Genomic DNA, 57,671 nt, shown 5'->3' on the forward strand with positions numbered 1-57,671 from the left:
GCCGCTGCCGCCCGCTAAAACGGGCTGGTCCTTTTTAAAAATCATCAAGCCGCAATCTTTGAATTTCTCCTGATTGATTTTACATCCTTTTTGCTTTAACAAATCCATGGCGGTTTCCCTGCCTATTTGCCCTAAATCACCCGTAATGATCAAATCATAATCCTCCGGGCCGAGTCCCGTATCATTGAAATGGGCAAGGATCGTATCGACGGCAGCCGGGGCCATCGCTCCTCCCATATTGAACGGATCCTTCAGCCCCATGTCAATGACCTTGCCGATCGTGGCAGAAACGACATGGGGGTACTCACCTTGCCTGCTTCCATGCGGGGCGACCAACGCCACACCTGCCCCCGTTATCGTCCACTGTGCGGTAGGAGGCTTTTGACCCCCGTACTCAGTTGGATAGCGGAATTGCTTTTCAACAGCTGCATTGTGGCTCGAGGCACCTGTCAGTACGTAATTCGCCCCGCCATAATTGGTGATGAAGGCAGCCAGTGCAAGCCCCTCCATTGATGTCGAGCACGCCCCGAACAACCCGATATAAGGAATGCCATTTGTTCTTGCCGCAAAACTTGTCGGGGTAATCTGATTGATCAAATCACCAGCCAGGAAAAATTGCACCTGCTCCTTTTCGATTTCGCCTTTCTCCAATGCCAGCTCCACAGCCTTCTCCATCAAAAGGCGGTGGGCCTTCTCATACGAATCCTTCTCCATCCACAAATCTTTGTACAAAATATCGAAGTCGCCCGCAATTTGTCCATTGGCTTCAAACGGTCCGCCTGTTACCCCTGTTCCCAATATGACTGGCTTATTGGCAAATATCCAAGTTTGGTTACCTGTTAACATCGCTTAGCCCCCAGCCATTAAATAAATCGTTTTGATCAACGCCACCACAAAGGCTGAAAAAACACCAAATAAAATGACTGAACCAGCCAATTTGAACATATTCGAACCGACCCCTAGCACAAACCCCTCGGTCCGATGTTCGATGGCCGCTGATATGACTGCATTACCAAATCCGGTAACCGGCACGGCGCTCCCCGCCCCGGCGAACTGGCCAATACGATCGTAGAAACCGAAGCCCGTCATCAATAGTGCCAGGAATACCATGGTCGCAGTTGTTGGACTTCCGGCTGTCTGTTCCGTAAAGTTGAAAAAGTAAATGTAAAAGTAAGAAATCGCCTGTCCCACTATGCAGAAAATCCCGCCAACGATAAAAGCCTTCAAGCAATTCTTCACGATCGGCCTTTTAATTTCATGCTTTCCTTGAAGCTGTTTATACGCATCCTGCTGGGGGGTCGTTTTCTCCTTGCCGCTCATAATTCTGTACCTCCATCTCTAAATCAATTCTTTTTGAAGCTCTTCAATTTCCTTGAATTTCTTCCGTGCCTTTTTTTCCGGAACGTCCTTTTTCTTGAGGAATTCACTCAACCTTAAAGATTCCAAAAAGATTTTATAATCACTTGAAACAATGAAATTATACTTAGGGTACCTTTCTTCCAGGTGCTGCGTCACGTTCTTTTCAATCTTCTTCATATGGAAACGTTGTAAATGCTTGACCTTATAAGCGACGATAATCTTTTTTCCATTCTTCACCACGATTACGTCATAAATCGTATCTTCACCAGCAACTGTTTCCTTGACCTTTGAAATCAAGCCTTTTTCATCTTCCTCATCCATCCCATTGATAATATCCATCGGCTTGGGATTGGTACGTTTAATCAGAGCCATATTCTCCGTTTTCCCGTCTCCTTGGCTGCTGCAGGCCGCAAGCACACACAAAGCAATCACAAGAAGGATCCATTTGCGATACACATAATTTCTTTTCCTGAACAAAAGAATCACATCCTAATTAATCGTTCTATTAGTATTTTCTTATTTAATGGTTTTTTTATGAATGGTAGGATTAGGAAATTAAAAAACCTTCCCTGGACGGAAAGGTTTTTTCTACTCAATAATAGCCTTTATTTTTATTATTATTATTACAGCCACAGTCTTTCTTGATTTTAATCGGCTGATCCTTTTTCATCGGTTTGGCATAAGTCCATGGGCTCTGTTTCTTATTCAATTCATGACGCCTCCTTTACTGTTCTATAACTTACTATATGAAATAAGAGACAAGTTGTTTCCAATCAAATGTCCATAATTTTACTGATTATCACCTCAATGATCGCACCAAGCGCTGCTACTGCAAGGATCAACACCACCGCGTCCCCTATGAACCACTGTTGCAGATGCAGGAAAACCAAAAAAAGGCTCACCCAGACTCCTACGCACCAATAACAGCTAAGTAATTGCCCTCCCCAGCCTAGCAATCCCCTTTCTTTGGGCAACAAATATATTTCCACCTCTCCTTTTTCATTCTTTTCCTCAATCTCTTTAAAAAAAGGACGCCGCAGCGGCTCCGTGATTTTATCGAACACAATCAATCGAGTCAGCCTGAACGAGGCCAAACCTAATAGTACAAACAAGGTGAACTCATTTTGCGGGAGAAACATTCCCTATTCCCCCTTCACTTGGGTTGTTCGATTATTTTGGCATTGAAGATTTCGGGGAGAGCGACAAAATGAATTCGGTTGCCCCTTTTAATCTTCACCGATTCCCCCTTCATTCCCAATATGTGGAACCGAAGCGTTTCTCCATTAATTACTGCCTCACACAATGGCTTTGGAAAACCTTGATGCTGGGATAACCGTGTTACGATATCGCGGGAAGATTCTTTTTTCTCGATTTTTTTGCGCTTTTTCTTTGCGGGCGGCTTTATCATTTCCTTTTCTGCTTGTTCAGGTGGTTCCGTTTGCTCGGCTGGGGTTTGCTCAGGAACATATTGATCGGTTATTTGCCTGATGGCGGTCATTTCCGTTTCAATCTCCTTCATGACATCGTATACACCAAATTCACGTTTGACTTCTTCTATTTTTTCTTCCTTTTGCTCTTCCTGCTTATGTTTTTCTTCCTTCTGCTCAGGCTCGGCTGCTGCTTCAGGAGCTGTACTTTTTTTCGACTGGAAATCCGTTTGCATATTCCCCCTTTGATCGGATACCTTCGATGAATCGACATATAAAAGTGGTTTCGGTTCTTTATCGTCATTCCTCTCTGCCATGATGATTCCTCCTTAATATTTCAGAATATCGACTGACTGCAGCTGCTCCATATCGTATTGGACAACCTTTTTCCCGAATCTATGCCTTATATACAAATTGGATTTCTTTTTATATTCCAATTTCCCAAATAATGTTCGGCCGTTGATGATGAATTTACAAACGGGCTTGGGTGCAAAGGCTGGAAGTCGGGACAATAGCTCCACCAATTCCACTGCACTATATGACGTGCTGGTTTTTGTATGACCCTTCAAGTCATATACGGTTCGTTTCCCAACAGGAAGATCGACTTTCTTCACGTCCATATGATGCCCCTCCTCCTATTTCATTGCCCGAAATGGGCCGAAAACAGGCTTAAGCTGATATTGTCTATTTAATGGAATATTTGCTCTATGTATCATTTATATGAATATAAGCGTTTTTTATGCAGGAGATGTGGTTCGTAAAAAAAGCGATTTTAAATTTTCAATATTGACTTAATTGGACAATAAGACTAAAATTTAATTGTTATTGATTATCATTATCATTTACCTACACTTCAAAGAAAGGAAATTTAACCATTTAAACTGCTCAAAACACTTTAATTTTAAGGAGAACATCATTTTGAAAAAAATACTTTTACCAATCGTCTTCATCTTTACGCTTTTAGTCAGCGCCTGCGGCAATGCAGCCACTGAAAAAACAACGAGCGAAAAAAATAAAAAAGATACGATTACCTATCAGTCGGAAAATGGTGCGGTTGAGGTCCCCGCAAATCCAAAAAGGGTCATCGTTTTGGCATCTTATGCAGGAGATGTCTTGTCACTTGGAGTAAATTTAGTCGGTGTGGAGCCTTGGTCTAAAAAGAATCCCAGATTCGAAAAGAAATTAAAAGATGTACAATCGGTTTCAGAAGATGAATTGGAAAAAATAATCGAATTGGATCCGGACTTGATCATCGGGGCAAGCACTACCAAGAATTTGGATAAGTTGAAGGAAATTGCACCTACTGTAACATATACATATGGTAAAGTAGATTATTTAACTCAGCATTTGGAAATCGGGAAGCTGCTGAACAAGGAAAAAAAAGCACAAGCTTGGATTGATGACTATAAATCACGTGCAGCGGAAGCCGGAATGCAAATTAAGGAAAAGATCGGTGAAGATGCTACTGTTACAGTGGTGGAAAGCTATGATAAGCAGCTAGCTGTGTTTGGAGATAATTGGGGCAGGGGCACCGAGGTCCTCTATCAAGAAATGGGATTGAAAATGCCTGATAAAGTCAAGGAAATGGTTCATAAGGAAGGCTATTATTCACTTTCCTTGGAAGTACTGCCTCAATATGTTGGGGACTATTTAGTCATTAGCAAATATAGAGATCAAGATAACTCTTTCCAAAACACCGATGTTTACAAACAAATGCCTGCGGTGAAAGAAGATCATGTTTTCGAAGCTAATGGTAACGAGTTCATATTCAATGACCCGCTAACATTGGATTATCAATTGGAATTTTTCAAATCACATTTCTTGAATTAAATCGAACGCATTAGCGGGGAACTCCTCTTCCCTGCTTTTTTATGTCCTCCCTTTCTATTAGCATCTCATGTAAAATGCAAAAAGGTTCGGAATGCAACCATTCCGAACCCCTCAGGCAGTATGTCGTTGTTATCCTATAATATGATATCCAGAATCGACATGGATATTTTCACCAGTGATCCCGCGGGACATATCGCTCAATAAGAAGAGTGCCGTATCGCCGACTTCTTCTGGAGTCGTTGTACGGCGCAAAGGTGCCTCTTCCTCGATCTTCTTCAGGATGGAATTGAAATCACGCACCCCTTTGGCCGATAACGTACGTATCGGACCGGCTGAAATTGCATTCACACGAATGTTATCTTTGCCAAGATCGCTTGACAGATAACGGACACTTGCTTCAAGTGAAGCCTTTGCCACTCCCATCACGTTATAATTAGGCATGACGCGTTCACCGCCAAGGTACGTCATCGTGACGATGCTGCCGCCTTCAGGCATGAGTTCCTTCGCCGCTTTGGCTACAGCCGTTAAAGAGAATGAACTGATATTATGGGCCAGCAAGAACCCTTCACGGCTTGTGTTGACGAATTCCCCGTCAAGTTCTTCTTTATTTGCAAAAGCTACGGAGTGTGCGACACCGTGGATGATTCCCACCTTTTCCTTAATGGTCGCAAAGCACGCCTCGATAGACTCGTCCTTCGTCACATCGCATTGTAATATGATCGAAGGCTCGCCTTCCAATGTGGAAGATAGTTCGTTCACGCTTTTTTCCGTACGCTCTTTTCCATATGTGAATATCAGCTTTGCACCAGCTTTATGTAAGGAACGGGCAACGCCCCAAGCTATGCTTCTTTTATTCGCTACACCCATTATGACAAACGTTTTTCCTTCTAATGAAAAAGTCATCTTGTGACCTCCTAATTTTTAATACAAGTTATTAGTACCTGCTACTAATTACAGTATATCAAATTTTCTTTGATAAAAACACCGTTTTCTCACCGAGGCTTGCATCACTCAGGTTACAGTAAATATCCCATGAACAATGTCGCCAGTCCAAAATAGATCAGGATGCTTATAAGGTCGTTGATCGTCGTGATGAACGGACCGGAAGCTACCGCTGGGTCGATCTTCATTTTATGCATGAGAAGCGGGACGATCGAACCTGCTAGCGTTGCTACAATCAGCGTAATGAAAATTGAAATGCCCACCAATAGCCCGAGCATTAAGTCATGCTGCCAAAAATAGACGATGAAAATGATGGAAATACCGCATGTAAGGCCAATGATGAGTCCGGTTCCAGCCTCTCGGAGCACCAGCTTCCATTTGCTTTCCTGTTCCAAATCCCCTGTTGCAATCCCTCTGACCGCAACTGCCAGCGCTTGCGTTCCAGTATTGCCGGCCATACCGCCAATCAAAGGAATGAATACGGCCAAAATCGCTTTTTGGCTGAGCGTCTCTTCGAATCTGCCGATCAAGCTTGCAGTCAACAAACCTAAAAACAATAAAATCACGAGCCACGGCAGCCGTTTTTTCGCAGCGGAGAATGGACTTTTATCAACATGATCGAGATCTGATATACCTGCCAATTTAGAATAATCATCTGATGCTTCTTCATCCATAACATCAATGATGTCATCTACCGTAATGATTCCCAACAGGTGATTTTGAAAATCGACGACAGGGACGGCGAGGAAATCATAATCCCGAATTTTACGTGCCACCTCTTCCTGGTCCTCCGACACCGGTACGGATACGACCCGGTCATCCATCAAATCGCTGATCAAGGCTTCCTCATCAGCAATGATCAATGTACGGAGCGATAGCACCCCCAGCAGTCTCTTTTCTTCATCTATTACGAATACATAATAAATCGTTTCCGCTTGCGGGGCTTCCCTTTTTAAAATCTGCAATGCCGAACGGGCCGTTTCGTTCGCCTCTATGGCGATGAACTCCGTCGTCATTATGCTTCCTGCCGTGGATTCCTCATAATTGAGAAGCTCCTGGATTTCACTGGCCGCTTCATCATCCATGATCGTCAAATAGCTGACGGCCTGTTCATCATTGATCTCATTCAAAACATCTGCAGCGTCATCTGCATACATATGCGAAAGCATATCGGCTACATAGGAAGGATTCATTTCTGCAAGCAGGCTTTCGTAATCCTCTTCTTCTATTTCAATATTTTCAAAAAGGTCCGCCATTTCTTCCGGTGACAAATACCTGTAAACGACAGATCTTGATTCGTCCGATAAGCTTGTATAAAATTGAGCCTGATCATATGGATGCATGTCAAGGAACTCCGTACGGAACTGATCCAAATTCTCCGTTTCAAGAGCTTCATGCAAAAGATCATAATTCGTTTGTTTACTTTCTTTTTCCAGTTCCTTCATCTCCTCCATATCCATACACCTCCTAAAACGCAGTTTTTTATTTCTTCGTTCTTCGTTTATATTTTATTTTTTTAAATAATACTATACTAATACCATAAACATATACAAAACAAACAAAGGGTGTGACTAATGAACATCGATATCATCGGGGACATTCACGGATGTTTCCCCGAATTCAAGCAGCTTACAAAAAATATGGGCTATACTTGGGAAACCGGGATCCCGATCCATCCATCTGGCAGGATCCTTGGCTTTGTTGGGGATTTGACCGACCGCGGCCCAAATTCCCTTGAGGTGATCGAGGTAGTCCATGAATTGGTCATCAATCAAAAACTGGCAAAATATGCTCCAGGGAATCATTGCAATAAGCTGTACCGATATTTTTCAGGCAATAAAGTCCAAGTATCGCATGGATTGGAAACCACTGTAGCTGAATATGACTCACGAAGCATACGGGACCAGAAGAAAATCCGTAAAAAGTTCATGGAATTATACGAACGCTCCCCTCTGTATCAACACCTGGATGATGGCCGCTTAATCATTGCACATGCAGGCATCCGCAGGGAATATATTGGCCAAGATAGCCATAAGGTAAAAACCTTTGTCTTATACGGGGATATCAATGGCTCGAAACATCCGGACGGTTCTCCAATCAGAAAGGATTGGGCCCGATCTTATGAAGGTGATGCCTGGATCGTATATGGACATACACCAGTCCCGGATGCCAGGCAGGTAAACCGTACATACAACATTGATACCGGCTGTGTCTTCGGCGGCAAATTGACAGCCATCCGCTATCCTGAAATGGAACTTCAAGATGTCCCTTCGTCCATGCCCTACCTAGCAGAAAAATTCAGGACTTCTTTCGATTAATCAAAAAAACTCGCCGACTTGGTGAGTTTTTTGCTTCCATGGATGGTTTCATTTGTTTGTTTTCAATTCTTTCCAAAATCCCACATTGGTCTGTATGTAAAGGATCCATATTCTTACTGCCCGTTGAGCAAATCCTTCATATCTTGAGGCAGCTCTTCCTGAAACAGCATCATCTTCTTCGTGAAAGGATGCAGGAATCTCAATTCAAAGCAATGAAGGGCTTGGCGATCGATTTCCGCCCTGCTGCCTCCATATAGATCATCACCTGCAAGGGGATGTCCGATATGAGCCATATGGACCCTGATTTGGTGCGTCCTGCCCGTTTGTAGCTCCAGCTTGAGGAATGTATGGGAGCGAGTGTGTGCCAATACCTCATATAAAGTGCGGGCGTGCCTGCCATCGTCGCGGACCTCCCGCTCAATAATGCTGGTGGATTTCCTGCCGATAGGTGCGTCGATCACACTTTCAGGACCGGCAACAATTCCCTCGGCAATGGCCTGGTATCGCCGTTTCACCTGTCTCATTTTTTGCTGTTCACTCAAAAGATGATGGATATGCCGGTGCTTAGCGATCAGGACCAGTCCCGACGTATCCCTATCCAGCCTTGTAACGATATGGATCGTTGCCTGTATCCCCTTTTTTTTATAATAACCTGCCAAGCCATTGGCAAGGCTGCCGTTTGGGTGCTCCCGGGAGGGGATGGTATTCATCGATGGCGGCTTGACCACGACCAATACGAATTCATCTTCATACTTGACATCCAGAAAGATCGGCTCTGGCAAAAGCCCCCCGCTTGCCTGCTCTGGCGGAAAAATGACCGTTACGACATCCCCAGCTTCAATCCGTTCCCTGACCGTGACGCTGCTGCCATTCACCAAGATGGATCCACCTTTAAACTTAATATCCGTTAATGCCCGTTTTGAAATATCGCATTTGTTGAGAAATTCCCGTAGCAAAGAACCGGAATCCTCTTCAAAAACCGACCAAGTCAAAGAAAAGTTTTGATTTGACATGAGGTAAGTTTATCTCCTTAATTAGCAATGAATGAATCATGCACTCTCTTCCAAAAAGGAAAAGGGCGGAATCTGGCAAAGCGGATCTTTTCATCAGCGACTCGGCACTGAATCGACTTTACGTCCTCTTGAAGAAGGGTTAAATGATCGATCGTAATTTGAAAATTGACCGCATTTACAGGCCGGAACATGCATGTATGGTGCGCCGGCAGCAATAGCGGCGAACCGACCGTCCTGAACACCCTATTATTGATCGAAGCCAGTTCCGTTATCTGAATTGCATCGATGGATGGGTGAACGATGGCCCCTCCAAGAGCCTTATTATAGGCTGTGCTGCCCGAAGGCGTCGCAATGCATAGCCCATCACCGCGAAATGTTTCGAAATGCTGGCCGCGTATCTCGACATCCATGACGAGCGTTCCTTCAACGCTTTTGACTGTCGATTCATTCAAAGCCAAAAACCTGGCCTCCCGCCCCCCATGCTGATAGCGGACGATCGTTTCCAGCAAAGGATATTCCACGATTTGAAAGGGGGTTTTTGCCAACGCTATCACCAATTTCTCGATTTCATCAGGGGTCCAATCCGCATAAAAACCAAGGTGTCCGGTATGCACACCAACAAAAGCGGTTTTGTCCAGACGATTTTTATAACGGTGGAAAGCATATAATAATGTGCCGTCACCGCCGACCGAAATGACGATATCCGGCTGGTCCTCGTCATATTCCAACTGAAAGTCCTGGAGATACGTTCGCATCCTTTGCATCAAGGTATTCGATTTTGCATCTCCTTTTGACGTAATCGCAAATTTCATGTAATCCCACCTTACCAATAAATTATTCTTATTTACCCAACATGCGTTCAAGAATCTTTCTTCCGTGAAAAAAGGCGCTGTGCCTCCTGGATTTCCGTCCGAATCTGCGACATCTCCGCATCAAGCAGAAAAGCCGCTTCAGCCGCTCGTTTCAGCCGCAGCTGGATATCCTCCGGGAAAATGCCTTTATATTTATAATTTAACGAATGTTCAATCGTCGCCCAAAAGTTCATGGCCAGCGTCCTGATCTGGATTTCGGCAAGGATATTTTTTTCGCCATGGATCGTTTGGACCGGGTACCGGATGACTACATGATAAGAACGGTATCCGCTTGCCTTTTTATGAGAAATATAATTCCTTTCCTCAACGATCTCAAAATCATTGCGCCCGCGTAAAAGTCCGACCACTTGCTCAATATCATCCACGAACTGGCACATCATCCGGAGGCCGGCAATATCCTGGATCTCCGTCCCTAATTTATCAATCGGTATGCCCTTTTGACTTGCCTTGGCCAAAATGCTGACGATCGGCTTTACCCTGCCCGTAACAAACTCGATGGGGGAGTGAATATTCTCTCTCTCAAACTGTTTCCTTAATCCCTTTAGCTTTACCTTCAATTCTTCGACAGCCTGCGTATACGGCGCCAAGAAATCATCCCAACTGTCCATTGCCACACCACCTATATCTATCTAAAAAGCGCCTGTTCAACTCTGGTATGGGCAGAGCGCTCTCTCTATCCAGCGATCCTATGACACACTGCTTTAACCCCTGAATCCGATAAAGCCATTTACTTATAAAAAATATGTATGATTTCTCTTTTTATGGAATGCAATCATATGTTCAACGTTTATATTTTATCATAACCTGCAAATGATTCCTAAATATTCAAGTACTATAGCAAAAATTTATTGGCTTCGATTTGACAGCAGAACTGGTTTCTATAATGATTGATTTAAATTAAGGCTCTCAGCGCATATTTTGTTGCTGGCAAGCAAATAAAACGGTGTGGTTAATTTCCCCTGTCATGCGCGCTTTTTTGCTCCAACAATCATATATAGTTCCTGCCCTTATGAAATGAGCCTGAATTAAAGACCAGAAAGGGAGAAATACATGGACCAGCATATTGAAATCGAGTTTAAAAATCTTTTGGACAAAAGAGAATTCGTGCAGCTGATCGATCATTTCAAGATCGATGCCTCGGGTTTTACATCACAGCTTAATCATTACTTCGACACTTCCGGATTCGAATTGAAAACACGCAGTTCCGCTCTCCGGATTCGCGCGAAAAATGAACGCTTTGAATTGACCTTGAAACAGCCCGCTTCAGAGGGGTTATTGGAAACGAACCAAGCCATCACCGACGAAGAGGCGACTGCATTTTTGAAGCATGGCACTTTTCCGAAAGGAGTGATTTTACGGCTTCTCACCGAAGAGGGATTCGATACGGATGCCTTTACTTGCTTCGGGACGCTGGAGACGAACAGATTTGAATTTTCTTACAAGGAGGGATTGCTTGTCTTGGATCATAGTTCTTATCTCGATCAAGAGGATTATGAGCTTGAATATGAAGTCACGGACGCAAAGGCAGGGAAAAATATTTTTCTTAGCCTGCTTGAATCCCTTCACATTCCTGAAAGAAAAACCGAAAATAAAGTTAAGCGGTTTTATCGTGCCAAATTCAAGGATTAATCCTGCATGAACCAATTTCGGAGGTGGAAAGTTTGAAAATCCAGGATTTCAAAACATTTATGCAATTGCAGGCCATCCAGCAATTTACAAATAGAAACAATGCAAACACGGCTTCATCGCAAGCAATTTTTCAGGACATGCTCTCAGAGTTGGTTTCGGGAGATTCGCTGGACGGCTCGTCGCAAAAATTGGGCTCCTTATTATCGACTGTGGAAACGGAGGCGAACGCCATCCTCCAATCAAGGAACGCGTCAACGATGGCTTCGAGCCCACCTATCTCCCCTGCCCCGGCTGAACGTAAGGAGAGTGGAACGGGAACGAATTACGATGAAATCATCAGTCAGGCAGCCACACTATATAAGCTGCCGGAAAAGCTGATTAAGTCTGTCATTAAGCAGGAGTCGAACTTTGATCCTAAAGCGGTCAGCTATGCGGGCGCGGCAGGTCTTATGCAATTAATGCCAGCAACGGCCAGGAGCCTTGGAGTGAATGATCCCACAGATCCGGAGCAGAACATCATGGGCGGCAGTAAATATTTAAGCCAGATGATGGACAGATATGGCGGAAATATCGAACTCGCCCTCGCGGCTTATAATGCAGGACCGGGCAACGTGGACAAATATAATGGCATTCCGCCATTCAAAGAAACAAAGAATTATGTTCAAAGCGTTTACGGAACATTTTTAAGTTAATGATAACTGACCCTTATATAATCGGGTCAGTTTTTTCATGTTCAATTTCTCCTGCAACGACGTTTCCCAGATCCGGCTTTCCCCCTTCTTCGGCTGTGTCATACTACAGATGTAAAATTTTCTTCAAGCTATATATTTGTTATATCATGACGTCATTGATAAAATATGAATACATATCAACCATTTTTCTTTTAAAAGGAGTAATCAACATGATGCAAGGGAACCCTACACCATATGAATTAATTGGAGAAGGGCAATTACACAGGTTAATTGATGTGTTTTACTCCAACGTTAGCCAGCATCCTGATCTGAAGCCGATTTTCCCTGACGATTTATCGGAAACGGTCCGTAAACAAAAACAATTCATGACTCAATATTTGGGCGGTCCGTCTTTATATACAGAAGAACATGGCCATCCCATGTTGCGGGCACGGCATATACCTTTTGAAATTACACCAGAACGTGCAAAGGCATGGTTATCATGCATGTACCATGCCATGGACGAAGTGGGACTTGATGGTGAACTTAGGGAATTTTTCTATCACCGCCTCTATTTGACGGCACAGCATATGATCAATACATCCGGTATGGACGGGAAAGGAGAAGGCAGTTGAGCGCACATAAACCAGTTTTCAATATTTCCGATTGGATTAAAACACAGCATTGCTATGATATAGGAAAAAAGCCAATTGAAATTTATGTTTTTGTTGATCCGCTATGTCCCGAATGTTGGGGCTTAGAACCAATTATTAGAAAATTACAGATAGAATATGGTCAGTTATTCAGTTTACGCCATGTTTTAAGCGGTAAAATTGATTCTCTTAATATGGGGAAAAATAAAAATTATGAAAACCTTGCTCAAGTTTGGGAAAAGACAGCCAGCCGATCGGGAATGTCCTGTGACGGAAGCCTCTGGTCCGAAAACCCAATCTCTTCTCCATATACGGCTTCCATTGCAATAAAAGCAGCTGAATTGCAGGGCCGAAAATTGGCCATCCGCTTTTTAAGGCAGCTCCAGGAATATGTATTCATCGGGAAAAAGGATATTTCCCATATCGATGTGCTGACGGAGTGCGCCGAGACCGTTGGTTTGGATGTCGAGGAATTTTTATACGACATCAATTCTTCAAGTGCAGCAAAGGGCTTTCAATGCGATATGAAAATTACGAATGAAATGGAAGTGACGGAAATACCCTCACTTGTCTTCTTCAATCAAAATATCGAGGAAGAAGGAATTAAGGTTGCGGGTGTCTATTCTTACGAGGTATATGTTCAAATTCTGGAAGATATGCTGAATGGCCTTCCCGCACCTGCCAAACCACCCTCTCTTGAAGATTTCTTAAGCTGCTTCAAACTGGTAGCGACCAAGGAAATCGAAACGGTTTATAATATGAACAAAACTAACGTTGAACTGGAAATGAAGAAGCTTGTATTAAAACAGCTGGCCGAGAAAATCCCAGCTAAATATGGGACCTTTTGGAGATATACAAAAAAGCAGTCATGAGTATGACTGCTTTTTTTTTCATAAAAAGGGGAAAGCCATGCAATTAAACGATTGCATGGCTTCCATATAAGAAATAAGGGGATGGGAGAAATTTTTCACGATCAAACAAAGGGGTATAAGTTTGTATGTGATTCACTTCACAATAATAACTATAACAGATAATCCATTCATGTTTCAACTCTTTGTGTAACATTTCACAATTTGTTCACAAAATAATCTTGTCCCTTACAACACCATAATCGACCGTTCTTTTAGTTCCATTCTCCTTCTCGTACGTAAAAGACAAGATTTGTGAAAACAATCACATATTTATGTACATGGATAATTTCATTTACAAGCGTGAAGGATTATTTAAGCAAGGAAAAGAAAAACCCTGACAAATCGCAAACTATTTGTCAGGGTTTTTCCTATTTATACGAACAAAGGGGATGGGAGAAATTTCACGACTTTCAAACAAAGGGGTATAAGTTTGGGATGTGAAAACTTCTATATCTGTACTATAGCAGATTGTGCACGATAATTGCAAGAACTTTGTGCGATGTTTCACATTTTTGTCATATTCTTAGAATACTGCCTATACCACGACATAAAATCTATTAAGAAGCAGAAGGACTTGTTTCTGCATTAGGACGGAGGTGCCAAATTGAAAGGCGTGATTTTATTGATCCTCTTGATAGGTTCCCTTTTTATCCAGTTACTCGGAATCATGGACCTTATTCCCCTTTATTTCTCTTCCCCCATTTTATTTTTCGTTTTTTTTATCATCCTGCACAGCAGGAACCAGAGGAATCGGTTTAAAGGGTTATAACCGCCATCCCCTTAAAAAAAAGGACCCGGAGCTTTCCGGGTCCCTTCTCTATCCTATTTACTCAATAGCTCTTCCAATTCATTTAACTTCTCCTCGAATACATTCATGGCTTCTTGGACTGGCTCGGCCTTTGTCATATCGACTCCAGCCTTTTTGAGTACTTCGATTGGGTAATCGGAACTTCCCGATTTCAAGAATTCCAAGTATCTTTTGACGGCAGGTTCGCCTTCTTCAAGGATTTGCTTGCTTAGGGCTGTTGCCGCGCTGATTCCGGTCGCATATTGATAAACATAATAATTATAGTAGAAGTGAGGGATCCGTGCCCATTCCAGGCCGATTTCCTCATCGATTGTCACGTTCTCGCCAAAGTATTTCTTGTTTAGCTCATAATATTCCTTAGTGAGCATATCGGCTGTCAGCGCTTCCCCATCCTGCGCTTTTAAGTGGATGGAATGTTCAAACTCGGCAAACATCGTTTGACGGAACAATGTTCCGCGAAAGCCTTCCAGATAATGATTTAATAAATAAATACGTTTCTTTTCATCATCGATTGTATTTAGTAAATAATCATTCAATAGGTTTTCATTACAAGTCGAGGCAACCTCGGCTACAAATATCGAGTAGTCGCCATAAGGATATGGCTGGCATTTACGTGTATAGTAACTGTGGACGGAGTGACCAAACTCGTGAACGAGCGTGAATAGATTATTTACATTATTTTGCCAATTCATCAAAATATATGGATTTGTGCCGTATGTACCGGAGGAATAGGCGCCGCTTCGTTTCCCCTTATTCTCATGCACATCGACCCAACGGTTTTCAAATCCTTCTTTCAACACATTTGAATAGTCCTCTCCAAGTGGCGCAAGACCCTTTAGGACATAATCCTTTGCCTCCTCATATGTTACTTCCATCTTCACTTCTTTCACGAGCGGAGTGAACAGGTCATACATGTGAAGTTCATCCAAAGCCAGCACCCTTTTACGCAATTCAAGGTAGCGATGCAGCAAAGGCAAGTTGTCATTGACCGTTTTGACGAGATTATCGTACACGGTCTCGGGAATGTTATTGCTGCTCAAAGCTGCATGTCTTGCTGAATCATATTTCCTTACCGTCGCATTGAAATTATGTTTCTTGACCTCTCCAGACAATGTGGAAGCAAAGGTATTGCGAAACTCTCCATACTTGCTGTATACCCCTTTGAACGCTTCCTCACGTACACGGCGGTCCTCACTTTCAAGAAAACGGATATAGCGGCCGTGCGTGATTTCTACATCATTACCATCTTCATCCTTAATGGTCGGGAATTTCAGATCGGCATTGTTAAGCATGCCGAACGTGTTGCCTGATGCATCCAGCACCTCTGAAGCCTGTGCCAATAATGCTTCCTGCTCTGCCGTAAGGATATGCGGCCTCTGCAGGTTGATTTCCTCTAATGAATGTTTATAAAGTTTCAATTCCTCTTTTTCTTCCAAAAAGCCGGACACTTTACTTTCATCGATACTCAATAGTTCCGGAACCAAATAGGAAAATGCCGCTGCTGCCTGAGCATATAATGCTTTCGCCCGATCTTCCATTCCTTGGTAAAAAGGATTGGTTGTATCTTGATCATTGCGCATATGTGAATAAGAATACACTTTGCTTAGGTTTTCGAAAACCTCATCTTGAAGTTGCAGTGCTGCAAATAATTTTTCTGCACTATCACCTAGTGTCCCTTTGTGTGCATCCGCTTTTTTGAGATCCTCTTTCACTGCTTTGAAGGCAGCTTCCCAATCTTCCTCGGTAGCGAAGATATCTTCCAGTCTCCAAGTATCTTCAGCAGCTATTTCGTCCCTTGCCGGTAAAGTATTCACTTTCGTTTCCTGTACCATATAAAAATCCCTCTCCATTCTATAGAAAACTTGCCATTCAACCTAGCGAATTAAATTAAATCACGCACTTCAATCTACCAGGGCCATCATGTCAAATAAAACCCCAGTCTTATTACTATTTCTCCATTAACAAAAATAATCCTGCCCTTTCTCCTTAAAACAAGGCCAAAAGAGTTTCACTGTTCATTAAACTGGATATTCCCTTTTTCGATCGTCAACTTATGCTCATGGTAAAATTTTCTTTCGAGCATCAGATTTTCTTCTCCGGAGAAGGGAACGGACATATGTTTTTCCATGGTGAATTCCCCTTCTGCCAGCTCAGAGATATAGCCCATCTTCTCCAATAGTCGAAGATATTGCAGTAATGGATAATCCAATGGCCTTTCCTGTAGCAATGGCAACGCCCTATATTTTATTTGGCCATTTTTTGCACGCTTCCGGAAATGACGGGTAACATCCTTCAAGTAAACCCTTTCCCCAAGTTTTTTCTTTCCAAACACGTCCATGTAAAGCCAAGCCTGCCATTCAATCGAAGCGGTCTTAATCAACAACATACCCTTAACGGGGATCCCCAATTCAACTGGAATGGTTGCAGCTGCCATACGATGTAAATAGAGCGCTTCAAAAAAAGGATCGCCTCTACGCGCCGTTTTCACTACATGCTGGCACCAGCTCTTTCGTTTGTATCTCCAAGCAGGGAGAAAAGGGAAACTGGAGCATTTTCGCGGTAATAATTTATGGGGGGGGAGGAATTTCAGAGAAGCGGTCGTCATTTCGGCAAAGACGGTTCTGGGGGAAAAAGGTGTGAGGTTCTTCAATACGGATAATTGGTTGGATTCCGGACAGAACATCCATAGGAAGGGGTGACGGCAGCTGCCGGTGACAAAGAGCCATTGAAAATCGGATAACAGGAATTCATGCTTATTCTTCCTTTTCAAGCGTTTTGCAGCAAGAATCCAAATCGTCCTGATGCCCATGCTTCGATAAGCTTTCGTTCTTTCAATGAATTCACCCTCAGAAATGGTCGAGCATTGAAATTCGACAGCATAGCGGTCATCTCCGATCGTTGCCAAGATATCGGGCCTTTTCTTGATTTCAGGAAGGTAAGCTTCCAGTTCGACTTGATAATCATGGGCCAAAAACCACTGATACAGTTTTCTTTTTCCACTTAAATGATAGGCGGATTCCGGTTCAGAGGAAGCACGGCATGAATGATTATTCTTATGGGCGAAATGGGGAATCCTGACTCTTCCAGCTTTTATCGACATTTCCGTCCTGCAGCTTGGGCAGTAATATTTCCCTGACCTTCTCAATCGCAGCAGCAAAGCAGCTGGCAGCTTTTCAGGGAGGGTTATCCATGTGCCATCTTTTTTTATCGCAGTAAGCATAAATCACCTCCTCCTTGATAACATTCGCCTGCAGCGCCAGCAATCCCTTTCGATTTGCAAAAAAAAATGCCTCTTCGGCATATAATGATTGATTTACTCTTTAAAGAAGCGGTGATAGTAACCGGCAGGTGGATTCAAGGACCTTCAACCAAATGTTCCGCTTGGAAAATGCAGCAATCTCCACCTCTTGAGAAACCTTTAAGTCTTCCACAAAATCATTCACAAGCTGTTGGGTGCTTTTTGTTCCATAAAGAAAGGCATTGACCTCGAAATTCAAATGAAAGCTTCTCATATCCATATTGGTTGTCCCTATCGAGGCTAACTGACCATCAACAATGATGATTTTGCTATGCATGAAGCCCTCGTTATATTGGAATATGCGAACACCCGAAGCAAGCATTTCGGGAAAATAGGTTCTCGAAGCATGGTATACAATCCGTTTGTCAGGGTTCTTGGGCACGAGCAGTCTGACATCCAGACCGCTTAACGCGGCCACCTTCAGTGCCTGAAGGATATCATCATCAGGTACGAAATATGGAGAAGCAATCCAGACAGACTTTTCTGCCGAAGTGATCATCTTGAAAAAAATGCTCTTAATGACCGTCCACTCACTGTCCGGACCTCCGGCAATCAACTGGACTCCTCCATGAGCATCATGCTGCGGCATATCAGTCATAAGATATTCGTCCGTTAAAAAGCTTTGATCGGTGCTGTAATACCAATCCTGCAAAAAAATGAGCTGTAACGTCCTGACAGCTTCTCCTTTTACGATAAGATGTGTATCACGCCAATAACCGAATTTTGAATCATGGCCCAAATATTCATCTCCAATATTGATACCTCCCACAAATCCCACAGAACCATCGATTACAATGATTTTTCGGTGGTTACGAAAATTGAAGGTATTGTTTAAAAAAGGAAGCTTCAAAGGACCAAAAGCGGCCATTTCTACTCCAGCCTGCTTCAGGTCATCGATATAGGAACGAGCCAGCTTCCAGGAACCGACTGCATCATAGAGAAAACGGATCTTCACCCCTTCACTCGCCTTCTCCATCAAGAGATTCTTTAACGCGCAGCCAATGCGGTCATCCCTAACGATATAATATTCCAAGTGGATATGATGTCTCGCCTTTTTTAATTGTTCGATGATATTGAAAAAGGTTTCTTGGCCATTCCTTAGTATCCGCGATTCAGTCGAAAAAGAAATCGGACTATTCCCCAGCCTGTTTGCAAGGGTAATTAATTGTTTTGAACTTTCCCCCATTTCTTTTAATCGTTCGTGATGTTCCGCCTCACCGCTTATTCTCACGAATGATTGCTTATCCAAAAAATACTTCTTGCGAAATATCCTTTCTTTTCTGTAATTACGGCCGAACAAAAAGTAAAAAATGCAGCCGATCAACGGGAAAGCTCCAAAAACTACAAGCCATGTAATCGTTTGGACGGGATTCCTATTTTCAAGGAAGATGACAAATCCGATTATCGTCAAGAATGTAGTAAGAATGAGGCTTGAATAAAAAACAAATCCGCCCTTGGCTTCATTTATAAGGAAAAACCAAATGCCGATTAACAAGAGAAAAAGCAGGCTGACGCCGACTATATTCTTCACATAAGCTACCTCCATTTAATTAACACAGGCACAAGGTCGAAAAGGCCGATTTCTACTGAAATCGGCCCCAACATTTATGCGAAATATTTATCGACCGTTGAGAATACATCATTTTCAATGACTATTTTCCCGTACTCTTCAAGCATGTGCACCGTTATTGGTGACTCCTGGCTGTATTCCAATAAAAGGCTAAGAACATTATCAATTTCTTCCTCGTCGATTTCAGACTCGGAGAACTCGATATAAAGGTAATATTTATTTTGATATACATAAAGTTTCGTTGTCCAGTCATCCAAGCCATGACGCTTGCTTAAAGATATGACATCTTCAAAATCTTCGAAAGTTGTAATGAACTCGATCATACCGTCTTCGAATGTCATGCCGCTTTCTTCATCCTTACCATGAAAATGTTGATCAAGAAGCGTATCCATCTTATCCGATACATTCAAATCCTTTAACTTATCATCTGAAAGAGGCAGCTCGAGTTTCTGACCATCCTTGGCAAGCTGGGCTTTTGTGACCAATACCTCCAAGCCTTTTTCAAGGGCTTGAACCTGAATCCATAAAGGTCCTTCAATCATGAATTCTTCTTCTTGATGCACTTCATCCATCATTTCCCAAAAAAGTTCCTCACTTCTCTCACGGCTGTACCAAATTTCTTCGCGATCGAAGCCTCTTTCCTCAATATCTATATAGGAAATATAAAATTTAACTGTATCGTCATTAATGCGTTCGATTTCCATGATTCCCCTCTCCCTTCCTTTCTCATTTTGAAGGGATAATAACCCCCAAGCGAAAATTGCCCTTAAAGCTCTTTACCCGTAAGTGAATACTGTAAATCATGTTAGTCAGTGGAACAGACTATTTTACATCATTTTATGACAAAACCTTGAAGAAGGGAAATAAAAAACATTACTTATCTAAAAAACAATTGTTTGCCTAATATTCCATTCATTCTATATAAAAATTCATCTGCATGCAAATTTCACCGTGCGCCCTGTCAATTTCCCCGCACCATCTTAATGAGGTGCCCCACGTTCATCCTTTAGCTTGAAATGAAGTCTGAATATAGGATATGCCCGGAAACACCAAACATCCACTCTTGGCAAAGAATCGATAAATGTACCCGATATTATAGAAAAAAAGCGATTAAATATGTGTTATGTATAAAGAAAAAGCCCTGCACAATTCCTGGCAGAGCTTGAAAAACCTTTTATTAATTAACCATGCGTTGCGCTTCACGCAGCTGGAACGTACGAACCTTACGCGGTAAAAAGCGTCTTATCTCATCTTCGTTGTAACCAACTTGAAGCCTTTTTTCATCAAGGATAATCGGGCGTCTAAGCAATCCGGGATTTTCCTTGATCAATTTATATAATTCTTGAAGAGGCAAGCTCTCCAAATTCACATTTAACTTTTGGAAAGTTTTAGACCGTGTTGAAATGATTTCGTCAGTGCCATCTTCAGTCATTCGAAGTATTTCCTTTATCTCATCAATCGTTAACGGTTCTGAAAAGATATTTCTTTCTTTATATCCAATCTCATGTTCCTCTAACCATGCTTTTGCTTTCCTGCATGAAGTACAACTAGGTGATGTATATAATGTTACCATGTTTACTCACACTCCCTAAATATAGAATCGGTGATCTATGAGGGGAAATCTACTATTAGTATTCATAAGTACCACTCTAATTTGAAATAATTTTAAATAAGTATTTCTTAAACCATATTATACACTAATTTATTTAAAATGAATACCCTTTTTGATATTTGAGAAAATCCTTTTAAACTTCTTGTTTTACCTGTACTATAGCTTTTTCTAAATTTTATGTAATACATTATCAATCAAAATTCCTAATTGAAAATACCTGGCTGTCATTCTCATTTAACTCTCAATTCGTCCCTCATGATTCCTTTGATTTGCACGTTACTTTTATTTACCCCCTTTCACTTTCACTAAACAAAAGCTTTAAATATATTTTCTTTAATGTTAACCGAATTCCTGCCTTCACCTAAAAAACGCTTCTTTTAGCATATGCCATCAAAAAAGTTAAATAAAGGAAACTAAAAGTCCCATTAGGCAAGCAAATTACACCTTCTGCTCATTTATTTCGTCGTTCAAGCTGTTTTTTATCCTCTCACTTATTTTATTCGAGCGGCGCTTTTTTTTGACAAACAAAAGGGCCGGCGATGGGCCGGCCCTTTTGCTTCAAACATCCATCTGTTTAAAAATATCCGTTTCCTGGTTCGCATCCAAACTCAGGACGTCATCGACATCTTGATAGGACTTACCGTAAAGATCGTCATCTTTGTAGGTATGGATTTCCGAGTAAATTTCTTTCATGAAATCGAAAACGTCTTCCTCTCCAACAGAGGGAGCTGACGGCCAATATAGGATTTCCATCGGGGTCTTCTCCTTGGTGGCAAGCGATTTCCTGCTGTAGGTGATCGAAGAAGCGTGCTTGAAGCCTTCCCTTTTATAAAACCGCAGCCTTTTTAAGGAATCGTCATCATTTTCTTGGATAGGCTCTACTTCCAATAAGATCGTTTTTTGTTTCTTTTGCAGTTTTTGAATCAATTTCCTTCCCAGTCCCTGCCCCCGTGAATTCTTGGATACAAATAAATAATCGATGAATATAAACTCTTTTCCTTCAACATATAATAAAACATGGTCAGGCCCTTCATCTTTTATATATATTTCTTTCTTATCCTCCAATAGGACGTCTATATGCTCTTTGGACTTCATTTCTTCAATCGGGAAATATTGATTAAGCTTTTCATACCAATTCATGATACCATCTCCTTTTCACAGTTTTTCACTTTCCATACTCTCTTTTATCCACTACAATAGAACCAACAGTAACTTGAAAATATTAGGAGGGGTTTATAATGATCAGTTACTTTATGGACTTCATTCTGGTCGCCGCTTGCGTAATAGGCATTACAGCCGTGAATGGCGTTGTGACGAACGCCATCGGCGAAAAATGGTTTGGCGGGAAACGTCACTCTCATATTTTCGATCAATCGAAACGAATTCAGTCAGGGTGGAATAAAGTTGGCGGGAATAAAAAGCAGTAATTCAGAGAGAAAAAGGATGACCGAAATGATTATTTTCCCTTTCGGTCATCCTTTTTTTCACGGGGTATAGTCGACTCCCTTAGTATAGCGGTTCGCTGCATTCCACAATAGGTATTCATTAATTCCATTGTCGTTTAACGCTTTTATTTGGGCTTCCACCTGTTTTTTGCCATACTTTTGATAATTCCCCTCTCCTAAATACGAAGCGGTGAAATCTTGCAGCCATGGCCTGGAAGTCGGTGGGGTTTTTAATTCCTCCAGCTTACCTTTCTCCAGTTTCGCATATTCCTTAACGAGATCATAAGGCTCCAAATCAGGTTTATCGATGCCAAAATAAGAGGTCCAATGACTTGGATAGATCATTGAGGAAATGACATCGACATTCTCAGAGATTTTCGTGAAGTTTTGGCCAATACCAGGTGCTTCAGGCAAAGTGGCCGTATAACCGAAAATATCCACCGATACCTTCACTCCATAAGGCTCCAGGCGCTCCTTCGCATACCTTACGAAATCGGTCACTGCCTGGACACGTTTTTTTGTATGACTCACTTTGGCTTCATCATATTCACCCATATCATATTTTAAATCGTCTTCTTTATTCTCGAACCCTTCAGGGAAGCGGACATAGTCGAATTGGATTTCCTTAAAGCCCATTTTTGCCGCTTCAATGGCTATGCCGACATTATAATCCCATACCTCTTTTAAGAAGGGATTGACAAAGGCTTCCCCCCGGCCGTTCTTCCAGACCTCTTCACCATCTTGAAAGGACCATTCGGGCTTTTCTTTGGCCAGAAGGGAATCCTTGAATACAACAACCCTTGCAATCGGATAGATTTTTTTATCCTCGAATTTCTTCAGCATTGCCTTTGGATTTTTTATGTAGTCCTTACCAATTCCTGCATATGGAGAATCGGAATCTTTGGCCTTATACGTAATGTTACCCCAGTCATCCTTAATATCGACAACCATCGCATTCAAATCGGTCTCATCCACATAATTGATCAATTCATTCAATTTATTGCCGCCCGCTGCGGGCCCCGTTACATATATACCGCGTACTGCATCGGGATAATCGAATTTCAAACCCGAATCAAAAACAAAACGCGGTGCATTCACAGGCAGTTCCTTTGTTTCCAATGCCACCTGCCTCGTTTCATTCATGCTTTGTGCATGAACGGGCTGCTGAACCAGGAAAACGCAAACTCCTGTCATCAACCATTTACTCATTGATTTCATATCCTCCACCTCACTCGCCATCAGTCATCAATTTGTTACAAAAACGGAAATCCCCTTTCTTTAATACCACAATGAATCAACATTACTCCTATATATTAAAAAAGTTAATAAAACCTGCCATACAAAACTTATCATGAAATACGTTCTCTTGTCTGTAGCCTTCCCTAAAAACATCCGGGCATCGTGAAAAATCGAAAACGGTTTGATTTTCCTTTATTTCTGCATTTTATCAAGAAAACGATATATGAGAAGAATGAAGGACATTAAAATCATATGGCGAAAAGCTTCTTGCCGATTGGATTATACATTTAATATGAATAAATGCTAAAATACAGGTATAGTGGACATTTCGTATTCTCTGAAATAGCATCGATACAGGCCAAATGGCCCTCCACGAGATTTAAATGAACGTTTACCTCCGTAGACGGGCATTTCTTTCAAAGAAAAGTGGATTCATTTTCTATTTATCCTTACAATAATGAAGAGCGAATTTCCATTTATCAATAAACGCAATTAGAGGAGTGACTAGCAGTTGAAAAGGATTTTCTCCGGCATACAGCCATCAGGTTCAGTAACGTTAGGTAACTACATCGGAGCCATGAAACAATTCGTGAAATTACAAAATGAGTATGAGTGTTTCTTTTGTATAGTTGACCAACATGCCATAACCGTACCGCAAGATCGCCTTAAATTAAGGCAAAACATTAAAACCTTAGCTGCCCTATACTTGGCCATTGGCCTCGATCCTGAAAAGAATACGATCTTCATTCAATCAGAGGTGCCGGCGCATGCCCAGGCAGGCTGGATTTTACAAAGCATTTCCTATATCGGCGAACTGGAGAGAATGACACAATTTAAAGATAAATCCTCTGGTAAGGAAGGGGTATCGGCTGCACTGCTTACATACCCGCCGCTGATGGCTGCCGACATTCTCCTTTATGGTACCGACGTTGTTCCTGTCGGAGAGGATCAAAGACAGCATCTTGAATTGACAAGGGATTTGGCTGAAAGGTTCAACAAAAAGCACAACGACATTTTCAAAATCCCTGAAATTAGCCTTCCTACAGAAGGGGCGCGAATCATGTCGCTTCAAGAGCCAACAAAGAAAATGAGCAAATCCGATACCAATAAAAAGGCGACGATCGCCTTATTGGATGATCCGAAACAAATTGAAAAAAATATCAAGAGCGCAGTGACCGACTCTGAAGGCATTGTCCGCTATGATAAAGAAAACAAGGCAGGGGTTTCCAACCTGATGTCCATCTACTCCATCTTCAGCGGGAAAAACTATGCAGAGATCGAAGAGATGTACGAAGGGAAAGGGTATGGCGACTTCAAAAGCGATTTAGCTGAAGTGGTTCTCGCTGAGATCCTTCCTATCCAAGAACGCTTTAATGAATTGATCGATTCACCTGAATTGGATGAAATCCTGGATCGCGGTGCAGAAAAAGCAAATAAGGAAGCCAATAAAATGATCAGGAAAATGTATAACGGCATGGGACTTGGCAGAAAAAGATAAAATAAAACGACGATCTTCATCGGATCGTCACGTTTTGCAGACAAAAGGGTTCGGGAATGATATCATTCCCGAACCCTTTTTGATGAAAGCGATGGAAAATGCCAATCCCCTCTCCAAGGAGAAGATGGAACGTCCGGCCAGCCTGGAAAAATGACTTGGTGCCTGCAGAATCGAAACATGGTTCCAAACCAAAAAAACGATCACAACAGATCGTTTTTTTGATAGTCTTTCTATAAAATCGACGGGCTGTCGCCTGCCTCAACTTGCCAGAGCTTTTCAAAAAAAGGCTGCCCCTTCACCAAGTTCTCACAAAGTTGAAGGTGCTTTTCTGACCAGCCTTCCTTCATTTCTTCATATAACTCAAGCCACGCTACTTGAAAATCCATGTCCTGTATGCTCTCATATTTTTCCGGGGCCCATTCTGTATACCAATAACGGATTTCTGCGGTGTTTTTCGCCGTGAACAATTGATCCATTGCCATGAAGAGTAATTGTTTCAGCTGCCTTTCCTTTCTAGTCAAACCATTCATGAATAAGGGCGACGGCGATAAAATGTGATATTCTTTTTCAGATGTAGGTTTTTCAGTAAATGTGTAATCCAGGACATCGTGATTTTCAATCATGTCATAAACAATTTGCTCCTGGCGGGGAATAATTCTGCTTTTCCTGATGGGAATATGATAGCCTATCGTATCTACAGCCAGGATTCCATTTCCATCAGTTACGATAAAACAATAGTCAAGCTGAATTCGTTCATGATTTTTCCTAGCGTACGCTTTTTGATACACATCATTCAGCAGCGGCTTAGGCAATTCCGACAAGTCATTCTCTATGTAGTCGAACAATGTTGCAGACACTTTCAATAATGGGACTTGATCTAACAATTCGATCCCATCATCCTTCCTCCATTCGTGAAAATGGCAAATGTTATAGCCGTTTTCTTCTCCTTCAAACCAGTTAACCCATACATCATGAAGATATAGCATCATTCATCCCTCACTTAAACAAATTTCTGTTTGTCAATCAGTATAGGCAGGAACCATACAATTTATTCCTATTCCAAAAAACAGATTAATAAAAAAAGAACGTATGAATTCGTTCTTTATAAGAATTCTTCAGATCGGATGATGAAGGATTTTTTCACGGATAGTTTTTTGGATTTCCCCGCTAAATGAAAGCCACTGCAGTAACCAAGCATATGCGGATATCCTTTTTGGCCAAGCAGAAGGACATCATGAAGGGGGTCTGTGCGCTTTATCGAGTGCTTTTCTTCCAGATGCTTGCTCCAGAACTCTTGCAGTTTATCTTTCTGATATAACTTGGTCCATCCAGCTAAATATTTTGAACCTAAATATCTCTCGACCGTTCGTTCAGCGAGCCCTTCCATGATCATCGTATCAAGAAGCGTAAATTCCTTCTGATCCTTATCTAAATGATGCAACCGGCAGACATGATGATATTCATGAATCAGCACGGCCTCCATTTCCTTGTCATTTATGTCCATGTCATAAAAAAGAAACAGTTTATCTTCAAATGCCACCCCTGATTTCTTTTCATTCTTCTTTTTCCACATCACCGAAGACATCAGCGGAAAAATATAGATGGGTACATCCGGGCCTCCCCACATTTTCCTGTAAGCTGTAAAAAGATTTTGAGTTTTTTCCCACGCATCGTTTTCTTGTAAAAATTCCCAAGTGGCTTTCGTCCTTTGATTCGGAGAATACATGCCGTGCTTCAATAAATGCTGATAAATCACATCTCCATCAACCGTATTGCGGAACGTACCTTTTAGTCTTTCCATCATCTGGACCGGGCGGTTGAAATCCTTCTTCAGCCATTCGTCAGTCGAAATAATCCCCATTTTCCTGCACCCCGCTTTTTGACTATCTTATGATTCCAATAAGCGGTTGCCACATGTTCCCCCTTACATTTACGGCTGAATGAAAAAAGGGCAGATCTTAAAAGATCTGCCCTTCCAAACTTATTGATATTTCTTGAAAAGAATCGTTGCGTTATGTCCACCGAATCCAAGGGAATTACTGATGGCAGCATTTATTTCACCTTTCCTTGCTTCATTCGGGATATAGTCCAAATCACATTCAGGATCTGGCGTTACAATATTGATGGTTGGCGGCAGAATGCTGTCCCTGATCGCTTGAATCGTGAATATCGCCTCTACCCCGCCTGCTGCCCCTAGCATATGCCCCGTCATGGACTTAGTTGAGCTAATCGCAAGTTTATAGGCATGGTCGCCAAAGACTTCCTTGACTGCCATGGTTTCATATTTATCATTATATGGCGTACTTGTTCCGTGGGCATTCACATACTGAATGTCTTCCGGATTCAAGCCGGCATCATCAATCGCAATTTTCATCGCTCTTGCCCCGCCTTCCCCGCCAGGTGCCGGAGCCGTAATATGGTAGGCATCTCCTGTTGACCCATATCCCGCTATCTCGGCATAGATTTTTGCCCCTCTATTCAAGGCATGTTCCAGATCTTCCAGAACGATGATTCCGGCTCCTTCACCGATTACGAATCCATCTCGATTTGCATCGAATGGGCGGCTTGCCGTTTGAGGATCCGGATTAGTAGATAACGCTGTGTTTGCACAGAAGCCGGCAACCGACATCTTCGTGATTGGCGCTTCCGCCCCGCCTGTGATCATGACATCGGCGTCTCCCCGCTGGATGGCCTTAAATGCGTCACCAATGGAGTTCGTTCCGGTTGCACAGGCTGTTACTGTACATGAATTAATCCCTTTAGCTCCAAGCAGGATAGATACCTGGCCTGCTGCCATATCCGGTATCATCATTGGTACGAAGAATGGGCTGACACGCTTGTATCCTCTATTCAAGAAGTTTTCATGCTGTGTTTCCAAGGTCTCCAGCCCGCCGATGCCAGAACCGATCCAAACCCCTACACGTGCAGCATTTTCATCCGTTATTTCCAGCTTACTATCATTATAAGCCATTACGGATGCTGCAATAGCATAGTGCGTGAACCGATCCATTTTGCGCGCTTCTTTACGGTTAATATATGTCTCGATATCAAAGTCCTTAATTTCCGCGGCCACTTTAACGGGGTACTCATCAGCATTCAAGCGTGTTAACGGCCCTATACCCGATTTCCCCTCGACAATATTCTTCCAGCCTGTTTCTGCATCATTACCAACTGGAGAAATGGCTCCAATACCTGTTACTACTACACGACGATTAGTCATTCGAAATGGCTCCTTCCACTATTAAAAAGTTCGTTCGTTTACTTGTTCTTTCATTTACCCCATCTAAGGGCGATCGCTCCCCAAGTGAGTCCTCCGCCAAAACCGACCATGATGATCAGGTCATTGTCCTTGATTCTTCCTGCTTCCATTTCTTCCACAAGGGCAATCGGAATGGATGCCGAAGATGTATTTCCATATTTATGAACCGTTTTTGTCATTTTTTCAACCGGAAGCCCCAAGCGTTCCCTTGAAGCTTCCATAATGCGGATATTCGCTTGATGCGGCACAAGTAAGTCGACATCCTCTTTTGTCAAACCGGCTTTATCAAGTACATTCAGGCTGGATTCCCCCATTTGGCGCACGGCGAATTTGAACACTTCACGGCCATTCATGCTAAGGAATTCCCCTTCCTGCATTAAGTACTTCCCGCCAGATCCATCTGCCCCTAATTCAAAGGAAAGGATCCCTTTACCTTCTGATACCGGTCCAACCACAGCTGCGCCTGCACCATCACCAAAGAGAACGGCCGTATTACGGTCTTCCCAGTCGGTGATTTTCGAAAGCTTCTCGACCCCTACGATCAGCACATGCTTATATGCACCTGTTTGAATGAATTGCTGTGCCGTAATCATTGCATACATAAAGCCCGCACATGCAGCGCTTAGGTCCATGGCAGCTGCCTTTTTCGCACCTAATTTCTCTTGGATCATACAAGCGACGGTAGGGAACGATTGATCCGGCGTCACTGTAGCTACAAGAATCAAATCTATGTCTTCAGCCGAAATTTCTGCATTTTCCAATGCAGCCTTTGCCGCTTCGTAAGCCATATCAGAAGTATTTATATCATCATTGGCAATTCTTCTTTCCTCGATACCCGTTCTTGTCCGTATCCACTCGTCAGAAGTGTCCACCATTTTTTCCAGATCCGCATTTGTTAAGATTTTTTCGGGTAAGTAGCGGCCAAGCCCTAATATCCCAGCGTTCATATTGCCATCCCCTTATATTTAATGAGTTATTATAAGCATCTATTATTACCTGGTACTAATTTTATATAAAAAATCACTTCCTTGCAAGAGCTAACAGTTTGAAAGTATAAAAGAAACTGTTTACGCGCTCGGTAATGAGCCTATTCCAAGGCGATTCGGGGACATACATTATTAATGGCTCTTTTCGCAACAATTGTTGTGTTTTTAAAAAGAAAACCATTTCAGGTTGATTGAAGCACAAGCGCGGGACTCTGCGGGAGCAGTTGGATTAGCGAGGAGAAACCAATCTTACCGCGTTACATGGTGAACACCAACAAAGAAGGCGAAGCCAGACTTAATAATAAAAGCGGAAAGGGGGTAATGATCATGGATATCTTCAACCGCAGCAACCGCAAAACCGACAATGATCTTTTTTCGGATCTGATGTTCGGCACAAGGAAAGCAGAAGCGGATAATCAAGAAGGCGAATCCAGTATCGATTACATGAAGTTGATGGAGAACGTCGAAACTTTGATGGGCTTATACGGGCAATATAAGCCAGTCATCGAGAAACTGAATTTTAGTCCAATGATCGAAAAGTTCTTGAAAAAGGAATAAAAAAAGGCAGGCTGCCCGCATACGGACAGCCTGCCTTTTAATTAACGTTGGGCATCTTGCTTGCCAAGCTCATAGGCTTCTTGCATGACGCTTTTGAAAAGCTCCATGAAAGGCTCAGCCATCTCCATCGAGAAGGGGATACCGCTTGCTTCAAGTTTTGCTTTTGCCTCTGGGAAGTACTTCATTGCAATTCCCATGAATTCCAGTGTTTTGTCTGAACTCATTTCATTTCCTCCTCCCCATTGAAGATTCACCATTATTATCATAAATCGCCATGTCCCTTTCGTAAAGGGCGTAAATTGACTATCCGGAAGAAAAGTTCATGATAAGCTGTCCATCGACTTCCATGGTACTAAACAAAAAGGCGTGAAGCAAATTTACAGGCAGATCCTTTCCGGATTCGGAAATTTGTTTTTGCACTTCGTTACGCTTTTCTCCACTTTTTAAGTAAGCTTAATCGTTTATTATGTTTTCTTTGTAAGGCCACGCCTTCCTGCGGATCTGTTTTACATTCCACCTCAACGATGCTCCCTTTCTTGATTGAAAGCGTTGATGGGGCAAATGATGAAGCAATTTCTCCATCAAAAACATGCTTGGCACATTCATTCCAGTGATCGGCTATATTGCTCGATAATTGAATGCTCCTTTCGGAAGAAGAATTAAGTACCCCCTCCAAAGCATTCACGAAATCGGTAACGTAAAGGGCATCTCCCCTATATTCATTTGTGATGGCCGCTTCAATAACAGACGGTCCTCTTTGATTGATTCCAGCTTCAAAGCTCATTCCTTCCGATTGCCAAGGTCCATAAACCGTTGGTAAATATAGAATTTTCGCAGAATCTATGCCTTCAATCGAGGATATTATGGATTGAAACACCCTCTCTTCTTCGACTGGCATGAAAAGAACGATATTTGGCGTTTCACTCAAGCCATTCTTTTTGCATTTCTCAATGAACGAAACGATTTCACTTAACAGCCATTCAGTTTTATCTGATTTCCCGTTATGAATATCGTAACAAGATATGAACACGGTGTCCTGACGTGAAATATCCAATATCTTAAGTTTTTTAACCGGAAAATAAATGTAGTTGGCACTTCTGCCTATTTCAAGTTCCTTTTCTTCCATAATATATGGGCTATCCTCTTTATCAGCCCAATCTATCCCGATAACCTCTTCACCTTGGTTCAAAAAATATTGGGTCACATAGAAACCTATGAATTGATAAGCGCCTATCACAATGTATGTTTGCATCAATACAGCCTCCTCTTATGCCATCAAGCCTGCTTCATCCGGCACTCCTGGTTTTTTTAGATGCTGTATCGTATGCAAACCATTGTGGAAATATATCCAAACTCATAAAGACTCTTCATTTTCATTAAAAAATTTTTGGATTTGATAAGGGATTTTATAACGTTTTTCAGGCAGTAAATATGTCAACTGCAGATCAGCCTTCCTGGCCAGCTGAATTTGTCTGTAAAGGGAAGCTTGCTCTTTCCGCATGCTGCCGAAAACTTGAATCACCTTCATTGGTATTTTCTCCGCAATTACCGGCTCTTCGGATTCCAAAATATAGTTCTCACATTCTGCTGGTTCGAGCTCATATGCAGCCGCCACCTCAGCCAGCCATTTTTTATAAAAAAATTTATTTTCCTTCTCCTTCCCAAGCTGGGCTTTCAAGGAGAAAATCGGATCGATCAATACGACAGATCGGATATTGCTGCCAAGTTCATTCATTAGCTTCAGGGCGAGGAGAGTGCCTGCCCCCTCTGCCAATACATGAATCCTTTTATTGGCTATTTCCTTTTTCATGAAGAGAATATATAAGTTAAGGGAAAGGTCCGTTGCTTTTGGGCTGCCCCAGTTGGCTCCATATAAATTGGATGAAAATAACGTGTACCCATAACTCTTGAGGTATTCCAAAATTTGCAGCCTGCCTGGATGCTGAAGCCAAAAGCTGCTGTCTTTTTCGACAAAATGACTGCGGTCTCCAATTACCAGTACGGAAAAACCACTGGGCCGCTCTGGATAATAGATGATATTCCATTGATCGTCAATTTGAAAAGTTCGTTGTTCCATCGGTCAAACTCCTTTAAGGAATATTACTACTACAATATTAATTTATGACGAAATATAGAAAGGGTCAGTGGAAACGCCTAACTTCCTAGCTTAAATTAAACAAGCAGGGATGATTTTTCACCCATGGACCGTAATGATTTCCGTGCTGGCCTTTAATATCGCCTCTTTTGGGCTGGGACGTCCCTCTCGGTGAATGGATTCAATTATTTGAAGGGTATTATTAAAAACCCGTTTTAACTGCATATTAATTATGGTAAGATAAAAAATGAATGTAGTGGAATGAGGTGAAATTCGATGCGTTATGCTTGGACAATTTTTTGGACATTCTTATTAGTGCATATGACTGTATATGTTGTTTCTTCCATGATGGGAGTTTCATACGATGCTGCACAGGGATCGATTTTAGGAATAGCAGCTTCCATCCTGATTTTGATCATCCCTTCTATTTTGCCTGCTGGGCCAACTGAAGACTCCCAACAGCATTAAGAAGCAAAAGAGGACATCCTTTTTCGATGTCCTTTTTGTTATACCGTCTTTTTCTTTCCATTAAACTGAATTTCCTATATTTCAGGGAGAACCAATTCATCATCATCGAAATCGACTGTAATCCCAGCTGTTTGACCGTCAATCCCGGCTATGATTTTTCGGGCGATTTTTGTTTCCAGATGCTTTTGGATGAATCGTTTCAACGGCCTTGCACCATATACGGGATCATAGCCTTGTTCAGCTATGAATTCCTTGGCGGCTTCAGTGACAGTCAGCTGAATATTTTGCTCCGTTAACCTCACTTGTAATTGCTGAACCATTTTTTCAACGATTTCAACGATTTCCTGTTTTGTAAGAGGTTTGAATAAAACGATGTCATCTACGCGATTCAAAAATTCCGGCCGGAAATGTCCTCTTAATTCTTTGAACACTTGATCTTTTATTTCTTCTTCGATGCCGCCATCATCCCTGTTGGATTGCAACAAGAAATGGGACCCGATATTTGAAGTCATGATGATCACCGTATTTTTACAGTTGATGGTTCTGCCTTGGGAGTCGGTAATCCTTCCATCATCGAGCAGTTGCAGCAAAATATTGAAGACCTCTGGGTGTGCCTTTTCAATTTCGTCCAATAAGACTACAGAGTACGGATTTCTCCTGATAGCCTCCGTTAACTGACCACCTTCCTCAAAGCCGACATACCCAGGAGGGGCGCCGACGAGACGGGAAACGGAATGTTTCTCCATATATTCCGACATATCGATTCGAATCATATGTTCTTCACTATCAAATAATGTTTCTGCAAGTGCTTTCACCAGTTCGGTTTTTCCCACACCGGTCGGTCCGAGGAAAATGAACGAACCAATCGGCCTGTTTGGATCCTTGATCCCAGCCCTTGCCCTTAGAACTGCGTCAGAAACTAGGTCAACCGCTTCCCCTTGGCCAATGACACGTTCATGGAGGATATCGGATAGACGAAGCAACTTCTCCCGTTCACTTTCCACCAGCTTGCTAATAGGAATTCCAGTCCATCTCGCCACGATCGAAGCAATTTCTTCTTCCGTCACCTCTTGGCGAAGCAATCGAGAATCCTGTTTTTCTTGTTCCAGCTCATTTTCCATCGCTTCCAATTCTTTTTGAAGCTCGGGAATCCTTCCGTGCCGGAGCTCTGCCGCCCGATTAAGGTCATAGTCATTCTCTGCCTGCTCCAACTCATGACGCAGCTTCTCAAGCTCTTCACGTTGGTCCTGCACCTTTTGCAGTGCCGACTTCTCCATCTGCCACTTGGATTTCATTCCATTGGCCCGATCCTGAAGTTCTGAAAGTTCTTTTTGCAGCACCTCCAGCCTTGCTTTACTCTGAGGATCCTCTTCATTCTTCAAGGCCGCTTCTTCAATCTCAAGCTGCATGATCTTTCTCGTGATTTCATCCAACTCCGATGGCATTGAATCGATTTCCATCCGGATCATTGCACAAGCTTCATCCACAAGATCAATCGCCTTGTCCGGCAAGAATCGCTCCGTTATATATCGGTTTGAAAGGACTGAGGCTGCGACGATCGCCCGATCATGAATCCTGACGCCGTGGTGAATTTCAAACCGTTCCTTCAGCCCCCGCAAGATTGAAATCGTATCTTCCACATCTGGCTCTGGCACAAGTACCTGCTGGAAACGCCGCTCCAGAGCTGGGTCCTTTTCGATATATTTTCGATATTCATCCAGCGTTGTTGCCCCGATGCAATGAAGCTCTCCCCTGGCAAGCATGGGCTTAAGCATATTCCCGGCATCCAATGCCCCATCCGTTCTGCCTGCGCCGACGATCGTATGCAATTCATCAATGAACAACAAGATTTTACCGTCACTTTTCTTAATCTCATTCAATACGGCTTTTAAACGTTCCTCAAATTCACCGCGGAATTTTGCACCGGCGACAAGCGCACTCATGTCCAGTGAAAAAACGGTCTTGTCCTTCAATCCTTCAGGTACATCCTTCCTGACAATTCTTTGGGCCAGCCCTTCGACAATCGCGGTTTTCCCTACCCCTGGTTCACCAATCAATACGGGATTGTTTTTTGTTTTACGTGAAAGGATCCGGATGACGTTCCGGATTTCCGAATCACGTCCGATGACAGGATCGACCTTCCCCGTTTTAACTTCGGCGACGAGATCTCTGCCGTATTTTTTTAATACTTCATATGTGCTTTCAGGATTTTGACTAGTCACTCGCTGATTCCCCCTTACATCCTGTATGATCCTTTTTGCTTTATCGTAATCCATTCCAAATGATGAAAAAAGCTTGTTTACATTCGCGTTCCTGCCTTTCAATGATGCAAGCAGAATATGTTCGACAGATAAATATTCATCCTCCCACACCTTCATTTCCTTTTCAGCGGCTGTCACAATTTGCTGCAGTGAAGGTGACATGTAAATCTGGGAACCACCCCCGCTCACTTCCGGCAAACGATTGAGTTCCTTATCCAGCTCCAACTCAAATTGATCCAGCGATTTATCGGATTCAGATAAAATCCTGACCAATAAGCTATCATCCTGCTCCAGTAGATTCTTCAATAAATGCAGCTCCGTCAGCTCCGGATTCCCCATTTGGCTTGCTAGCTCTTGTCCGCCGATGAATGCTTGCTGGGTTCTTTCGGTCATTCTATTCATATCCATCCTAATAACCTCCCCCTTTTACATGAACGATTTTAGTTTGACCAACTTTGACCTTTATATTTTTATTATACTTCTAATTTTCCCCATGTAAAGAAAAGTTAACTTGAATCTACAATGTACGTTAAGAAAAAGGCAAAAACCTTTCCTCATGACGAAGAAAGGTCAAACTGTTGACAAACTTGACGATCGAGTTTGGTTACTATTTTATGGCTTGTACAATTTGGACGTTGCCTTCCTCTCCGGGCACTCGCATTTCCCCAGTAGTCTCGTACCCTCCGTTCCAATCAACTTTGTTTTACCTTCCAGATAGAACTTTTTTGACTAAATACATTTTTTTCAAAATAGACGTAGTCAAACTTGTTGTGATGAGGATACTTTCTAAACATGATTTTATTCCGCGAGACCATTTGAGATGTTGAATTCCAGCGTGAACATCGCAAGTTGTCTACCGAATTTCTTAATAACCAATCCTATTCCCTTCAACAACACGCCTTACGCGGTTTTCAAGGTAACCGATTTTATCGATTTCTATCTTGACCACATCACCATCTTTCAGGAACACTTGCGGGCTGCGTGCAAATCCCACTCCTCCGGGTGTTCCAGTTAGCACGATGTCCCCTGGCTCGAGTGTCATTAAGTTGGATAAAAATTCAACCAAATACTTCACATTGAACACGAAGTTGGAGGTATTGGTATTTTGCCGTTCTTCTCCATTCACTGTCAATCGAACATTTAGGCCGGATGGATTGGGCAGCTCGTCGGAAGTGACTAACCAAGGGCCCATCGGAGCGCTTCCTTCCACCGTTTTCCCTTGAAGCCATTCAATTGTACGGCGCTGGATGTCGCGATACGTAACATCATTGGCAATGGTATAACCCGCTACATAATCAAGAGCATCTTCTTGTGACACATGACGTGTCCTTTGTCCGACGACAAAAGCGAATTCGGCTTCATAATCAAGCTGTTCCGAGATTGGGAAGAAGGGAATGTCGTCTTGTGGCCCGATCACTGCATTGGTGAACTTGGCGAATATAACCGGGAACTGCGGCAATTCGCGACCCATTTCAGCAATATGCTCACGATAGTTTTGACCTACACATATGATTTTTCCTGGATTTTGGACAGGTGCCTCAAGCTTTACATCCTCAATGGCATGTATCAATGTATGTCTGAACGACTTACGATTATCGATAGCATAGTCAGCAGCCTTCTTGGCTAAGACGAGGCTTTCCTTCCCACCCTGTAAAAAATCGACCATCACTGCGGGGACATACGCGTTTGCAATTTGTTCACTGCGCAGTTTTCCTTCACTTTCAAGAAGTGCTTGATAAGCATAGTTCAAGTCCACTATTTCATCATTCGGGTAAAGTGCTCCAATCCGCTTATATCCTTCCTTACTGAAAGTCACTAATTTCATATTCTCTTCTCCTTTACTAATCTACTTTTATCAGAAACATTCCGCTCCGCTCTTTATGTATAAAAGATGAAATATTCGAACATTCAAACATTTTCTATTTCATTATAAAACTCCCATAATCACATGGCAAATGGATGAGGCGAGAATCTTAAGTCTATCAATCTTTTCAATCAATATTAAAGGTGGTCAGGGAAACACGCACTTGTAAAACAAGGAAAAGGAGATTTACAGCTCCTTTTCCTTGTTTTGGTTTTTTTTAAGGCTTGCGCTGATAAGTCCATATCCGGTTATGGTTGGAATTTTCAGGGAATTCATCTCCTGCCTCAAGCTTTACCATTCGGATTAACGACCGTACTGCCCGTTTCGCCGATCTCTACGTAGGTCCCATTATTAGGTGCCTTCTGCCCTGGCTTGAATTGACGATTTTGCCCCATAGATTTCACCCCTTTACATGCTTTCCTTGTTATTATTGCCAAGTTCTTTTCTTTCATGTCAAAAAAAAGAAGGAATGAAGGACATGAAGGTGATCCGTATAAAAAAAGGCGTCCTCTTGTGAGCGGACGCCTCCTTAATTAAGACAATAAATCCACTAAAACCGCCTTCTGGGCATGGAGACGATTTCCAGCCTGATGGAAAACGACGGAATTAGGTCCATCAATGACTTCACCCGTTACTTCCTCTCCCCTATGGGCAGGAAGGCAATGCATGAATAAATAATCCTCCTTAGCGTGTTTGACCAGTTCATTGTTGATTTGATATTCCTTGAACGCTTCCAAGCGAATTCCATTTTCGATTTCCTGTCCCATGGAAGTCCATACATCGGAATAGACAATGTCCGCATCCTGAATCGCTTCCTGTGCTGATGTTGTCACAACAATGGTGCTTCCTGTAATTTTCGCTACTTTTTGGGCATAGGCAACCACTTTTTCATCAGGCTTGTAGTCATCTGGACATCCTAAGGAAAAGTCCACCCCCATTTTTGCACAGCCGACCATCAAGGAATTGGCGACGTTATTGCCATCTCCGATATAACTCATCTTCAAGCCTTTTAGCTCCCCTTTAATCTCGATGATCGTCAAGAAATCAGCCAGCACCTGACACGGATGGGCAAGGTCCGTCAGTCCATTGATGACTGGAATTGAAGCATTCTCAGCCAATTCGAGGATTTTTTCATGCTCGAAGGTACGAATCATTATGCCATCAATATATTCCGAAAGGACCTTTGCCGTATCGGAAATGGACTCACCACGGCCTATCTGCAGATCATTCCCGCTTAAAAACAAAGCATGCCCGCCTAGCTGCATCATGCCCACTTCGAAAGATACACGGGTTCTGGTCGACGATTTTTCGAAAATCATCCCAAGTGTCTTTCCTTTTAAAGGAGTATATTCCTCTCCAGCCAGTAACTTCCTCTTAATCTCCTGAGCCAGCTTTAACAGATCCGCTATGGCTGAGGGTGCAGATTCTTTCATTGACAAAAAATCTTTTCCATTTAAAATCTTCTTCTGTTCCGTCACGATAATTGAACTCATACATGCGACACCCCTTTCGAATATGTTATTAGCCATTCCTGAAGTGAGGTAACCTCCAGCTCCGCATTACCTGCTGATTTCAGATATGCCTTGAAGGTCTCTTCTTCCGTAAATGCAAGCAACCGGTATTTTGCGGCCAGCAGTCTTAGCCTTTTATCTTCTGCTGTTGTTCCATATGCCAAAACAATCGCGGCATTCCCATCTTTCAGCCATTTTTCAAATTCCGAATCACATAAGGTCAAACCTGCCTCTTGAATGTGCGTACGTATTTCTTCACTTAGCTGGACTGATTGAGATTGGTAAACTCCTGTAGCAGGTTGGGCCTTTTGAGCATGAAATACTTTTGCCAAAGCTTCTTTTACTGTTTTACCGACCGCAATACCCTCACCTGTCGACTTCATTTCCGGCCCTACCTTGGAATCAAGTCCGCTTAAGGCAAATGTTGAGAAAACTGGGTATTTGACGACTTTGTACGGAATGTCTTCCATTAATCCCGTCTTTTCGAACACATCCGACAATAAATATTTCCCGAGCAATATTTTTGTCGCGACTTGCACTAAGGATACATCAGTGACTTTACTGATGATCGGAATTGTCCTGCTGGCGCGTGGATTTACTTCCAATACATATACGCTTTTTCCTTCAATCAAAAATTGGATGTTCATGAGTCCTTTATAACCTAGCTCTGTTACCAGCCTTTGAGCATAAAGGGCCATCTTAGCTTTCATATCATCACTTAAGGTTTGGGCCGGCAATAATGCCATGCTATCTCCTGAATGGACGCCTGCCTTTTCTACATGTTCGGCAATGATTGGAATATATAGGTCCACCCCGTCCGCAATCAAATCGATTTCCGCTTCTTTACCTGGAATATAGGAATCGATCAGCACTGGGTAAACGAGTGCTGCCCCATTTTCCAGTCTTTGAATCAACCCCTCCCTCGTACGAATGATTTCCATGCCCTGACCGCCAATGACATAGGACGGACGCAGAAGGATTGGAAAGCCGATTGCCTCGGAACACTCGAGTAACTGCCGTTCATCATTCGCCATAGCTCCTGGTACATGCGGAATCTCCAATTTTTGCAGGAGTTGATAAAAGCGATCGCGATCCTCCAATTGATCAAGGGTATCGAAGGTGGTGCCCAACAAATTCACACCGTAATCCTCAAGGCCCTTCGCCAAATTTATCGCGGTCTGCCCGCCGAATTGGACGATGACGTCTTCGATATCTTCCGATTCAATTACGTTCAATACATACTCCAATGTTAAGGGCTCGAAGTAGAGGCGATCTGCGGTGGCAAAGTCGGTACTTACCGTTTCCGGATTATTATTGATCATGATTGTTTCAACATTTTCATCCTGGAGTGCGTAAACTCCATGCACGGAACAATAATCGAATTCAATTCCCTGTCCGATCCGGATAGGGCCGCTGCCAATCATCAATACCTTCCTTTTATTCGTTTTCTTCTGCTCATTTTCACCGAAATATGTCGAATAATGATAGTTCGTATGTGAGCTGAACTCTGCTGCACAAGTATCTACCGTTTTGTATACAGCAATAATGCCCAGCGCTTTTCGGTGGGCCCTCACTTCGATCTCACTTACATTCCAGGCGGACGCTAGGTAACGATCGGAGAATCCCTTTTCCTTCCATAGCTGCAGTTCTTCTTTAGTAACCGATTGAATTGATTTGGACGTGATTTCAGTTTCCTTTTCGATAAGCGAAGCGAAGGAATGAAGGAAAAAATAATCAATGATCGTCGCTTCGTGGATTTCTTCAACTGTCACACCTTTACGAAGCATCTCGAATATGACGAAAATTCGTTCGTCGGATTTTTCGGCAAGTTTTTTCCACAGTTCTGGAACGGATTTATCCCTCAACGATAAAAGCTGCAGGCCATTCGTTTTTAATTCCAATGAATCGATGGCTTTTTGAACCCCGGCCTCAAAGCTGCGGTGCAAAGCCATCACTTCACCAGTTGCTTTCATTTGTGTTCCCAATTTTCGGTTTGCGGAGGCGAATTTATCAAATGGCCACCTTGGGAACTTCACAGCTACATAGTCAAGGGCAGGCTCAAAGCTTGAATATGTACTTTTCGTTACAGGATTGATCAATTCAGATAAATGATAACCGACGGCGAGCTTTGCGGCGATGCGGGCAATGGGATATCCCGTTGCCTTGGAAGCCAGTGCCGAGGAACGGCTGACGCGCGGATTCACTTCTATTAAATAATATTGTTTGCTATTGGGATCAAGCGCAAATTGAATGTTACAGCCACCGATGATGCCTAATGCAGAAATGATCTTGATGGACGCGGCACGCAGCATTTGAAACTCATCATCCGATAAAGTTTGAGAAGGTGCCACGACGATGGAATCGCCTGTATGGATACCGACCGGATCGATATTTTCCATATTACAGATGGTGATGCACGTATTGTTGCCATCACGCATCACCTCATATTCGATTTCTTTATATCCGGCTATGCTTCTTTCAATCAAGCACTGTGTAATCGGGCTTTCTTGGAGTCCGCCCCGAACAAGTTCCTTGAATGATTCCAGGGAATCAGCAATCCCGCCACCTGTCCCGCCAAGTGTATAGGCAGGCCGAACGATAATCGGGAAACCGATTTTGCCTGCGAAGGCTAATGCTTCTTCCATCGTATGAACGATTGTACTATCCGGGACCGGCTCATCGATTTCGAGCATCAGCTCACGGAACAATTCACGATCTTCTCCCTTTTTGATCGAGTCAATCGGTGTACCCAATAGTTTCACATCATACTTCTTAAGCACACCTGCATCATCCAATTGATAGGCAAGGTTCAATCCTGTTTGCCCTCCTAATGTAGCGAGCAGGCCATCAGGCTTTTCCTTGGCAATGATTTTTTCAAGCACATCTACTGTCAAAGGTTCAAAGTAAACGGCATCGGCATTCATATCATCCGTCATGATCGTTGCCGGATTATTGTTCACAAGAATGACCTTATATCCTTCTTCTTTTAAGGCAAGGCAGGCTTGAGTACCCGCATAATCGAATTCGGCGGCCTGCCCGATGACAATCGGACCCGAACCGATCACTAAAATGGTCTGTATCATGTTGTCCTTAGGCATAGGCTTTTTCTCTCCCGCTATAGTCATTTATCATCTGTAAAAAATCTTTGAATAGTTCTGAGCTCTCGATTGGTCCTGGATTTGCCTCTGGATGGTACTGAGTAGTGAAAATCGGCAAATCTTCATGTATCAGGCCTTCGACTGTGCTATCATTCACATTCCTGAAGCGAACTTGGAGTTTTGAACCCTGCAAGCTTGGCTCATCCACTTCGTAGCTATGATTTTGAGAACTCATATACACCCTTTTCGTTTTCAAATCGACCACGGGCTGATTCGCACCGCGATGCCCGAACAGCATTTTTTTTGTATTACCCCCAAAAGCAAGGGCGGTTAATTGATGACCAAGGCAGATGCCCATTGTTGGAAATTGCGTAATGATCTTCTTTAAGTTCCCTAAAAGATATTCCAGCTGTTTTGGATCCCCAGGCCCATTTGAAAGCAAAATGCCGTCCGGCTGCAGTTCCTTGATTTGTTCGAAACCAGTATCGAAGGGTACGATTGAGACCCTGCAGCCTTGCTCAACCAATGAATTCAAAATGGATTTCTTATACCCGAAGTCCATCATCACTACATGCTTGTCACCTTCTCCAAAGCTTTTTACCACCTTTGTCGATACTCCGGCGACATGGGCTGTAATAACATCAGCACATGGTTTGACCGCGAATCCTTCTTTCGAGGTGATGACGGCCTGCATCGAGCCTTCCTGCCTGATATTTTTTACGACCGCCCTTGTATCAACATGGCTTAACAAAGGAATATCCCACTTGTCTAAATAATCACTAAGCGAATATTTTGCCTGGTAATGAGAATGGCTCATATTTCCTTCATAAACTATGACGCCGGCAACATGCGGCTTTTTGCTTTCAAAATCATGTTCATTGATCCCATAATTTCCAATGAGGGGATAGGTGAAAATGACAATTTGGTCCTTATAAGAAGGATCGGTCAAAACTTCTTGATATCCGGTCATTCCTGTAAAAAAGACGATTTCTCCGTTGGTCGTTTTTTCAGTCGGCTTAGTCAGCAGCTCCCCTTCAAAAACGGAACCATTCTCTAAATATAGATAGTTTTTCATATTCTTCACCTCTGTAGTAGACAATGTATATTTATATATAGAATAGCATAATTATTCATTTTGTTCTATAAAAATTCAAGCAATTCAGACAGTTTGCTTGATTGCCAGTACTTTTTCTATTTTCTTAACCGCGATATCGATTTCTGTTTCTGTGACTGTAAGCGAAGGGAGCAGCCGAAGCACCTTAGGGCCTGCACTCAGTACAAGTAAGCCTTCTTCTTGAAGCTCAGCCAGGAATTCCTGTACATCTTGTTCGCACTCAATCCCTATCATCATTCCAAGCCCGCGAATTTCCTTCACTTCTGCAGCGTCCTTTAATGCGTTTGCCAATGCGCTCTTAAGATATTCAGCCTTATGCACCGTTTCCTTTAAAAACCCTTGTTTGAAAATTCCCTTCAGGACAGCTTCCGCTGCGGAAACACTAACAGGATTGCCGCCAAAAGTCGAGCCATGACTTCCAGGATTGAAATGCTCCGCAAGCTTTTCACGTCCGATCATTGCCCCGATCGGCAATCCGTTTCCCAGTCCCTTTGCGGAGGTAATGATATCTGGTTGGACATTATAGTGCTGGAAGGCAAATGGTTTCCCCGTACGTCCTATCCCGGTTTGGATTTCATCAATGATTAGCAAAGCACCATGTTTTTGGCAGTGCAGTTGGATCGTGTCCAAATAGGTTTGATTTATCACATGGATGCCGCCCTCTCCTTGAACGATTTCAATCATGACTGCGGCCGTATCTCCATCAATCGCTGCAATCATGGCATCATTGTCATTAAACGGAACATATTTGAAGCACTCCAGCATCGGTCCAAATCCTGTCTTGATTTTTTCCTGTCCCGTTGCTGCCATCGTTGCAAATGTCCGTCCGTGGAAAGACTGCTGACATGTGACGATCTTGCTTTTCCCGGTAGCTTTACGTGCCAGCTTGATAGCAGCCTCATTCGCTTCCGCACCGCTGTTGGCAAAAAACACCGAGCCTAAACCTGAGGCATCCGACAGCATTTTTGCTGTCCGCTCCTGAATCGAACTATGAAACATATTTGATACATGCCAATATTTATTTAGCTGCTCCATGACGGCCATTTTCACCGACTCATGTCCATGGCCAAGATTCAAGACCCCTATTCCCGATGTAAAGTCCAGGTACTCTTTTCCTGCTGTGCTTATTATCTTCATTCCTATGGCTGTATCCGGCTCAATATTCCACCTTGCATATGTAGGAAATAAATTGCTCACTGTATGACCCCTTCTTCCTGAAGAAATTTCGTTCCAATGAATTGTTCAGCTGCATAAAAATCATCTTTCCCGCTAATGATCATCACTTCCCCAACCCCTTTATTGAGCACCGATAGTGCTGTATTGACCTTTGGAATCATTCCGCCATGGATGCTTCCATCCATAATCAAGCCCAATGTTTCCGTTTCTGTCAATTTTTCAATGATTTGCCCATCCTTGAGGACCCCTTTAACATCGGTCACAAACAGACACATTTCAGCCGACATAGCTTTGGCCACAGATCCTGCAGCCATATCAGCATTCACATTCAATTTCGAGCCCGATTTGGTTGTCGAAATTGGTGTCAGTACCGGACAATATCCCTTTTCCAATAAAACCCCCAGCAATTCCGTATTGACTTGCTGTATCTCCCCAACAGCTCCAAGTTTGTGTTCATCGATGAACTCGCCTGTAAGAATTCCGCCATCAGATCCATTCAAGCCGACTGCCTTGATTCCGTGCGCTTCCAATTTATGAACGAGACTGCGGTTCGATTTGCCAGCCAGCATGAGCTCGACGATTTCCAACACTTCAGCAGTCGTCTTTCTTAATCCGTCTTCGAAAATAGGTTCGATTTCAAATTTCTCCATCATCGAATTGATGTCAGGACCGCCGCCATGGACAAAAACAATATGATAGCCCCGATTCTGCAACTGATTCACACTATGGAAAAAAGACTCGGATAACTCATTGATGATGCTGCCGCCACACTTGATGACCAATATATTCATCCTGTTCAACACCCCTTAAGAACGATAGCTTCCGTTTATTTTCACGTAGTCATAAGTTAAATCACAGCCCCATGCCGTTCCTGTTTCCTGCCCATCCTTTAAAAAGACATGAATGATGATGCTTTCATTTTCAAGGTAGGCTTTTGCTTCTTCCTCAGAAAATTGGACCGGTTCACCATTCTCAAGTACGACGATATCCCCAAATGCAATCGTTGTTTGATCAGGCTGGAATGTCACTCCGCTTCTTCCCATCGCCGCTATGATTCGTCCCCAGTTCGCATCCGCACCAAAAGCAGCCGTTTTCACTAGATTCGAACCCACGATCGTCTTCGCCATCATCTGGGAATCTTGCTTCGTTTGCATGCCATGGACATTCACTTCAATCAGTTTCGTGGCCCCTTCCCCGTCTTTGGCGATTTGTTTGGCCAAATTTTCGGACGTTTGTTTCAATAATTCCAGGAAAATGGACCATTGGTTATGTGCAGGCGTCAGAGGCTCATTATTCGCCTTTCCATTCGCCAGCACCAATACCATGTCATTCGTAGAACAATCGCCATCGACCGTGATTTGATTGAATGTATCATTGGTAATCGACGATAAGGCAAGCTGTAAATCCCCAGGCTCAATGGCAGCATCCGTTGTAATGAAGCCGAGCATCGTGGCCATGTTTGGATGGATCATTCCCGACCCTTTCGCTGCTCCGCCCATTTTCACTGTCTTGCCGTCAATGAGCGTTTCATAACCACAACTCTTCGTTACGATATCCGTTGTTAATATGGAGCTACCAAAAGCTTCAGCAGCCTCTGGTGTATTCTCCGGCAGCAATGCCTCAATGCCCTCTTTGACTTTTTCCATTTTCATATATTCGCCGATCACACCGGTAGAAGCGACTGCAAATGCATGATCCTCCAAACCGAATTTTTTCGCGGCAAGCTTTCTCATTTCATTTGCATCATTCATGCCCTGTTCGCCCGTACAAGCATTCGCACAAGCACTGTTAACAACGATGCCGTGAAGTTTCCCTGTTGCAGCTATGCTTTCCTTTGTTACATCGATTGGAGCAGCTTGAACTAAATTCCGGGTATAAACCGCGGCGGCTGAAGCCGGTGTTTCTGTAAAAATGATTCCAACGTCTTTTTTCGAGTAACGCAATCCAGCATGTACGCCTGACGCTTTGAAGCCCTGAGGCATTAGGATGGTGCCGTCTTTAATCAGTTTGATGTCTTCGACTATCTGTAATGTATTCATTTTTCCCCTCCAAATTTTAAGGATAAAGCGGACTGTTCCAAAGACCTGCCGTTTCTTCCAGTCCCATTAATAGATTGGCATTTTGAATGGCCTGGCCCGCAGCGCCCTTCATTAAATTATCGATGACCGAAACCACCGTTACTTTACCTGTTCTTTCATCTTGGGCGACGCCTATATCGCAAAAATTCGATCCGTACACTTGCTTTGTGGATGGAAATTGATCAAGTGGCTGTACCCTGACAAATGGATGATTCTCGTAAACCATTTTGTATAAATCGACCAATTCTGAAGATGAGGTTTGACGATTAGGCTGTATATACATCGTTGCCATTATCCCCCGGGTCATCGGTACCAAATGCGTATTGAAGGTAACAGGCTGTATCCGCTCCATGGCCTGCGACCAGCGTCCGAGCTGCTGCTCGATTTCCGGTATATGTTGATGTTGATTCACTTTATATATCTTGAAATTCTCGTTCATTTCACTAAAATGTGTAACAGCTGAAGGTGATTTTCCCGCCCCGGAAACTCCGGATTTCGCATCGATGATCACATCCGAATTGGCTCCGGCCAGCCCTGTCGTGTACAAAGGGGCAAGACCCAGAAGTGATGCCGTCGGATAACACCCTGGATTGGCAACAATGATCGATTCCTTTATCGAACCTGCATTCCATTCAGGCAACCCATACACGGCTTTTTCAATGATGGCCTGAGGCGCTGCCGGTTTCCTATACCAGTACTCATATTCACCAGGGGTTTGAAGCCTAAGATCCCCGGATAAATCGATCACCTTAATATCGAGGTCTGAAAATTCCGATATCAATTGCGATGAAACACCTGAAGGGGTCGCGAGAAATACGATATCCGAGCTTTTTGCAATCGACTCAGGATCAATTTCATCCAATTTATCCTTCATATGCATTAAATGTGCATTTTCTTCATATAAACTCCGGCCAAATCGGGAGGAAGTATGTAAGGATTTTATTTTTAAATGCGGGTGATTATTCAAAATCCTGATTAATTCCAGTCCCCCATAACCTGTTGCTCCTACAATCGATACGAACAAATTTACCATCTCCTGTATTTTTTAGTTCCTGTCAATCTTTGATTCTATTATTATATGACTGAATAAAAATAAAATCAAATGTATTTTTATAAAATTTCAGACTTTAATTTCCTCAAAATAATCCAGGTTATAAAGTTTCTACATTTATCCAAATGTGTTGACCATTAGTTATTTTTCCGCTTAAATCAAAGGTAGTAATTGGATATTCCTATACGTAAAAGGTGGTAATAACATGAATGGATTTTCATTAGCAAATCGAATGCACGCCCTTTTAGATCATAAACGCAACATTAAACATATGGAAAAGGGGAGCTTCCTATTTCACGAAAGCACCCCTGCAGATGATATATATTACATATTAAATGGCAAAGTGGAGCTGAGCAAGGCTGTTCCAGACGGCCGAGATTTAACTTTGCGCATTTGTTCGGAGAATGACTTGGTGGGAGAAACCATCCTTTTTTCCAAAAATCCCAAATATATGATGAATGCCAAAATGTTGGAGGACGGCCATGTTGCAGTAATTTCAAAAGAAACATTGGAGAAGAAAATCTCCTCCGACAGCAGCCTGGCAATCGATACGATAACCTGGCTATCCGCTCAAAATCGCAGGAATCAGGCAAAATTCCGCGATATGCTCCTGCATGGTAAAAAAGGGGCATTTTACTCCACTCTCATCCGCTTATCCAATAGCTATGGTAAGGATACCGAAGATGGAAAAGTCATCAATTTCTCTTTTACCAACCAAGAACTCGCCAATTTTTGCGGCACATCACGAGAGGTGGTCAATCGAATGCTCGCTCATTTAAGGAAAAATGAGGTGGTCTCAATTAAAAAAGGACTCATTACGATCCTTGACATAGATTATTTAAAACAAGAAATCGATTGCGAAAACTGTCCAATCGAAATCTGTACGATTCATTGAACCCCCCACGTTTTGAACAATGAATACGGACTGATCCCCCATACTTTTCAACCAGGAACATTGCATCATTTTACTGACGGGAATTATACACCATGTGATTCATGACAAGTAAAATGATGCATAAAAATCGTATAAAAAAAAGATGAATGCTGTTGGCAATCATCCTCGTTCACTTACCGTATACAATTTAAATTCGGGATGGCGCCCGATTAACCGCCAATGAATGACATCTCGATTTTTTCCTGCCCTTTCACCGTTCCCGTTACCCGCTCATCCGAATATCGGTCATCTCTATCGTTCCACAATGAAATGATGTAATCGGTCAATTCCTCATCCGCCATGCCGGAACGGAGCAGCGACTTCAAATCATGGCCCTTGCCGTTGAACAAGCATGTATAAAGGCTTCCATTGGCTGATAGACGGGCCCTTGTGCAGCTGGAACAAAAAGACTCGGAGACGGATGTGATGAAGCCAACTTCCGTAGTCGTCCCTTTATATCGGAAGCGTTTTGCGACTTCTCCATAATACTCTTCTTCCACAGGCTCAACGTCGAATTCAGTTTGAAGCATATCAAGCAATTCCTTTTTCGTTATCACATTCTTCAGCTGCCAGCCATTTGTATGGCCAACATCCATGAATTCTATGAATCGCAATGTCATGTTCCGCTCTTTACAAAAGCGGGCCATAGGAAGAATCTGCGATTCATTGGTTCCTTTTTTCACTACCATATTCACTTTAACGCCAAGACCAGCGTCTTTGGCAGCTCTTATGCCGCGAATTACCGGTCCTATCCCGATACCCCTGCCATTCATTTTCTTAAAAAGGTCATCATCGAGACTGTCCAAGCTGATATTCACTCTCTGCAAGCCAGCCGCCTTCAGTTTTTCGGCGTGTTTTTCCAGATACACGCCATTCGTGGTCAATCCTATATCTTCTATCCCGTCAATAGCTACGAGCTCAGCTACCAGTGTGGCAAGTTCCTTCCGTAACAGTGGTTCCCCGCCCGTCAATCTAAGCTTTTTTACTCCCAATTCAGCAAATATCTTCGAAACCCTCACGATTTCTTCATAAGATAAAAGTTCACTTTTTGGCAGGAATGGAAACTTATCGTCAAAAATTTCTGCTGGCATACAATATTGACAGCGGAAGTTACACCGATCGATGACGGATATTCTCAAATCCCTCAGTGGCCTGCTTAAGGAATCCTTTATATGTCTATTCAATTAACCACTCCTCACCCGGGCGTATCAGAAAAAACCAGACCATAAAAGCTTCACCCTTATGAAGGATTCACTATCATGAGACTGGTTCCCCATTTTATTCGTTGACGATCACTTGATTCCCAGTGCGATCTTGGCATATCGGGACATTTTGTCTCTGGTCCATGGCGGACTCCAGACAATCTTCACATCCGTTTCCTTGACCTCCGGTATATCTTCAAGGACCAACTTCACTTGATCGACAATTGTCCCGGCTAGCGGACAGCCCATAGCGGTCAACGTCATCGTAACAGTTGTCAGACCGGCTTCATCCATGTCCACATCGTACACCAAGCCTAAATTCACGATATCTATACCAAGCTCAGGGTCAATGACCTGCTCCAAAGCTCCAAGAATAACGTCTTTTGTATCTTGATCCACATCAATCACTCCTTCTCTTAAAAATCTCTACAGTTTAAAATGAATCGGTTTCATGTAATTTGCCCCGATTTAGACTTTACACTATGTCTGTATTAGAATCATAACAGATTTCGCGCAAGTACTTAAGCTTTTTGCACAGTTGGCAGCAAATGTTTCTGGAACCAGCCTGCTGTCTTAAGCACTCCTTCCCTGCTGACCTTATGGCCTGCCTTTGGATCGAGGATGAACTCGATTTTCCCGACTGCCTCACCATACCCAGATTTGACACCTTCATAAAATTGATACGCATGGTGATAAGGTACGACCGGATCTTTAGCTCCATGCCAAAAAAGAAGCGGGCGATTGGCTAGCCTATCTTGATTGAGACTCAAATCATATGGTTTGAGATATTCAATCACTTTGCCGACTTCCTCATCGGTTATCGGGAATGGCAATTTCCTTTTCTTGATCTCTTCGATTTGGAGTTCTGCATACGCGACATATGATGGATTGCCCATTAGACTGACCCCGGCCGTTATCCATTCATAAGCGGCAAGTGCCCCGTTCGTCACGATGCCCCCCATTGATGTACCCGCTACGCCAATCCGTTCAGGATCAATTAATTTTCTCGATAATAAATCATCCTTAAGCAGTGATAATTCTTTTATCGTCTGTAAAACCATTTCCCAGAAAAGGGGCATCATTTCGGAATCGCTTAAACCAGACTCCCTTTCCCCATGATGAATCACATCAGGAAGTAGCACTCGGAACCCCTTTTCGGCCAATAGATAGGCATAATGAAGATTATGTTCTTTCGCACTTTGAAAGCCATGTATGAAGATGATAAGCGGCAATTCCTGATGGAATGCCGCCTGTTCACTCAAATGCAAAGCAGGAATTTGTCCTATTTTTTCTTTTTCAATTATGATCAAGTTAACCCCTCCGAATATTTTCACCCTAAAATGTTTCCCATATCACTCCATGAAACCTGTCCTTCGCTCTACGTATTATAATCCTCGATATAGTAATATCATACAGGAATGCATAAAGAATGAAAAAGATTTACATTTACTTTAAAATAGGCATAACGATATTGGCATATAATGAAATCAAAAAGAATAGAAGGTGTGTTCATGGCTGAGAAGCATTTGATCGTATTGGATCTTGATGGTACTTTACTTACCGATAGCAAAACCATTTCTACAAGAACTAAACAAACTTTACTTAAATTAAAAGAAGATGGACATGAAATCATGATTGCCACCGGTCGTCCGTTTCGTTCAAGCGAACTATATTACCGCGAATTGGGCTTGACTACACCCATCGTCAATTTCAATGGAGCTTTCGTCCATCATCCATTACAGACAAGCTGGGGGGTATATCATTCTCCGCTTGATATAAGCGTTGCGAAGGATATCGTGGAGGCCTGCGATCAATTTAAATATCATAACATCATCGCTGAAGTCCGTGATGACGTCTACGTCCATCATCATGACCAAAAATTGATGGACATGTTCAATGTAGGCAATCCAACCATGAAGACGGGGGACTTGCGCAATTTCCTTCAGGACTCCCCTACATCGATGCTCATCCATACAGACAGTGAATATGTTGGATCGATTCGTCAGCATTTATCCGATGTCCATGCCGAATTGGTCGATCATCGCCGTTGGGCAGAGCCTTTCCATATCATTGAAATCATTAAAAGCGGGTTAAGCAAGGTAGTCGGTCTAAAACGCATTTCTAAATATCTGGAAATCCCCCAAGACCGGATCATCGCATTCGGGGACGAGGACAATGACTTGGAAATGCTCGATTATGCAGGAACGGGCGTTGCCATGGGAAATGCCATTTCACCTGTAAAGACGGTCGCAAATTTGACGACATTGTCGAATGAAGAAGATGGAATAGCCGTCTTCCTTGAAGATAAATTCAACTTAAAGTTCTGATGCGGCATTTTTTACCTTCATAAAATATGCTGGCGAAGCCAAACTAATATCGACAACAGATTTGTTACTGTTGTTACAACGCTCAGAATCGGAGGAGATAAGTATGGGTAGTAAATCTAAACGATTTGTACAGCAAGGCAAGGAAAGTGTTGCCAAGCATGCCGAAAGAATCCCTTATCACACCACGTTTGAACAAGCTGAAAAAGACAGGTTGAGAATCATGTCTGAACAAAGCTACGGTGGCTTCTAATGGCAAATAAACTATTCCAGAAAGCTAAAGAATTTGTTGAAGAAGCCCTTCACTCTGAGCATGAGCATGACGGTGACCAGCGTAATACCGAGGATATCGCCAAAAACGCTCTTTCCTCCGCCTTCGCCAACTCGACCGAGGCTGAGAAAGAACAACTTCGGGAATTCCAGGAAGATCTGGAAAACCACTCGAAATAAGTGAAAGCCTCCAGTTTCCTGGAGGCTTTCATCGTTGTTTTAATTTTTGCCGCTTCGTGCCTTTCCTCCCTTTTCCCCAATTTCCTTATAAAAGTCCTTGCCATGTGAATCGGAAGTCGCCTCTCCGCCCTTCTGGCCTATTTCCTGATAAAAGTCCTTATCATGATTATTGGATGTCGCTTTGCCGCCCTTTTGTCCAATTTCCCTGAAAAAATCCTTGTCGTGATTTTTTGATGTGGCTTCCCCGCCTTTACGTCCTGCTTCCTGTCTGCTCATTTTTTCATCGTTAGCCATTTCCATCACTCCTTCGGTAGTTTTTTGAATTGGCGCTACACTATAAAACTTAACCGCTTTGAACAAGCCATAAACTATGAACGTCCGTAAATACCGATTTGTAACGAAAGTGTAATGGTCTTAATTGGCCCGTTACTATTCCCTCCTGAATGTGCCGACAATGCCCGAGGTTTCGATAATATTCGTGAAAGCATGAGGGTCAACTTCTTTAATAATCCGTTCAAGGTCATACAGTTCATATCTTGTTATGACAATCATTAGCATTTCTTTGTTTTCATTGGTAAATCCTCCTTTTGCCGGCACCCTTGTAATTCCCCGCACAAGCTTGGCATGGATAGCCTGTTTGAGTTCTTCGCTTTGCTTTGTAATGATCATGGCTGTAAGCTTTTCATGGCGTGTATGTATTGCGTCCACAACACGAGTCGATGTGTAAAGGGTAACGAGAGTATACAAAGCTTTTTCAGGTCCATAGACAGCTCCAGCCGTCACGATGATCACTCCGTTGAGCAAGAATAAGTAAGTCCCAACAGGTTTATCTTTTTTCCGCGACAATAGCATGGCAATAATATCCATCCCCCCTGTCGATGCGCCATACTTCAAGGTGATTCCGACACCGACCGCTGCAATGACTCCGCCAAAAACGGCATTCAGCAATATGTCAGGAGACCAGCGTGTAATGGGGATCACTTCCATGAAAAGTGACATTAAGGCAACGCTAAGAAAACTGTAAAACGTAAACGACTTTCCAACTTTTCTCCACGCGATGATCGTCACGGGGATATTCAATAACAGCAATAAAATCCCTGTCGATACATTAAAGGGAGCAAAGGACCCTATCATTCGGGATAGAAGCTGCGCCACTCCCGTAAAGCCGCTCGCATAAACATTTGCCGGTATAAGAAAAAAGTTCATCGCGACAGCATTCAGGAATGCCCCGACCACAACTATGAGGATTTTCTTCATTTCGCCACTGTACATCCTAATAACCTCCATTTCACCCTTATCCTATTATCTTTTTACCCATAATTATTTATTCTACTTACGCAGAGATTGAATTTTTGCGTTTACATGCTACACTATAAGGTGGAATGAAGTCTCATTTTCTAAAAACTGTAAAAAGAAAGCAGGTGTATTATGGCTATCACAATTCTTGCAGATAGTGCATGTGATTTGCCATTGTCTTTCTATAAGGAAAACAATGTATCCTTGATCCCTTTACAAGTCCACCTTGATGGGAAAAACTATGAAGATTTGCTTACCATTCATTCTAAAGAAGTCTATCAAGCGATGATTGACGGAAAAGCTCCAAAAACATCGCAAGCTTCCCCGGAATACTTAATAGAACTTTTCAGACAATTTGCCAAGGACCAAAAGCAGGGGATTTATATTGCCTTTTCCTCTGAGCTGTCAGGAACCTACCAAACAGCTGTGATGATTCTTAATCAGGTGAAGGAAGAATATCCTGATGTCGATATTGAAATCATCAACACGAAATGCGCTTCGATGGGTGTCGGCTTGATCGTCAAGAAAGCGGCAGAACTTGCGGCAAGCGGTGCATCCAAAGAAGAAATTCTAGCCGATATCGAATTTCGGACAAGCCATATGGAGCATTTGTTCACGGTGGATAATCTTGAATATTTAGCACGCGGAGGCCGCATCTCCAAAACATCTGCCCTTGTTGGCGGATTATTAAACATTAAACCGTTATTACACGTGGAAGACGGGAAGCTGGTTCCACTGGAAAAGATTCGCGGCAAAAAGAAATTGCTTAAACGTGTCATCGAATTAATGCATGAAAGAGGTAAAAACTTAACGACCCAAACGATCGCCATCAGTCATGGGGATGACGAAGAAACGGCATTGGAATGGAAAGAAGCCATCCAAAATGAATTCGGGACGAGCGACTTCATGATCCACACCATCGGCTCCGTCATTGGCGCTCATGCAGGTCCTGGGACAATTGCCCTCTTCTTCTTAAACGATACCCCTGAGAATTCATAAACATACATACTTCCTTCTATCATTGTGAACCATAATATTGATCATGATTATAGAAGGGAGTTTTCATTATGTCCAAAACGACTGATAACAATAAAAGACCGAAAGACAATCAAGCGATCAATGCCGAAAAAAACGTCGCTTATCAGGAAAACCTCACGGCGGGTAAACACTCCTATTCGAAGAAAACGGATCATAAATGAAGCATGGGGCTGTTCCCCCGCTTTTTTTAACCATGTACTCACCGATTCAGCATACGGTTAATATGGTTGTCTTCCTTCCCCAATTTCTCTATAATGAAGGAAATAAAACCTGCTGGAGGTAAGTGATGGCAAAGGAAAATTCATTTGATATTGTATCCAAAGTAGACTTTTCAGAAGTAACGAATGCAGTGACCATGGCGATGAAGGAAATTCAGACTCGCTATGATTTTAAAGGAAGTGTCAGCAGCATCACCCTTGAAAAGGAAGACCTCGTTTTAGTGTCTGACGATGAATATAAGCTTGAACAATTAAAGGATGTCCTTATCGGCAAACTCGTCAAACGGGACGTACCCATCAAGAACCTGGACTATGGCAAATTAGAAGGTGCTTCTGGCGGTACCGTTCGCCAACGGGCCAAGCTAATCCAAGGCATCGATAAGGAACAAGCAAAAAAAATAAACACGATCATCAAAAATAGCGGTCTTAAGGTAAAAAGCCAAATACAAGATGACCAAATTCGCGTTACCGGAAAAAACAGGGACGATTTGCAAGGAATCATTTCCGCGATCAGAGGCGCCGATCTCTCGATTGACGTCCAATTCTTGAATTACCGTTAATCATGAAAGATCTTACCCGAACGGGCAGGGTCTTTTTTTTTGCCCTTGTTTTTATAGGCCAAAACCTTCTTCCCTCAGGATGCATCTGCTTCCAAGATCATGGTAAGAATAAGGATGTTGCATTTTTAGGAATTACCAAAACGTTACTTGCGTTTTGATTTGGTTCATTTTACCATGTTTTCTTTTTCCAAGAACAAGGAATAAAAATAGTGTAAATCTTTAACCGGGAGGCATTTAACATTGACTAAACAAAACGAGAGCAAACAAGGATTTCCCCCTCAACATCAGCAGCACCAACCTGGCTTGGAAACAAAAATGGAACCAAACCCAGAATCGATCAGATCCTCCTATAAAGGAAGCGGCAAATTGAACGGAAAAACCGCCATCATTACCGGAGGGGATAGTGGAATCGGGAAATCAGTGGCCATCTATTATGCTAAAGAAGGTGCCAATGTAACTGTGGCGTACTTGGATGAACACGAGGATGCCAAACAAACAAAAGAATTGATTGAAAGTGAAGGACAGAAATGCTTGCTCATTTCAGGTGATATCGGTGATGAAGCCTTCTGCCAGGAGGTCGTCCAAAAAACGGTGGATGAATTCGGCGGATTGGATATCCTGGTGAACAATGCCGGGGAACAGCATGTACAAACAAGTATCCTTGATATTTCCGCAGAGCAATTGGAAAAAACGTTCCGAACCAATATCTTTTCAATGTTTCACTTAACAAAGGCTGCATTAAAGCATCTAAAAAAAGGCAGCAGCATCATTAATACAACCTCTATCACCGCGTATCAGGGCAATCCAAAGCTAATCGATTACTCTTCTACGAAAGGTGCCATCTTAGCCTTTACGCGGGCCCTTTCAAACTCCATTTCAAAAGATGGCATCAGGGTGAACGGTGTGGCACCAGGTCCAATCTGGACGCCATTGATTCCTGCGTCATTTGGCGAAGAGGATGTTGCCAAATTCGGACAGAATACACCGATGGGACGCGCTGGTCAGCCCGAGGAATTAGCGCCAGCCTACGTATATTTGGCCAGTGACGATTCATCCTATGTCAGCGGTCAAGTCATTCATGTAAACGGCGGGACTGTTGTAAACGGATAATCATGAACTTCAGACGCAGTGGATTTCCTTTTTGAAATCCACTGTTTTTATTTTTCAGGCAGGATATTGCCGGCCTCAACAGGAAATTTAAGAAATATAAGGACACAAAGGAGTGATAGGCATGAAATACATGCCCCCCCCCTGGTTCACCGTTCAGGCATTGGATGACATGACATTTGCGATAAGTGAATATGGCCATTGGGAGAAAGTGCATTCCTTTTTAGTAATCGGCGACAAACGGGCCGCATTAATTGATACAGGGCTTGGCATCGATTCAATCAAGCGAATTACGGACAGGCTTACTAATCTTCCGATCATCGTATTAACCACACATGTGCATGCGGATCATATCGGAGGACATGGGGAATTCGATAGGATCTACGTACATAGAGATGATGCCGATTGGCTCATCAATGGCATCCAGGGATTGTCTTTGAAACAAATAAGGAAAGATATTTCCAGGGATATAACAAGACCCTTGCCTGGATCATTCGACCCCTCAACTTACAGACCCTACCAAGGAACCCCTGCAAGACTTCTTACAGACGGAGATACCATCGACATCGGGAATCGACGTTTAGACGTCTATCATACCCCTGGACATTCACCTGGGCATATTTCCATATTGGATCAGGCTAGAGGGTATTTATTTACCGGTGATTTGCTTTACTCTGGCACTCCCATATACGCATTCTATCCTTCAACAAATCCCGAAGACCTTGTTAATTCATTAGAAAGAATCGCCAAAATCCAGCAAGTTTCCAAAATATATGGGAGTCATAATCAACTGGGACTGGAACCTGACATGTTTATGGAAGTGCTGGCGGCCACCCAGTACCTCAAGGGCAATGATTTGGTCAAGCATGGGACAGGCATACACACGTTCAAGGGCTTCAGCATACAATTCTAACAAAAAGGACATTGCATGTAAGCAATGCCCCCCTTCTTCAATAACCGATGGCCGCCATTGCACCTTGTTTGATTGACCTGCAAGAATGCCTTTCCACAAAATGATGCGGGATGATCGCACCTGCTGGGGTATCACCAGTTTGCAGCACCTGAATGATCCCCTTGGCCGCCTGATAGCCTAAATCGGATATATTGATATCCACTGACGTCAGGGCAGGTAAAGATAATTCTGAGAAAAGCACATTATTGAAGCTGACAATGGACATTTCTTCAGGCGTTCGAATCCCCATCTCACGAAGAGCTTGGACGACGCCAAGTGCCATAAGGTCATCACTGACAACCAACGCTGTTGGCGGCTCGTCGATGGATAGCAGCATTTTCGCCGCTGCTTGTCCACCTTCTTGCAGAAAGTCTTTGTGTAAGGTATATTCACCTCTTGGAGTGATGCCAGCCCTTTTCAGCGCCCTTTCAAACCCGGTTAAGCGATCGAGGGTCATCACCAGGGTTTCGTCCCCTCCGATGAAGCCGATCCTTTCGTGTCCGAGCTTTATGAGGTAATCCGTTGCCTGTTCCGCAGCGAGGACATTATCATTATCTACATATGTGATCTCCTCGATAAAATCATATGGTTTCCCAATGATGACGAAGGGAAAGCCCCTTGCTCGCAAATAAGTAAGAATATGGTCGTTCAACCTTGAATACATCAAGATGATACCATCGACCATCCCGCCCTGGACCATATTTACGACTCCATTATATATTTCTTCTTCCGTTTTCCCCGTACTAAGCAATAATGAATAGTGGTTTTCCTGAGCTCCTTCACTAAGACCTTGCAGTATCTTCGGAAAAAATGGGTTTTGATAAAATTCAATGGATGAACTCGGCAGCACCAATCCAATGATCCTCGTTGACTGATTAGCAAGGCTGCGTGCAATGAAGTTTGGATGATAACCTAGTTTTTTCATTGCTTTTCGCACCCTCACTTTCGTTTTTTCACTTATCCGAGGATTATTTGC

The 57,671-nt window shown here is 42.9% G+C and carries 59 protein-coding genes and 2 pseudogenes (2 of these 61 cut by a window edge); 20 read left to right on the plus strand and 41 right to left on the minus strand.

Going from position 1 to position 57,671, the window contains the following annotated elements:
* The 6 genes from spoVAD to QNI08_RS11405 form a co-directional block, all read right to left on the minus strand.
* Positions 1 to 846 carry the 5' portion of a stage V sporulation protein AD gene (gene spoVAD / locus QNI08_RS11380; RefSeq protein WP_285767557.1) on the minus strand. It extends 180 nt beyond the left edge of the window, so only the first 846 of its 1,026 coding nucleotides appear in the window; it begins with the start codon at positions 844 to 846; its stop codon lies beyond the left edge, outside the window.
* Positions 847 to 849: 3 nt separating this feature from the next.
* Positions 850 to 1,320: a stage V sporulation protein AC gene (gene spoVAC / locus QNI08_RS11385; protein WP_285767558.1), complete on the minus strand. Its 471-nt coding sequence runs from the start codon at positions 1,318 to 1,320 to the stop codon at positions 850 to 852.
* Between the two features lie 18 nt (positions 1,321 to 1,338).
* Positions 1,339 to 1,836, minus strand: a complete 498-nt coding sequence (locus tag QNI08_RS11390) for a YhcN/YlaJ family sporulation lipoprotein (RefSeq protein ID WP_285767559.1) — start codon at positions 1,834 to 1,836, stop codon at positions 1,339 to 1,341.
* Between the two features lie 296 nt (positions 1,837 to 2,132).
* Complete coding sequence (locus QNI08_RS11395; RefSeq protein WP_285767560.1) at positions 2,133 to 2,498, minus strand: DUF1360 domain-containing protein; 366 nt, start codon at positions 2,496 to 2,498, stop codon at positions 2,133 to 2,135.
* A gap of 14 nt (positions 2,499 to 2,512) precedes the next feature.
* Positions 2,513 to 3,103, minus strand: a complete 591-nt coding sequence (locus tag QNI08_RS11400; RefSeq protein WP_285767561.1) for a hypothetical protein — start codon at positions 3,101 to 3,103, stop codon at positions 2,513 to 2,515.
* A 12-nt stretch (positions 3,104 to 3,115) separates the two neighbouring features.
* Positions 3,116 to 3,406, minus strand: coding sequence for a hypothetical protein (locus QNI08_RS11405; RefSeq protein ID WP_285767562.1), 291 nt, complete (start codon positions 3,404 to 3,406; stop codon positions 3,116 to 3,118).
* Between the two features lie 298 nt (positions 3,407 to 3,704).
* Between QNI08_RS11405 and QNI08_RS11410 the strand changes: the two genes are divergently transcribed.
* A complete protein-coding gene (locus QNI08_RS11410) occupies positions 3,705 to 4,616 on the plus strand; it encodes an iron-hydroxamate ABC transporter substrate-binding protein (protein WP_285767563.1) in 912 nt (303 codons plus the stop codon).
* A 129-nt stretch (positions 4,617 to 4,745) separates the two neighbouring features.
* Here the strand turns inward: QNI08_RS11410 and fabI are convergent, their stop codons facing one another.
* On the minus strand, positions 4,746 to 5,519 hold the full coding sequence (fabI, locus tag QNI08_RS11415; protein ID WP_285767564.1) for an enoyl-ACP reductase FabI: 774 nt from the start codon (positions 5,517 to 5,519) through the stop codon (positions 4,746 to 4,748).
* Positions 5,520 to 5,632: 113 nt separating this feature from the next.
* Entirely contained in the window at positions 5,633 to 7,012 is a 1,380-nt protein-coding gene (gene mgtE, locus QNI08_RS11420) for a magnesium transporter (RefSeq protein WP_285767565.1), read from the minus strand.
* 120 nt (positions 7,013 to 7,132) lie between these two features.
* Here mgtE and prpE point away from each other — a divergent pair, with 120 nt between their 5' ends.
* Complete coding sequence (gene prpE / locus QNI08_RS11425) at positions 7,133 to 7,876, plus strand: bis(5'-nucleosyl)-tetraphosphatase PrpE (protein ID WP_285767566.1); 744 nt, start codon at positions 7,133 to 7,135, stop codon at positions 7,874 to 7,876.
* Positions 7,877 to 7,989: 113 nt separating this feature from the next.
* Here prpE and QNI08_RS11430 read toward each other — a convergent pair whose 3' ends face one another.
* Genes QNI08_RS11430 through yjbM form a run of 3 tightly spaced genes read right to left on the minus strand, consistent with a single transcriptional unit; the run spans position 7,990 to position 10,369 of the window.
* Positions 7,990 to 8,889, minus strand: coding sequence for an RluA family pseudouridine synthase (locus QNI08_RS11430; RefSeq protein ID WP_285767567.1), 900 nt, complete (start codon positions 8,887 to 8,889; stop codon positions 7,990 to 7,992).
* A 17-nt stretch (positions 8,890 to 8,906) separates the two neighbouring features.
* Positions 8,907 to 9,701, minus strand: coding sequence for an NAD kinase (locus QNI08_RS11435; protein ID WP_064466570.1), 795 nt, complete (start codon positions 9,699 to 9,701; stop codon positions 8,907 to 8,909).
* A 47-nt stretch (positions 9,702 to 9,748) separates the two neighbouring features.
* Positions 9,749 to 10,369 (minus strand): GTP diphosphokinase, encoded by a 621-nt coding sequence (gene yjbM, locus QNI08_RS11440; RefSeq protein ID WP_285767568.1) that lies wholly within the window; start codon positions 10,367 to 10,369, stop codon positions 9,749 to 9,751.
* A 442-nt stretch (positions 10,370 to 10,811) separates the two neighbouring features.
* Between yjbM and QNI08_RS11445 the strand changes: the two genes are divergently transcribed.
* From QNI08_RS11445 to QNI08_RS11460, 4 genes are all read left to right on the plus strand, one after another.
* Positions 10,812 to 11,390, plus strand: coding sequence for a CYTH domain-containing protein (locus QNI08_RS11445; protein WP_285767569.1), 579 nt, complete (start codon positions 10,812 to 10,814; stop codon positions 11,388 to 11,390).
* A 23-nt stretch (positions 11,391 to 11,413) separates the two neighbouring features.
* Positions 11,414 to 12,082, plus strand: a complete 669-nt coding sequence (locus tag QNI08_RS11450; RefSeq protein WP_483313773.1) for a lytic transglycosylase domain-containing protein — start codon at positions 11,414 to 11,416, stop codon at positions 12,080 to 12,082.
* Positions 12,083 to 12,291: 209 nt separating this feature from the next.
* A complete protein-coding gene (locus QNI08_RS11455; protein ID WP_285767571.1) occupies positions 12,292 to 12,696 on the plus strand; it encodes a globin domain-containing protein in 405 nt (134 codons plus the stop codon).
* Entirely contained in the window at positions 12,693 to 13,586 is an 894-nt protein-coding gene (locus tag QNI08_RS11460) for a ClpXP adapter SpxH family protein (RefSeq protein ID WP_483313774.1), read from the plus strand. Before QNI08_RS11455 ends, QNI08_RS11460 begins: the two co-directional genes overlap by 4 nt.
* A gap of 861 nt (positions 13,587 to 14,447) precedes the next feature.
* On the opposite strand, the gene pepF is transcribed toward QNI08_RS11460, so the two are convergent.
* From pepF to QNI08_RS11490, 6 genes are all read right to left on the minus strand, one after another.
* Positions 14,448 to 16,265, minus strand: a complete 1,818-nt coding sequence (pepF, locus tag QNI08_RS11465) for an oligoendopeptidase F (protein WP_285767572.1) — start codon at positions 16,263 to 16,265, stop codon at positions 14,448 to 14,450.
* Between the two features lie 176 nt (positions 16,266 to 16,441).
* A complete protein-coding gene (locus QNI08_RS11470; RefSeq protein ID WP_285767573.1) occupies positions 16,442 to 17,653 on the minus strand; it encodes a competence protein CoiA in 1,212 nt (403 codons plus the stop codon).
* Between the two features lie 100 nt (positions 17,654 to 17,753).
* Positions 17,754 to 19,262 carry a cardiolipin synthase gene (gene cls / locus QNI08_RS11475; protein ID WP_285767574.1) on the minus strand — a complete coding sequence of 503 codons (1,509 nt, stop codon included), beginning with the start codon at positions 19,260 to 19,262 and terminating at the stop codon, positions 17,754 to 17,756.
* 74 nt (positions 19,263 to 19,336) lie between these two features.
* Positions 19,337 to 20,005, minus strand: a complete 669-nt coding sequence (gene mecA, locus QNI08_RS11480; protein ID WP_285767575.1) for an adaptor protein MecA — start codon at positions 20,003 to 20,005, stop codon at positions 19,337 to 19,339.
* Positions 20,006 to 20,478: 473 nt separating this feature from the next.
* Entirely contained in the window at positions 20,479 to 20,874 is a 396-nt protein-coding gene (gene spxA / locus QNI08_RS11485; protein ID WP_034314502.1) for a transcriptional regulator SpxA, read from the minus strand.
* A 597-nt stretch (positions 20,875 to 21,471) separates the two neighbouring features.
* Positions 21,472 to 22,053, minus strand: a complete 582-nt coding sequence (locus QNI08_RS11490; protein WP_285767576.1) for a GNAT family N-acetyltransferase — start codon at positions 22,051 to 22,053, stop codon at positions 21,472 to 21,474.
* Positions 22,054 to 22,151: 98 nt separating this feature from the next.
* Between QNI08_RS11490 and QNI08_RS11495 the strand changes: the two genes are divergently transcribed.
* Positions 22,152 to 22,340 (plus strand): hypothetical protein, encoded by a 189-nt coding sequence (locus QNI08_RS11495; RefSeq protein WP_285767577.1) that lies wholly within the window; start codon positions 22,152 to 22,154, stop codon positions 22,338 to 22,340.
* A gap of 57 nt (positions 22,341 to 22,397) precedes the next feature.
* Here QNI08_RS11495 and QNI08_RS11500 read toward each other — a convergent pair whose 3' ends face one another.
* On the minus strand, positions 22,398 to 23,567 hold the full coding sequence (locus QNI08_RS11500; protein ID WP_285767578.1) for a putative glycoside hydrolase: 1,170 nt from the start codon (positions 23,565 to 23,567) through the stop codon (positions 22,398 to 22,400).
* Between the two features lie 541 nt (positions 23,568 to 24,108).
* On the opposite strand from QNI08_RS11500, the gene trpS reads away from it, so the two are divergent.
* Complete coding sequence (gene trpS / locus QNI08_RS11505) at positions 24,109 to 25,095, plus strand: tryptophan--tRNA ligase (RefSeq protein WP_285767579.1); 987 nt, start codon at positions 24,109 to 24,111, stop codon at positions 25,093 to 25,095.
* Positions 25,079 to 25,249 carry a hypothetical protein gene (locus tag QNI08_RS11510; RefSeq protein WP_285767580.1) on the plus strand — a complete coding sequence of 57 codons (171 nt, stop codon included), beginning with the start codon at positions 25,079 to 25,081 and terminating at the stop codon, positions 25,247 to 25,249. The genes trpS and QNI08_RS11510 overlap by 17 nt, the downstream gene beginning before the upstream one ends.
* A gap of 76 nt (positions 25,250 to 25,325) precedes the next feature.
* On the opposite strand, the gene QNI08_RS11515 is transcribed toward QNI08_RS11510, so the two are convergent.
* From QNI08_RS11515 to QNI08_RS11530, 4 genes are all read right to left on the minus strand, one after another.
* Complete coding sequence (locus QNI08_RS11515) at positions 25,326 to 26,081, minus strand: YjbA family protein (RefSeq protein ID WP_285767816.1); 756 nt, start codon at positions 26,079 to 26,081, stop codon at positions 25,326 to 25,328.
* Between the two features lie 116 nt (positions 26,082 to 26,197).
* Positions 26,198 to 26,956 (minus strand): DUF2268 domain-containing putative Zn-dependent protease, encoded by a 759-nt coding sequence (locus QNI08_RS11520; RefSeq protein ID WP_285767581.1) that lies wholly within the window; start codon positions 26,954 to 26,956, stop codon positions 26,198 to 26,200.
* 120 nt (positions 26,957 to 27,076) lie between these two features.
* The gene (gene fabF, locus QNI08_RS11525) at positions 27,077 to 28,315 is read right to left on the minus strand and encodes a beta-ketoacyl-ACP synthase II (RefSeq protein ID WP_285767582.1); all 1,239 of its coding nucleotides are present in this window, start codon (positions 28,313 to 28,315) and stop codon (positions 27,077 to 27,079) included.
* Between the two features lie 50 nt (positions 28,316 to 28,365).
* Positions 28,366 to 29,301 (minus strand): beta-ketoacyl-ACP synthase III, encoded by a 936-nt coding sequence (locus QNI08_RS11530; RefSeq protein ID WP_285767583.1) that lies wholly within the window; start codon positions 29,299 to 29,301, stop codon positions 28,366 to 28,368.
* 366 nt (positions 29,302 to 29,667) lie between these two features.
* Between QNI08_RS11530 and QNI08_RS11535 the strand changes: the two genes are divergently transcribed.
* Positions 29,668 to 29,898 (plus strand): hypothetical protein, encoded by a 231-nt coding sequence (locus QNI08_RS11535; RefSeq protein WP_285767584.1) that lies wholly within the window; start codon positions 29,668 to 29,670, stop codon positions 29,896 to 29,898.
* A 41-nt stretch (positions 29,899 to 29,939) separates the two neighbouring features.
* Here the strand turns inward: QNI08_RS11535 and QNI08_RS11540 are convergent, their stop codons facing one another.
* The 3 genes from QNI08_RS11540 to QNI08_RS11550 all read right to left on the minus strand — a co-directional run bounded on the left by QNI08_RS11540 (position 29,940) and on the right by QNI08_RS11550 (position 31,975).
* A complete protein-coding gene (locus QNI08_RS11540) occupies positions 29,940 to 30,122 on the minus strand; it encodes a ComZ family protein (protein ID WP_034314525.1) in 183 nt (60 codons plus the stop codon).
* Positions 30,123 to 30,322: 200 nt separating this feature from the next.
* Positions 30,323 to 31,150 carry a Rossmann-fold NAD(P)-binding domain-containing protein gene (locus QNI08_RS11545; RefSeq protein WP_285767585.1) on the minus strand — a complete coding sequence of 276 codons (828 nt, stop codon included), beginning with the start codon at positions 31,148 to 31,150 and terminating at the stop codon, positions 30,323 to 30,325.
* A 102-nt stretch (positions 31,151 to 31,252) separates the two neighbouring features.
* Entirely contained in the window at positions 31,253 to 31,975 is a 723-nt protein-coding gene (locus QNI08_RS11550) for a hydrolase (RefSeq protein WP_285767586.1), read from the minus strand.
* A gap of 294 nt (positions 31,976 to 32,269) precedes the next feature.
* Between QNI08_RS11550 and QNI08_RS11555 the strand changes: the two genes are divergently transcribed.
* Positions 32,270 to 32,461, plus strand: a complete 192-nt coding sequence (locus QNI08_RS11555; protein WP_285767587.1) for a YjzD family protein — start codon at positions 32,270 to 32,272, stop codon at positions 32,459 to 32,461.
* Between the two features lie 74 nt (positions 32,462 to 32,535).
* On the opposite strand, the gene clpB is transcribed toward QNI08_RS11555, so the two are convergent.
* From clpB to argC, 10 genes and pseudogenes are all read right to left on the minus strand, one after another.
* Positions 32,536 to 35,130: an ATP-dependent chaperone ClpB gene (clpB, locus tag QNI08_RS11560; RefSeq protein WP_285767588.1), complete on the minus strand. Its 2,595-nt coding sequence runs from the start codon at positions 35,128 to 35,130 to the stop codon at positions 32,536 to 32,538.
* 457 nt (positions 35,131 to 35,587) lie between these two features.
* Positions 35,588 to 36,547, minus strand: a complete 960-nt coding sequence (locus QNI08_RS11565) for a fumarylacetoacetate hydrolase family protein (protein ID WP_285767589.1) — start codon at positions 36,545 to 36,547, stop codon at positions 35,588 to 35,590.
* 256 nt (positions 36,548 to 36,803) lie between these two features.
* Positions 36,804 to 36,981 (minus strand): annotated as a pseudogene (locus QNI08_RS11570) (YjzC family protein).
* Between the two features lie 138 nt (positions 36,982 to 37,119).
* Positions 37,120 to 38,079 (minus strand): ornithine carbamoyltransferase, encoded by a 960-nt coding sequence (gene argF / locus QNI08_RS11575; RefSeq protein WP_285767590.1) that lies wholly within the window; start codon positions 38,077 to 38,079, stop codon positions 37,120 to 37,122.
* Entirely contained in the window at positions 38,076 to 41,195 is a 3,120-nt protein-coding gene (locus QNI08_RS11580; RefSeq protein WP_285767591.1) for a carbamoyl-phosphate synthase (glutamine-hydrolyzing) large subunit, read from the minus strand. Before QNI08_RS11580 ends, argF begins: the two co-directional genes overlap by 4 nt.
* Positions 41,188 to 42,270 carry a carbamoyl phosphate synthase small subunit gene (locus QNI08_RS11585; RefSeq protein ID WP_285767592.1) on the minus strand — a complete coding sequence of 361 codons (1,083 nt, stop codon included), beginning with the start codon at positions 42,268 to 42,270 and terminating at the stop codon, positions 41,188 to 41,190. The genes QNI08_RS11580 and QNI08_RS11585 overlap by 8 nt, the downstream gene beginning before the upstream one ends.
* A gap of 84 nt (positions 42,271 to 42,354) precedes the next feature.
* A complete protein-coding gene (locus QNI08_RS11590; protein ID WP_285767593.1) occupies positions 42,355 to 43,506 on the minus strand; it encodes an acetylornithine transaminase in 1,152 nt (383 codons plus the stop codon).
* A complete protein-coding gene (gene argB / locus QNI08_RS11595) occupies positions 43,503 to 44,276 on the minus strand; it encodes an acetylglutamate kinase (RefSeq protein WP_285767594.1) in 774 nt (257 codons plus the stop codon). Before argB ends, QNI08_RS11590 begins: the two co-directional genes overlap by 4 nt.
* 15 nt (positions 44,277 to 44,291) lie before the next feature.
* On the minus strand, positions 44,292 to 45,524 hold the full coding sequence (argJ, locus tag QNI08_RS11600) for a bifunctional ornithine acetyltransferase/N-acetylglutamate synthase (protein ID WP_285767595.1): 1,233 nt from the start codon (positions 45,522 to 45,524) through the stop codon (positions 44,292 to 44,294).
* Between the two features lie 16 nt (positions 45,525 to 45,540).
* The gene (argC, locus tag QNI08_RS11605; RefSeq protein WP_285767596.1) at positions 45,541 to 46,587 is read right to left on the minus strand and encodes an N-acetyl-gamma-glutamyl-phosphate reductase; all 1,047 of its coding nucleotides are present in this window, start codon (positions 46,585 to 46,587) and stop codon (positions 45,541 to 45,543) included.
* A gap of 232 nt (positions 46,588 to 46,819) precedes the next feature.
* Here argC and QNI08_RS11610 point away from each other — a divergent pair, with 232 nt between their 5' ends.
* On the plus strand, positions 46,820 to 47,509 hold the full coding sequence (locus tag QNI08_RS11610; protein WP_285767597.1) for a Crp/Fnr family transcriptional regulator: 690 nt from the start codon (positions 46,820 to 46,822) through the stop codon (positions 47,507 to 47,509).
* A gap of 209 nt (positions 47,510 to 47,718) precedes the next feature.
* Here the strand turns inward: QNI08_RS11610 and moaA are convergent, their stop codons facing one another.
* The 3 genes from moaA to QNI08_RS11625 form a co-directional block, all read right to left on the minus strand.
* Entirely contained in the window at positions 47,719 to 48,732 is a 1,014-nt protein-coding gene (gene moaA / locus QNI08_RS11615; RefSeq protein ID WP_285767598.1) for a GTP 3',8-cyclase MoaA, read from the minus strand.
* A 108-nt stretch (positions 48,733 to 48,840) separates the two neighbouring features.
* Complete coding sequence (locus QNI08_RS11620; RefSeq protein WP_061143046.1) at positions 48,841 to 49,149, minus strand: metal-sulfur cluster assembly factor; 309 nt, start codon at positions 49,147 to 49,149, stop codon at positions 48,841 to 48,843.
* Between the two features lie 122 nt (positions 49,150 to 49,271).
* Positions 49,272 to 50,060 carry an alpha/beta fold hydrolase gene (locus QNI08_RS11625; protein WP_285767599.1) on the minus strand — a complete coding sequence of 263 codons (789 nt, stop codon included), beginning with the start codon at positions 50,058 to 50,060 and terminating at the stop codon, positions 49,272 to 49,274.
* A gap of 201 nt (positions 50,061 to 50,261) precedes the next feature.
* Between QNI08_RS11625 and QNI08_RS11630 the strand changes: the two genes are divergently transcribed.
* The 3 genes from QNI08_RS11630 (at position 50,262) to QNI08_RS11640 (ending at position 51,524) form a co-directional block, all read left to right on the plus strand.
* Positions 50,262 to 51,077 carry a Cof-type HAD-IIB family hydrolase gene (locus tag QNI08_RS11630; protein WP_285767600.1) on the plus strand — a complete coding sequence of 272 codons (816 nt, stop codon included), beginning with the start codon at positions 50,262 to 50,264 and terminating at the stop codon, positions 51,075 to 51,077.
* A 103-nt stretch (positions 51,078 to 51,180) separates the two neighbouring features.
* A complete protein-coding gene (locus QNI08_RS11635; protein ID WP_057912450.1) occupies positions 51,181 to 51,327 on the plus strand; it encodes a hypothetical protein in 147 nt (48 codons plus the stop codon).
* The gene (locus QNI08_RS11640; protein ID WP_285767601.1) at positions 51,327 to 51,524 is read left to right on the plus strand and encodes a DUF3813 domain-containing protein; all 198 of its coding nucleotides are present in this window, start codon (positions 51,327 to 51,329) and stop codon (positions 51,522 to 51,524) included. Before QNI08_RS11635 ends, QNI08_RS11640 begins: the two co-directional genes overlap by 1 nt.
* A gap of 51 nt (positions 51,525 to 51,575) precedes the next feature.
* On the opposite strand, the pseudogene QNI08_RS11645 reads toward QNI08_RS11640, so the two are convergent.
* Positions 51,576 to 51,818 (minus strand): annotated as a pseudogene (locus QNI08_RS11645) (KGG domain-containing protein); the annotation flags it as partial.
* 135 nt (positions 51,819 to 51,953) lie between these two features.
* Positions 51,954 to 52,796, minus strand: coding sequence for a YitT family protein (locus QNI08_RS11650; protein ID WP_285767602.1), 843 nt, complete (start codon positions 52,794 to 52,796; stop codon positions 51,954 to 51,956).
* A 156-nt stretch (positions 52,797 to 52,952) separates the two neighbouring features.
* Between QNI08_RS11650 and QNI08_RS11655 the strand changes: the two genes are divergently transcribed.
* From QNI08_RS11655 to QNI08_RS11675, 5 genes are all read left to right on the plus strand, one after another.
* Positions 52,953 to 53,819, plus strand: a complete 867-nt coding sequence (locus QNI08_RS11655) for a DegV family protein (protein ID WP_285767603.1) — start codon at positions 52,953 to 52,955, stop codon at positions 53,817 to 53,819.
* Positions 53,820 to 53,887: 68 nt separating this feature from the next.
* Positions 53,888 to 54,019 (plus strand): DUF3941 domain-containing protein, encoded by a 132-nt coding sequence (locus QNI08_RS11660; RefSeq protein ID WP_285767604.1) that lies wholly within the window; start codon positions 53,888 to 53,890, stop codon positions 54,017 to 54,019.
* A 125-nt stretch (positions 54,020 to 54,144) separates the two neighbouring features.
* The gene (locus QNI08_RS11665; RefSeq protein WP_285767605.1) at positions 54,145 to 54,636 is read left to right on the plus strand and encodes a YajQ family cyclic di-GMP-binding protein; all 492 of its coding nucleotides are present in this window, start codon (positions 54,145 to 54,147) and stop codon (positions 54,634 to 54,636) included.
* 240 nt (positions 54,637 to 54,876) lie between these two features.
* Positions 54,877 to 55,746, plus strand: coding sequence for an SDR family oxidoreductase (locus QNI08_RS11670; protein WP_285767606.1), 870 nt, complete (start codon positions 54,877 to 54,879; stop codon positions 55,744 to 55,746).
* Positions 55,747 to 55,876: 130 nt separating this feature from the next.
* A complete protein-coding gene (locus QNI08_RS11675; RefSeq protein WP_285767817.1) occupies positions 55,877 to 56,656 on the plus strand; it encodes an MBL fold metallo-hydrolase in 780 nt (259 codons plus the stop codon).
* Positions 56,657 to 56,693: 37 nt separating this feature from the next.
* Here the strand turns inward: QNI08_RS11675 and QNI08_RS11680 are convergent, their stop codons facing one another.
* A protein-coding gene (locus QNI08_RS11680; RefSeq protein ID WP_285767607.1) for a LacI family DNA-binding transcriptional regulator crosses the window boundary here: on the minus strand, positions 56,694 to 57,671 show its 3' portion. 69 nt of this gene lie beyond the right edge of the window; the window shows 978 of its 1,047 coding nt (coding positions 70-1,047); its start codon lies beyond the right edge, outside the window — the gene reads right to left on this strand; the stop codon is at positions 56,694 to 56,696.

Origin of the sequence: Peribacillus folii (assembly GCF_030271255.1) — a bacterium.
Taxonomy (GTDB): Bacteria; Bacillota; Bacilli; order Bacillales; family DSM-1321; genus Peribacillus.

What these genes read in the sequence shown, in the direction of transcription:
- spoVAC (WP_285767558.1), bottom strand. Translation starts at nt 1,320, where the DNA reads ATGAGCGGCAAGGAGAAAACGACCCCCCAGCAGGATGCGTATAAACAG.
- QNI08_RS11395 (WP_285767560.1), bottom strand. Translation starts at nt 2,498, where the DNA reads ATGTTTCTCCCGCAAAATGAGTTCACCTTGTTTGTACTATTAGGTTTG.
- QNI08_RS11400 (WP_285767561.1), bottom strand. Translation starts at nt 3,103, where the DNA reads ATGGCAGAGAGGAATGACGATAAAGAACCGAAACCACTTTTATATGTC.
- QNI08_RS11405 (WP_285767562.1), bottom strand. Translation starts at nt 3,406, where the DNA reads ATGGACGTGAAGAAAGTCGATCTTCCTGTTGGGAAACGAACCGTATAT.
- fabI (WP_285767564.1), bottom strand. Translation starts at nt 5,519, where the DNA reads ATGACTTTTTCATTAGAAGGAAAAACGTTTGTCATAATGGGTGTAGCG.
- mgtE (WP_285767565.1), bottom strand. Translation starts at nt 7,012, where the DNA reads ATGGAGGAGATGAAGGAACTGGAAAAAGAAAGTAAACAAACGAATTAT.
- prpE (WP_285767566.1), top strand. Translation starts at nt 7,133, where the DNA reads ATGAACATCGATATCATCGGGGACATTCACGGATGTTTCCCCGAATTC.
- QNI08_RS11430 (WP_285767567.1), bottom strand. Translation starts at nt 8,889, where the DNA reads ATGTCAAATCAAAACTTTTCTTTGACTTGGTCGGTTTTTGAAGAGGAT.
- QNI08_RS11435 (WP_064466570.1), bottom strand. Translation starts at nt 9,701, where the DNA reads ATGAAATTTGCGATTACGTCAAAAGGAGATGCAAAATCGAATACCTTG.
- yjbM (WP_285767568.1), bottom strand. Translation starts at nt 10,369, where the DNA reads ATGGACAGTTGGGATGATTTCTTGGCGCCGTATACGCAGGCTGTCGAA.
- QNI08_RS11445 (WP_285767569.1), top strand. Translation starts at nt 10,812, where the DNA reads ATGGACCAGCATATTGAAATCGAGTTTAAAAATCTTTTGGACAAAAGA.
- QNI08_RS11455 (WP_285767571.1), top strand. Translation starts at nt 12,292, where the DNA reads ATGATGCAAGGGAACCCTACACCATATGAATTAATTGGAGAAGGGCAA.
- pepF (WP_285767572.1), bottom strand. Translation starts at nt 16,265, where the DNA reads ATGGTACAGGAAACGAAAGTGAATACTTTACCGGCAAGGGACGAAATA.
- QNI08_RS11470 (WP_285767573.1), bottom strand. Translation starts at nt 17,653, where the DNA reads ATGCTTACTGCGATAAAAAAAGATGGCACATGGATAACCCTCCCTGAA.
- mecA (WP_285767575.1), bottom strand. Translation starts at nt 20,005, where the DNA reads ATGGAAATCGAACGCATTAATGACGATACAGTTAAATTTTATATTTCC.
- spxA (WP_034314502.1), bottom strand. Translation starts at nt 20,874, where the DNA reads ATGGTAACATTATATACATCACCTAGTTGTACTTCATGCAGGAAAGCA.
- QNI08_RS11490 (WP_285767576.1), bottom strand. Translation starts at nt 22,053, where the DNA reads ATGAATTGGTATGAAAAGCTTAATCAATATTTCCCGATTGAAGAAATG.
- QNI08_RS11495 (WP_285767577.1), top strand. Translation starts at nt 22,152, where the DNA reads ATGATCAGTTACTTTATGGACTTCATTCTGGTCGCCGCTTGCGTAATA.
- QNI08_RS11500 (WP_285767578.1), bottom strand. Translation starts at nt 23,567, where the DNA reads ATGAGTAAATGGTTGATGACAGGAGTTTGCGTTTTCCTGGTTCAGCAG.
- QNI08_RS11515 (WP_285767816.1), bottom strand. Translation starts at nt 26,081, where the DNA reads ATGCTATATCTTCATGATGTATGGGTTAACTGGTTTGAAGGAGAAGAA.
- QNI08_RS11520 (WP_285767581.1), bottom strand. Translation starts at nt 26,956, where the DNA reads ATGGGGATTATTTCGACTGACGAATGGCTGAAGAAGGATTTCAACCGC.
- fabF (WP_285767582.1), bottom strand. Translation starts at nt 28,315, where the DNA reads ATGACTAATCGTCGTGTAGTAGTAACAGGTATTGGAGCCATTTCTCCA.
- QNI08_RS11530 (WP_285767583.1), bottom strand. Translation starts at nt 29,301, where the DNA reads ATGAACGCTGGGATATTAGGGCTTGGCCGCTACTTACCCGAAAAAATC.
- QNI08_RS11535 (WP_285767584.1), top strand. Translation starts at nt 29,668, where the DNA reads ATGGATATCTTCAACCGCAGCAACCGCAAAACCGACAATGATCTTTTT.
- QNI08_RS11540 (WP_034314525.1), bottom strand. Translation starts at nt 30,122, where the DNA reads ATGAGTTCAGACAAAACACTGGAATTCATGGGAATTGCAATGAAGTAC.
- QNI08_RS11545 (WP_285767585.1), bottom strand. Translation starts at nt 31,150, where the DNA reads ATGCAAACATACATTGTGATAGGCGCTTATCAATTCATAGGTTTCTAT.
- QNI08_RS11550 (WP_285767586.1), bottom strand. Translation starts at nt 31,975, where the DNA reads ATGGAACAACGAACTTTTCAAATTGACGATCAATGGAATATCATCTAT.
- QNI08_RS11555 (WP_285767587.1), top strand. Translation starts at nt 32,270, where the DNA reads ATGCGTTATGCTTGGACAATTTTTTGGACATTCTTATTAGTGCATATG.
- clpB (WP_285767588.1), bottom strand. Translation starts at nt 35,130, where the DNA reads ATGGATATGAATAGAATGACCGAAAGAACCCAGCAAGCATTCATCGGC.
- QNI08_RS11565 (WP_285767589.1), bottom strand. Translation starts at nt 36,547, where the DNA reads ATGAAATTAGTGACTTTCAGTAAGGAAGGATATAAGCGGATTGGAGCA.
- argF (WP_285767590.1), bottom strand. Translation starts at nt 38,079, where the DNA reads ATGAGTTCAATTATCGTGACGGAACAGAAGAAGATTTTAAATGGAAAA.
- QNI08_RS11580 (WP_285767591.1), bottom strand. Translation starts at nt 41,195, where the DNA reads ATGCCTAAGGACAACATGATACAGACCATTTTAGTGATCGGTTCGGGT.
- QNI08_RS11585 (WP_285767592.1), bottom strand. Translation starts at nt 42,270, where the DNA reads ATGAAAAACTATCTATATTTAGAGAATGGTTCCGTTTTTGAAGGGGAG.
- argB (WP_285767594.1), bottom strand. Translation starts at nt 44,276, where the DNA reads ATGAATATATTGGTCATCAAGTGTGGCGGCAGCATCATCAATGAGTTA.
- argJ (WP_285767595.1), bottom strand. Translation starts at nt 45,524, where the DNA reads ATGAATACATTACAGATAGTCGAAGACATCAAACTGATTAAAGACGGC.
- QNI08_RS11610 (WP_285767597.1), top strand. Translation starts at nt 46,820, where the DNA reads ATGAATGGATTTTCATTAGCAAATCGAATGCACGCCCTTTTAGATCAT.
- QNI08_RS11630 (WP_285767600.1), top strand. Translation starts at nt 50,262, where the DNA reads ATGGCTGAGAAGCATTTGATCGTATTGGATCTTGATGGTACTTTACTT.
- QNI08_RS11635 (WP_057912450.1), top strand. Translation starts at nt 51,181, where the DNA reads ATGGGTAGTAAATCTAAACGATTTGTACAGCAAGGCAAGGAAAGTGTT.
- QNI08_RS11640 (WP_285767601.1), top strand. Translation starts at nt 51,327, where the DNA reads ATGGCAAATAAACTATTCCAGAAAGCTAAAGAATTTGTTGAAGAAGCC.
- QNI08_RS11650 (WP_285767602.1), bottom strand. Translation starts at nt 52,796, where the DNA reads ATGTACAGTGGCGAAATGAAGAAAATCCTCATAGTTGTGGTCGGGGCA.
- QNI08_RS11655 (WP_285767603.1), top strand. Translation starts at nt 52,953, where the DNA reads ATGGCTATCACAATTCTTGCAGATAGTGCATGTGATTTGCCATTGTCT.
- QNI08_RS11660 (WP_285767604.1), top strand. Translation starts at nt 53,888, where the DNA reads ATGTCCAAAACGACTGATAACAATAAAAGACCGAAAGACAATCAAGCG.
- QNI08_RS11665 (WP_285767605.1), top strand. Translation starts at nt 54,145, where the DNA reads ATGGCAAAGGAAAATTCATTTGATATTGTATCCAAAGTAGACTTTTCA.
- QNI08_RS11675 (WP_285767817.1), top strand. Translation starts at nt 55,877, where the DNA reads ATGCCCCCCCCCTGGTTCACCGTTCAGGCATTGGATGACATGACATTT.